At 61.4% G+C, this 57444-nt stretch carries 54 protein-coding genes, 3 tRNA genes, 1 pseudogene and 2 riboswitches (1 of these 60 only partly in view); of the genes and pseudogenes, 20 read left to right on the top strand and 38 right to left on the bottom strand.

Features of this window, described 5'->3' with window-relative positions; translation table 11 throughout:
* On the bottom strand, positions 1–870 hold the 5' portion of the coding sequence (locus O148_RS15875; protein ID WP_035745647.1) for a DUF2332 domain-containing protein. It extends 177 nt beyond the left edge of the window; only the first 870 of its 1047 coding nucleotides appear in the window; it begins with the start codon at positions 868–870; the stop codon falls past the left edge of the window.
* Positions 871–925: 55 nt separating this feature from the next.
* Here O148_RS15875 and O148_RS15870 point away from each other — a divergent pair, with 55 nt between their 5' ends.
* From O148_RS15870 to O148_RS0109130, 3 genes are read left to right on the top strand one after another with little or no spacing between them, the layout of a single operon-like run.
* Positions 926–1312 carry a DUF3054 domain-containing protein gene (locus tag O148_RS15870; protein WP_035745694.1) on the top strand — a complete coding sequence of 129 codons (387 nt, stop codon included), beginning with the start codon at positions 926–928 and terminating at the stop codon, positions 1310–1312.
* Positions 1313–1322: 10 nt separating this feature from the next.
* Positions 1323–1604: an Lrp/AsnC family transcriptional regulator gene (locus tag O148_RS0109135; protein WP_026530663.1), complete on the top strand. Its 282-nt coding sequence runs from the start codon at positions 1323–1325 to the stop codon at positions 1602–1604.
* A gap of 2 nt (positions 1605–1606) precedes the next feature.
* A complete protein-coding gene (locus O148_RS0109130) occupies positions 1607–2377 on the top strand; it encodes a copper homeostasis protein CutC (RefSeq protein WP_026530662.1) in 771 nt (256 codons plus the stop codon).
* Positions 2378–2490: 113 nt separating this feature from the next.
* On the opposite strand, the gene trpD is transcribed toward O148_RS0109130, so the two are convergent.
* Positions 2491–3621 carry an anthranilate phosphoribosyltransferase gene (gene trpD / locus O148_RS0109125; RefSeq protein WP_084157234.1) on the bottom strand — a complete coding sequence of 377 codons (1131 nt, stop codon included), beginning with the start codon at positions 3619–3621 and terminating at the stop codon, positions 2491–2493.
* A 171-nt stretch (positions 3622–3792) separates the two neighbouring features.
* Here trpD and ctaE point away from each other — a divergent pair, with 171 nt between their 5' ends.
* From ctaE to qcrB, 4 genes are all read left to right on the top strand, one after another.
* Positions 3793–4431, top strand: a complete 639-nt coding sequence (gene ctaE, locus O148_RS0109120) for an aa3-type cytochrome oxidase subunit III (protein ID WP_035745645.1) — start codon at positions 3793–3795, stop codon at positions 4429–4431.
* Between the two features lie 72 nt (positions 4432–4503).
* Positions 4504–5307, top strand: coding sequence for a cytochrome bc1 complex diheme cytochrome c subunit (gene qcrC, locus O148_RS0109115; RefSeq protein ID WP_026530659.1), 804 nt, complete (start codon positions 4504–4506; stop codon positions 5305–5307).
* A gap of 67 nt (positions 5308–5374) precedes the next feature.
* Positions 5375–6409: a cytochrome bc1 complex Rieske iron-sulfur subunit gene (gene qcrA, locus O148_RS0109110; protein WP_026530658.1), complete on the top strand. Its 1035-nt coding sequence runs from the start codon at positions 5375–5377 to the stop codon at positions 6407–6409.
* Positions 6406–8079: a cytochrome bc1 complex cytochrome b subunit gene (gene qcrB / locus O148_RS0109105; protein ID WP_026530657.1), complete on the top strand. Its 1674-nt coding sequence runs from the start codon at positions 6406–6408 to the stop codon at positions 8077–8079. Before qcrA ends, qcrB begins: the two co-directional genes overlap by 4 nt.
* Before the next feature lie 148 nt (positions 8080–8227).
* On the opposite strand, the gene O148_RS0109100 is transcribed toward qcrB, so the two are convergent.
* The 6 genes from O148_RS0109100 to O148_RS0109075 form a co-directional block, all read right to left on the bottom strand.
* A complete protein-coding gene (locus O148_RS0109100; protein ID WP_026530656.1) occupies positions 8228–8998 on the bottom strand; it encodes a GntR family transcriptional regulator in 771 nt (256 codons plus the stop codon).
* 241 nt (positions 8999–9239) lie between these two features.
* Positions 9240–9641: a cytochrome c oxidase subunit 4 gene (locus tag O148_RS0109095; protein ID WP_026530655.1), complete on the bottom strand. Its 402-nt coding sequence runs from the start codon at positions 9639–9641 to the stop codon at positions 9240–9242.
* Positions 9638–11371, bottom strand: coding sequence for an aa3-type cytochrome oxidase subunit I (gene ctaD / locus O148_RS15865; protein ID WP_084157233.1), 1734 nt, complete (start codon positions 11369–11371; stop codon positions 9638–9640). The genes O148_RS0109095 and ctaD overlap by 4 nt, the downstream gene beginning before the upstream one ends.
* Positions 11368–12246: an aa3-type cytochrome oxidase subunit II gene (gene ctaC, locus O148_RS15860; RefSeq protein ID WP_051620050.1), complete on the bottom strand. Its 879-nt coding sequence runs from the start codon at positions 12244–12246 to the stop codon at positions 11368–11370. Before ctaC ends, ctaD begins: the two co-directional genes overlap by 4 nt.
* A gap of 269 nt (positions 12247–12515) precedes the next feature.
* Positions 12516–12893, bottom strand: coding sequence for an iron-sulfur cluster insertion protein ErpA (gene erpA, locus O148_RS0109080; RefSeq protein WP_026530654.1), 378 nt, complete (start codon positions 12891–12893; stop codon positions 12516–12518).
* A gap of 157 nt (positions 12894–13050) precedes the next feature.
* Positions 13051–14499 carry a dipeptidase gene (locus O148_RS0109075; protein ID WP_084157232.1) on the bottom strand — a complete coding sequence of 483 codons (1449 nt, stop codon included), beginning with the start codon at positions 14497–14499 and terminating at the stop codon, positions 13051–13053.
* Positions 14500–14633: 134 nt separating this feature from the next.
* Here O148_RS0109075 and O148_RS0109070 point away from each other — a divergent pair, with 134 nt between their 5' ends.
* The gene (locus O148_RS0109070) at positions 14634–15218 is read left to right on the top strand and encodes a DUF3043 domain-containing protein (protein WP_026530652.1); all 585 of its coding nucleotides are present in this window, start codon (positions 14634–14636) and stop codon (positions 15216–15218) included.
* 261 nt (positions 15219–15479) lie between these two features.
* Here O148_RS0109070 and pyk read toward each other — a convergent pair whose 3' ends face one another.
* The 11 genes from pyk to hisI form a co-directional block, all read right to left on the bottom strand.
* Positions 15480–16991: a pyruvate kinase gene (gene pyk, locus O148_RS0109065; protein WP_026530651.1), complete on the bottom strand. Its 1512-nt coding sequence runs from the start codon at positions 16989–16991 to the stop codon at positions 15480–15482.
* A gap of 111 nt (positions 16992–17102) precedes the next feature.
* Positions 17103–18560 carry a glutamate synthase subunit beta gene (locus O148_RS0109060; protein ID WP_026530650.1) on the bottom strand — a complete coding sequence of 486 codons (1458 nt, stop codon included), beginning with the start codon at positions 18558–18560 and terminating at the stop codon, positions 17103–17105.
* Positions 18553–23142: a glutamate synthase large subunit gene (gltB, locus tag O148_RS0109055; protein WP_026530649.1), complete on the bottom strand. Its 4590-nt coding sequence runs from the start codon at positions 23140–23142 to the stop codon at positions 18553–18555. Before gltB ends, O148_RS0109060 begins: the two co-directional genes overlap by 8 nt.
* 300 nt (positions 23143–23442) lie before the next feature.
* Entirely contained in the window at positions 23443–24417 is a 975-nt protein-coding gene (lgt, locus tag O148_RS15855; RefSeq protein WP_084157241.1) for a prolipoprotein diacylglyceryl transferase, read from the bottom strand.
* 8 nt (positions 24418–24425) lie between these two features.
* Positions 24426–25238 (bottom strand): tryptophan synthase subunit alpha, encoded by an 813-nt coding sequence (gene trpA / locus O148_RS0109045; protein WP_051620048.1) that lies wholly within the window; start codon positions 25236–25238, stop codon positions 24426–24428.
* Complete coding sequence (trpB, locus tag O148_RS15850; protein ID WP_035745642.1) at positions 25235–26503, bottom strand: tryptophan synthase subunit beta; 1269 nt, start codon at positions 26501–26503, stop codon at positions 25235–25237. The genes trpA and trpB overlap by 4 nt, the downstream gene beginning before the upstream one ends.
* A gap of 32 nt (positions 26504–26535) precedes the next feature.
* Positions 26536–27387 carry an indole-3-glycerol phosphate synthase TrpC gene (gene trpC, locus O148_RS15845; protein ID WP_051620047.1) on the bottom strand — a complete coding sequence of 284 codons (852 nt, stop codon included), beginning with the start codon at positions 27385–27387 and terminating at the stop codon, positions 26536–26538.
* Positions 27388–27684: an HGxxPAAW family protein gene (locus O148_RS0109030; RefSeq protein WP_026530647.1), complete on the bottom strand. Its 297-nt coding sequence runs from the start codon at positions 27682–27684 to the stop codon at positions 27388–27390. It abuts the gene before it with no gap.
* A gap of 93 nt (positions 27685–27777) precedes the next feature.
* Positions 27778–28374 carry a Trp biosynthesis-associated membrane protein gene (locus O148_RS0109025; RefSeq protein ID WP_026530646.1) on the bottom strand — a complete coding sequence of 199 codons (597 nt, stop codon included), beginning with the start codon at positions 28372–28374 and terminating at the stop codon, positions 27778–27780.
* Positions 28375–28386: 12 nt separating this feature from the next.
* Positions 28387–29997, bottom strand: coding sequence for an anthranilate synthase component I (locus tag O148_RS0109020; RefSeq protein ID WP_026530645.1), 1611 nt, complete (start codon positions 29995–29997; stop codon positions 28387–28389).
* Complete coding sequence (gene hisI / locus O148_RS0109015) at positions 29994–30374, bottom strand: phosphoribosyl-AMP cyclohydrolase (protein WP_035745641.1); 381 nt, start codon at positions 30372–30374, stop codon at positions 29994–29996. The genes O148_RS0109020 and hisI overlap by 4 nt, the downstream gene beginning before the upstream one ends.
* A gap of 50 nt (positions 30375–30424) precedes the next feature.
* On the opposite strand from hisI, the gene O148_RS0109010 reads away from it, so the two are divergent.
* Entirely contained in the window at positions 30425–31069 is a 645-nt protein-coding gene (locus O148_RS0109010) for a TIGR03085 family metal-binding protein (RefSeq protein WP_026530643.1), read from the top strand.
* A 105-nt stretch (positions 31070–31174) separates the two neighbouring features.
* Here O148_RS0109010 and hisF read toward each other — a convergent pair whose 3' ends face one another.
* From hisF to O148_RS0108950, 12 genes are all read right to left on the bottom strand, one after another.
* Positions 31175–31945 (bottom strand): imidazole glycerol phosphate synthase subunit HisF, encoded by a 771-nt coding sequence (gene hisF, locus O148_RS0109005; RefSeq protein WP_026530642.1) that lies wholly within the window; start codon positions 31943–31945, stop codon positions 31175–31177.
* Position 31946: 1 nt separating this feature from the next.
* Entirely contained in the window at positions 31947–32792 is an 846-nt protein-coding gene (hisG, locus tag O148_RS0109000; protein ID WP_026530641.1) for an ATP phosphoribosyltransferase, read from the bottom strand.
* 81 nt (positions 32793–32873) lie between these two features.
* Positions 32874–33137, bottom strand: a complete 264-nt coding sequence (locus O148_RS0108995) for a phosphoribosyl-ATP diphosphatase (RefSeq protein ID WP_026530640.1) — start codon at positions 33135–33137, stop codon at positions 32874–32876.
* Positions 33134–33670: a 6,7-dimethyl-8-ribityllumazine synthase gene (gene ribH / locus O148_RS15840; protein ID WP_075204335.1), complete on the bottom strand. Its 537-nt coding sequence runs from the start codon at positions 33668–33670 to the stop codon at positions 33134–33136. The genes O148_RS0108995 and ribH overlap by 4 nt, the downstream gene beginning before the upstream one ends.
* A complete protein-coding gene (gene ribB, locus O148_RS17110; protein WP_084157231.1) occupies positions 33667–35583 on the bottom strand; it encodes a 3,4-dihydroxy-2-butanone-4-phosphate synthase in 1917 nt (638 codons plus the stop codon). The genes ribH and ribB overlap by 4 nt, the downstream gene beginning before the upstream one ends.
* Positions 35584–35586: 3 nt before the next feature.
* Positions 35587–36645 (bottom strand): bifunctional diaminohydroxyphosphoribosylaminopyrimidine deaminase/5-amino-6-(5-phosphoribosylamino)uracil reductase RibD, encoded by a 1059-nt coding sequence (gene ribD, locus O148_RS0108980; RefSeq protein WP_026530639.1) that lies wholly within the window; start codon positions 36643–36645, stop codon positions 35587–35589.
* Positions 36642–37334: a nicotinamide riboside transporter PnuC gene (gene pnuC / locus O148_RS0108975; protein ID WP_026530638.1), complete on the bottom strand. Its 693-nt coding sequence runs from the start codon at positions 37332–37334 to the stop codon at positions 36642–36644. The genes ribD and pnuC overlap by 4 nt, the downstream gene beginning before the upstream one ends.
* A gap of 106 nt (positions 37335–37440) precedes the next feature.
* A riboswitch (FMN riboswitch) is annotated at positions 37441–37591 on the bottom strand.
* Positions 37592–37711: 120 nt separating this feature from the next.
* The gene (rpe, locus tag O148_RS0108970) at positions 37712–38389 is read right to left on the bottom strand and encodes a ribulose-phosphate 3-epimerase (protein WP_026530637.1); all 678 of its coding nucleotides are present in this window, start codon (positions 38387–38389) and stop codon (positions 37712–37714) included.
* Complete coding sequence (locus tag O148_RS0108965; protein WP_240470841.1) at positions 38386–39948, bottom strand: RsmB/NOP family class I SAM-dependent RNA methyltransferase; 1563 nt, start codon at positions 39946–39948, stop codon at positions 38386–38388. Before O148_RS0108965 ends, rpe begins: the two co-directional genes overlap by 4 nt.
* Before the next feature lie 10 nt (positions 39949–39958).
* The gene (gene fmt, locus O148_RS15830) at positions 39959–40933 is read right to left on the bottom strand and encodes a methionyl-tRNA formyltransferase (RefSeq protein ID WP_035745639.1); all 975 of its coding nucleotides are present in this window, start codon (positions 40931–40933) and stop codon (positions 39959–39961) included.
* Positions 40930–41820 carry a hypothetical protein gene (locus O148_RS15825; protein ID WP_035745638.1) on the bottom strand — a complete coding sequence of 297 codons (891 nt, stop codon included), beginning with the start codon at positions 41818–41820 and terminating at the stop codon, positions 40930–40932. Before O148_RS15825 ends, fmt begins: the two co-directional genes overlap by 4 nt.
* 12 nt (positions 41821–41832) lie before the next feature.
* A complete protein-coding gene (locus O148_RS0108950) occupies positions 41833–43227 on the bottom strand; it encodes a hypothetical protein (RefSeq protein WP_026530635.1) in 1395 nt (464 codons plus the stop codon).
* A 186-nt stretch (positions 43228–43413) separates the two neighbouring features.
* On the opposite strand from O148_RS0108950, the gene O148_RS0108945 reads away from it, so the two are divergent.
* From O148_RS0108945 to O148_RS0108935, 3 genes are all read left to right on the top strand, one after another.
* Positions 43414–43486 (top strand) — tRNA-Gly (locus tag O148_RS0108945).
* 39 nt (positions 43487–43525) lie between these two features.
* Positions 43526–43596: transfer RNA gene (locus O148_RS0108940), tRNA-Cys, on the top strand.
* 37 nt (positions 43597–43633) lie between these two features.
* Positions 43634–43708 (top strand) — tRNA-Val (locus tag O148_RS0108935).
* Between the two features lie 63 nt (positions 43709–43771).
* Here O148_RS0108935 and O148_RS0108930 read toward each other — a convergent pair.
* Positions 43772–44086 carry a DMT family transporter gene (locus O148_RS0108930; protein ID WP_026530634.1) on the bottom strand — a complete coding sequence of 105 codons (315 nt, stop codon included), beginning with the start codon at positions 44084–44086 and terminating at the stop codon, positions 43772–43774.
* A 98-nt stretch (positions 44087–44184) separates the two neighbouring features.
* Positions 44185–44243, bottom strand: a riboswitch (guanidine-III (ykkC-III) riboswitch).
* A 147-nt stretch (positions 44244–44390) separates the two neighbouring features.
* Here O148_RS0108930 and O148_RS17385 point away from each other — a divergent pair.
* Positions 44391–44702, top strand: coding sequence for an antitoxin (locus O148_RS17385; RefSeq protein ID WP_026530633.1), 312 nt, complete (start codon positions 44391–44393; stop codon positions 44700–44702).
* A gap of 282 nt (positions 44703–44984) precedes the next feature.
* On the opposite strand, the gene serA is transcribed toward O148_RS17385, so the two are convergent.
* The 5 genes from serA to O148_RS0108900 all read right to left on the bottom strand — a co-directional run bounded on the left by serA (position 44985) and on the right by O148_RS0108900 (position 51120).
* Positions 44985–46577 (bottom strand): phosphoglycerate dehydrogenase, encoded by a 1593-nt coding sequence (serA, locus tag O148_RS0108920; RefSeq protein WP_026530632.1) that lies wholly within the window; start codon positions 46575–46577, stop codon positions 44985–44987.
* Between the two features lie 111 nt (positions 46578–46688).
* Positions 46689–48761: an excinuclease ABC subunit UvrB gene (gene uvrB / locus O148_RS0108915; RefSeq protein ID WP_026530631.1), complete on the bottom strand. Its 2073-nt coding sequence runs from the start codon at positions 48759–48761 to the stop codon at positions 46689–46691.
* Between the two features lie 9 nt (positions 48762–48770).
* Positions 48771–49388, bottom strand: coding sequence for a dephospho-CoA kinase (gene coaE, locus O148_RS0108910; protein WP_026530630.1), 618 nt, complete (start codon positions 49386–49388; stop codon positions 48771–48773).
* Between the two features lie 55 nt (positions 49389–49443).
* Positions 49444–50139 (bottom strand): hypothetical protein, encoded by a 696-nt coding sequence (locus tag O148_RS0108905; protein WP_026530629.1) that lies wholly within the window; start codon positions 50137–50139, stop codon positions 49444–49446.
* 54 nt (positions 50140–50193) lie between these two features.
* Positions 50194–51120: a hypothetical protein gene (locus tag O148_RS0108900; RefSeq protein ID WP_026530628.1), complete on the bottom strand. Its 927-nt coding sequence runs from the start codon at positions 51118–51120 to the stop codon at positions 50194–50196.
* Positions 51121–51291: 171 nt separating this feature from the next.
* Here O148_RS0108900 and O148_RS0108895 point away from each other — a divergent pair, with 171 nt between their 5' ends.
* From O148_RS0108895 to O148_RS17095, 6 genes are all read left to right on the top strand, one after another.
* Complete coding sequence (locus O148_RS0108895) at positions 51292–52473, top strand: sensor histidine kinase (protein ID WP_157374596.1); 1182 nt, start codon at positions 51292–51294, stop codon at positions 52471–52473.
* Positions 52470–53123, top strand: coding sequence for a LuxR C-terminal-related transcriptional regulator (locus O148_RS17100; protein WP_051620046.1), 654 nt, complete (start codon positions 52470–52472; stop codon positions 53121–53123). Before O148_RS0108895 ends, O148_RS17100 begins: the two co-directional genes overlap by 4 nt.
* Positions 53113–53781 (top strand): IMPACT family protein, encoded by a 669-nt coding sequence (locus O148_RS15815; protein WP_051620045.1) that lies wholly within the window; start codon positions 53113–53115, stop codon positions 53779–53781. Before O148_RS17100 ends, O148_RS15815 begins: the two co-directional genes overlap by 11 nt.
* The gene (locus tag O148_RS0108880) at positions 53768–54280 is read left to right on the top strand and encodes a GNAT family N-acetyltransferase (protein ID WP_035745636.1); all 513 of its coding nucleotides are present in this window, start codon (positions 53768–53770) and stop codon (positions 54278–54280) included. The genes O148_RS15815 and O148_RS0108880 overlap by 14 nt, the downstream gene beginning before the upstream one ends.
* The gene (locus tag O148_RS0108875) at positions 54277–55446 is read left to right on the top strand and encodes a class I SAM-dependent methyltransferase (protein ID WP_026530625.1); all 1170 of its coding nucleotides are present in this window, start codon (positions 54277–54279) and stop codon (positions 55444–55446) included. Before O148_RS0108880 ends, O148_RS0108875 begins: the two co-directional genes overlap by 4 nt.
* 177 nt (positions 55447–55623) lie before the next feature.
* Positions 55624–56598 (top strand): hypothetical protein, encoded by a 975-nt coding sequence (locus tag O148_RS17095; protein ID WP_026530624.1) that lies wholly within the window; start codon positions 55624–55626, stop codon positions 56596–56598.
* 93 nt (positions 56599–56691) lie between these two features.
* On the opposite strand, the gene O148_RS0108865 is transcribed toward O148_RS17095, so the two are convergent.
* Positions 56692–57054 (bottom strand): hypothetical protein, encoded by a 363-nt coding sequence (locus tag O148_RS0108865; protein WP_026530623.1) that lies wholly within the window; start codon positions 57052–57054, stop codon positions 56692–56694.
* Positions 57055–57207: 153 nt separating this feature from the next.
* Here O148_RS0108865 and O148_RS17790 point away from each other — a divergent pair.
* Positions 57208–57444: pseudogene (locus O148_RS17790) on the top strand (hypothetical protein); the annotation flags it as partial.

Raw genomic sequence — 57444 nt, 5'->3', positions numbered from 1 at the left:
CCACACCGTGTTGGGCCGCACCACCTGAATCCGTCCCACCGCGTCGAAAAAGCGCTCACGATCAGACTCCGTGAGATACGCCAGAACGGCCGAATGGAACAAGATCACTCTCAAGCCGTGCGGAATGCGGGACACCACCGCTTCGACCTCGTCCACAAGCGACCCTTTGACCATATCCACGGGATGAGACCGAGCAACGGCGAGAGCCGCATCCAACCGCTCACGACGCTCTGCATGCTCGGGCCATACCAGCGCCCGAAGCCAGCTCCGAGTATCCGGATCGGCAGGATTCAACGGGTTCAGATCAATCCCGCCGCGCCAGGCCACCTCGGGCAACCGCCTGAGCACATGGCTCAGACTGGATATCCGACACTTATTCACTACCGCACTATTTCCGACAACCGGGGCGAGAGCAACCGACTCTCCCCCGTCGACCCAGTACTCGTATCCGTACAAATCCGGATACAAACACAATCCAGCCGACGCGCCCACCTCGAGCAACGCCACCGGCCCGTCAAAGGAGGCAATCAACGGCAAAAAGGTAGCGCAACGCCCCGCCTCGTTGGTTTGCGTGGACCGGGCCAGCATTTCGGCCCGGATCGACTCCCACTGAGCGAGCACCGCCGCACGAAACTCCGCATACGGCACCCCTACCGACAGATCGTCCACCCCTGCCACCAGCCGCGCCGCCCCGAAAAGCAGGTTGGGTTGCCGCTTGGCGACCGGTAAAGAATTCAGAAGGGCAAGCACCTCGGCGTCCTCCCCCACGCCCTCTGCCCAGTCCGCAAGGGTATCCGATGACCCGCGCGCTTGGTTCCTCGCGAAGGAAAGGTAATTTCCCGCCGTCGTACTTTCGTCTAGCCCGTGCATGCGAACCCGCTTCCCGTCACCCTAAACTGGAGGGGTGCCTGTGAAGAATCGTCTCATGTGTCTGAGCATCGACGCCCTTGCCGTCCTCATTTTCGCCACCATCGGCCGCCAAAGCCACGAACGCGGACTGTCCATACTCGGCATCCTGGCCACCGCCGCGCCCTTCCTTATCGCCCTCGCGACCGTCAGCCTGGTGCTCTGGATTCTTCCCGGCACGCGCTCCCGGGACGTCCACGAACTTTTCCCCAGCGGAGTCGCCATCTGGCTTGTAACCTTCGCCGGCGGCCTCGCGCTGCGGGTGGCGTTTGGCGGAACCGCCGCGCTCGCCTTCCAGATTGTGGCCGCCGTGTCGCTGGCGATCCTGTTGATCGGTTGGCGGCTCGCCTGGGCGCTCCGCCAACGCCGACGCAAACTCCGCGAAGCACCGGCAACCAACGGATAGGATTGGCCACATGGTGACCGCATTTGTACACATTCGTACCGCTCAAAATCGCATTCCGGAAACAGCGCAGGAAATTTCGGAGATCCCCGGCATTTCCGAGGTGTACTCGGTAACCGGAGAATGGGACCTCATTGCCATTGCCCGCGTCGCCAATCACGAAGAATTCGCCACGGTAATTGCGGACCGGCTATCCAAGGTCGAGGGCGTGGAAGGAACCACCACTCAGATCGCTTTTCAAGCGTTTTCCCAAGTCGACCTGGACGCGGCGTTCTCCTTGGGGTTGGACGGCTAACAGTGGCCGGTCCGATCGCCGTCGAACTCGCGATCCAAAGCGCCTTCGGTGCCTCGCTCGCCAATGACCATCGCCTGACCAGCATCGAGGTTGCTCCGGGACTCGCGCTCGGCGGACTGACCCCGTCCCCCGGGCTCGTCCTGGAGTGTCTGCGCCTCTCAACCGGAACCCGGGTGAACGTGCTGATACGTCCGCGGCAAGGCGGGTTTGTCTACACCGAACCCGAGAAATCAACGATGCTGGCGGATCTCGAGTGGCTCACCGATGCCGTCCGCAGCACTCCCGGCGCGCCCGCGGGCATCGTTATCGGGGCGCTCACCGAGTCCGGCGAACCGGACGCTCCGTTCCTCCGCGAGATTCTGGCCCGCGTCGACGGCATTCCGGTGACCTTCCACCGCGCGATTGATCAGTGCGAGTACCCCGTTGACGCCGCGCGCGCACTTGCCGACCTCGGGGTCGCTCGGATTTTGAGTTCGGGCGGCGCGAGTGAAGCCGGGCAGGGCATCGGCGTGCTGGCGTCGATGCAAGAGGCGGCACCCGAGGTTGAGATTGCCGCCGGCGGGGGCCTCAAGATCGCGGACATCCCCGCGCTCGTCGACGCGGGGATCCAGAGTGTGCACCTTTCCGCGAAGGAGTGGACACCGGGGGTGGCCACCGGCGTGTCCCTGGGTGCTGCGGACGCTGGAGGCGACAACGGATACTTTGAAACCTCCCCCACGCAGGTCGCCCAGTTGATCGAAACCGCGCAAAGCTACGGGATTCGCCGCGGATAGTTTGCGCGCTTTCCCACCCATATGGGTAGCGCCTTGGTGAGGTACGACGGCGGTGCCTCGCCTTCTTAAGGCAAGGCACCGCCGTCGTCCCTCAGGAAAAATTTTTCTGCAGCCTAGTCGCGTGGGCCGCTCACCCGTTGCGAAAAGTCGATCCACCGGTTGAGGGCGGCTTGCGCGCTCCCGTTGTCCACGGCTTCTTGTGCCGCGGCAAACCCTTCGCGTAAGCGCTCCAACAACGGGGGCTGCTCCCCCGGGTCCACCGCGCTGTAGCGCGCGGCGGCTATACCGGCGCCCGCGTTCAGCAGCACGGCATCGCGGACGGGCCCGGGCTTCCCGGCCAGAAAATCGCGTACGATCCCCGCGTTGTGTACCGCGTCCTTGCCGCGCAGGGCATCCACGCTCACCACGTCGAGGCCAAAATCGGTCGGTGAAATCTCGTGGACGCTGACCCGGGCGCCGGAGACATCCCACACTGTGGTGCCTCCGCTAGTTGTGATTTTGTCGCGGCCATCGACGCCGCGGACCACGAACCCGTGCGAGGACCGGGCGGCAAGCACCTCGGCTAAGAGCGGCGCCATGCGCTCGTTTGCGCATCCGATCATGTTTGCGCGCACCCGCGCCGGATTAGTTAACGGTCCCAGAATATTGAATGCGGTGGGGATTCCAAGTTCGCGTCGCGGGACTGCCGCATGCCGCATCGAGGGATGAAAAACTTGCGCAAAACAGAAGGTGATCCCGGCTTCGCGCGCGGATTGAGCCACTTGTTCCGGTGTCAGCTTCAGGTTGACGCCCAGCGCCTCGATCACATCCGCCGCCCCGGCCGAGGAGGACGCTCCCCTATTGCCGTGCTTTACCACGGTAATGCCGGCACCGGCCGCCACGAGGGAGGACATGGTGGAGATGTTCACCGTCTCCAAGCCGTCGCCGCCGGTCCCCACAATGTCAAGGGTGACCCCGTCGACCGAAATCGGCTGCGCGTTGGCAAGCATGGCGTCGGCAAGGCCGCGAATCTCATCGGCGGACTCCCCCTTGGCGCGCAAAGCCACCAAGAGACCGGCGATCTGCACCGGGGTGCGCTCCCCCTGCATGATCAAATCCATGGCCCACGCGGTATCCGCCGCGGACAGGGAATCGCCCGCGACAAGTGCGGAAAGCAGGCCCTTCCACTTTCGATCCGTCTCGTCAAGACTCGTGGGACGTGGCGAGGTCGACGGTGCAACCGGTTGATCTGGGGAAACACTCACGCCATAGATCCTAGCGAGTAGTTCTGCGTCCGACTCGCCGAGCGTGTCATTGTGGGCAATCTCGCAAGTTCTTTGCCCTCACCCCCGCAAATTCGCAACTCTGTAGAAAAACTTTGCAAGTTAGGCCAGGTTACGTTGGGAGAATCGGCGATTTGTGACCATAATGTCTATGTGACCACTGCTTCTCTCGCATCTAACAACACACAGCACCCGGTCGTAAATCGACCGAACATGGTCTCGGTTGGCACGGTCGTATGGCTGTCCAGCGAACTCATGTTCTTCGCCGGGCTGTTCGCCATGTACTTCACCCTGCGTTCTTCTGTGCCCGGAGTGTGGGCGGAAAACGCCAGCAAACTGGACATTCCCTTTGCGCTGACCAACACCATCATCCTGGTTCTCAGTTCGGTGACCTGCCAGTTTGGTGTTTTCGCTGCCGAAGATATGCGCCCGCGCCGCCAGGGCTCCATTTTCAACATTGCCAAATGGGGCATGATCGAGTGGTTTGCGCTGACCTTCGTCATGGGCTCGATCTTCGTTGCCGGCCAGGTGTGGGAGTACGCGAATCTCGTGTCGGAGGGCATCACACTCTCCAGCAACGCCTACGGTTCTGCCTTCTACATGACCACCGGATTCCACGGTCTGCACGTGATCGGCGGCCTCATTGCGTTCTTGTTGATCATTGGTCGCGCGTTTATGGCGAAGGTTTTTGGGCACTTCGAGTCCACCTCCGCCGTCGTGGTTTCTTATTACTGGCACTTTGTCGACGTGGTGTGGATTGGCCTGTTTGTGGTCATCTACCTTCTGCGTTAGTCGAAGGGGCGCCCCTGAACCGGGGCACAAGATTTATCCGATTGAAGAATATTTAGAGAAGGAACAGCTTTCGTGAAGAAGCTTTCACAATTCAGGCGGCATCCGCTCGCCGCACTGGCGCTGTTGGTGCTGGCGCTCGTGGTGACCGGGGGTGTGTACGCGGTTGTCAGCAATGCGAACGTGGCCCAGGCTTCTACCACGTCGGCCAGCGACATTGAAGAAGGCCAAAAGCTCTTCCTCGCCAATTGCGCTACCTGCCACGGTTTGAACGCCCAGGGCGGCCCGGCCGCCGACGGTAAGACCAGCGGCCCGTCCCTCATTGGTGTGGGTGCGGCCTCTGTTGACTTCCAGGTGGGAACCGGCCGTATGCCCATGCAGATGCAGGGCCCGCAAGCGCGTAAAAAACCCAAGATGTTCAACGACGAGCAAACCAAACAGCTTGCCGCCTATGTGGCTTCTCTTGGCACCGGACCAGCAATTCCGGAACAGCAATATTTGGATGTGTCCAAGGGTGATCCGGCCAAGGGTGGCGAGATTTTCCGCGTGAACTGCGCCATGTGCCACAACGCCGCAGCCGCTGGTGGCGCATTGACGCAAGGTAAGTTTGCGCCCGGACTGGATGGGGTGTCCGGCAAGCATATTTATGAGGCAATGGTCACCGGCCCGCAAAACATGCCGGTGTTCAATGACGCCAACATCACTCCGGAGAACAAGCGCGATGTCATCGCCTTCTTGAAGACCATTGAATCTCAGGGCAGCCCGGGCGGATTCAACCTTGGTTCGCTCGGCCCGGTGTCTGAAGGTCTGTTTATTTGGGTCTTCGGTCTGACCGCGGTGATTGGTTTCACCATCTGGTTGACGCGCCGTTCTTCGTAGGAACATTCAGGAATCATCACAGTGAAAACTTGCACAATATTGAGTACACAGAAGGGTCAGGGGGCACATGAACGCGCATAGTTCTGGAACCCCGGAAAACTCGGGGGCCGTGACCAAGGCGCCCCAGGGTGATCTGGACACATTTGAAGATCCGGGTTTGCCCCCGCACCGCCCGCGTCTGGCGGATAAGAGCCCGAAAGCGGCTCGACGCGCTGAGCGCCAAGTGGCATGGCTGTTTATTGGCTCCTTTATTGGTTCGGCGATCTTCTTCTACGCCTACTTCTTCATTCGCCTGGATGCCACGATCGGTACCCTGCGCGTACAGAACCTGTTCCTCGGTCTCGGTACCGCTCTGGCCATGCTCGGCATTGGCGTGGGCGTGGTGCACTGGGCAAAAACCCTGATGCCCGATCACGAAATCGTGGAAGACCGTCACGAACTGCGCCCGGAGTCCGATCGCGAGGACGCCGAAAAGATCATGAACCAGATTCTGGACGAGTCCGGGATTAAGCGCCGTCCGCTGATTCGCAACACCCTGATCGCCGCTGGCGTCGCCTCCGTGGTCCCCGCGGTCATCCTTTTCCGCGACTTGGGCCCGCTGCCCGGAGACGCCTTGCGCCACACCATGTGGGATGAGGGCGTTCGCCTTACCCGCGATCCCGACGGCACCCCGATCCGCGCCGCGGACGTGACCATTGGTTCGGCATACCACGTCATCCCGGAGGGCTTGAACGAGTCCGATGACAAGTTGGAAGAAAAAGCCAAATCCGTTGTCCTCTTGATGCGTTTGAACCCGGCGGACTTGAACCCGTCCCCTGGGCGTGAAGACTGGGCGTACAACGGCATTGTCGCCTACTCCAAGATCTGCACCCACGTGGGTTGCCCGGTGGCACTCTATGAGCAACAAACTCACCACCTGCTGTGCCCCTGCCACCAGTCCACCTTTGACCTGACCCAAGAATGCAAGGTCATCTTCGGGCCCGCAGCGCACGCACTCCCACAGTTGCCGATCACCGTGGACAACGAGGGTTACCTCGTGGCACGCAGCGACTTCCAAGAACCCGTTGGACCGAGCTACTGGGATCGAGGCGATTCTAAATGAGCACCAGCGTCGCACCTGACGACACTTTCGAACCCCAGACCCGTGTGGGCCGCATCGCCAACTTTGTCGATAGCCGCACCGGCGGTTCCAAGCTCGTCAAAGAATTCGGTCGGAAGATTTTCCCCGATCACTGGTCCTTCATGTTTGGCGAAGTAGCGCTGTACTGCTTCATCATCTTGTTGCTCTCCGGTACCTTCCTGACGTTCTTCTTCGACCCGTCGATGGCAGAAACGCACTACGAAGGCGTTTATACCCCGCTCAAGGGCATTGAGATGTCCGTGGCGATGCAGTCCACCCTGGACATCAGCTTCGAGGTCCGTGGCGGCCTCTTCATGCGCCAGGTACACCACTGGGCCGCGCTCTTGTTTGTCGCCGCGGTGTCGGTGCACATGCTCCGCGTGTTCTTCACCGGCGCGTTCCGCCGCCCACGCGAGCTGAACTGGCTCGTCGGGTGCATCCTGGTCATCTTGGCCATGGCGGCCGGCTTCACCGGCTACTCTCTCCCCGATGATTTGCTCTCCGGCAACGGCCTGCGCATCATCGACGGCGTGATCAAAGCCATCCCGTTTGTGGGCGAATACATCAGCTTCTTCCTCTTTGGCGGCGAGTTCCCGGGAACCCAGATCATTGGGCGCCTGTACATGTTGCACATTCTGCTCATCCCGGCGCTGATCCTGTTGCTGATCGCGATCCACCTCTTCTTGGTGGTCACGCACAAGCACACCCAGTTCCCCGGCCCGGGCCGCACCAATGACAACGTGGTCGGCTACCCCGTCGGTCCTGTGTACGCGGCCAAGGCCGGTGGCTTCTTCTTCATCGTCTTCGGCGTCGTGGCGCTGATTGCGGCATTTTTCCAAATCAACCCGGTCTGGAATTACGGCCCGTATGACCCGTCACCGGTGTCCGCTGGTACACAGCCTGACTGGTATATCGGCTGGGTTGACGGCGCGCTCCGGCTCATGCCCGGCCCCGGTTGGGAATGGGTGCTCTTCGGACAGTGGACGCTCTCCCTGAACGTACTCCTGCCGGCCCTGGGACCCGTGATTCTGCTCTTCGGCCTCATGTTCTCCTGGCCGTGGATCGAACGCTGGATCACCAAGGACAACCGCGAGCACAACCTGCTGGACCGTCCGCGCAACGCGCCGTTCCGCACGGGTGTGGGCGTCGCTGGCGTCATCTTCTACTGCACGCTATGGGCGGCGGCAAGCTCCGACTTGATCGCCACGCACTTCCAGGTGTCCCTGAATGATGTCACCATTTGGCTCCGCTTCCTGCTCTTCATCGGCCCCGTGGTCGGCTTCATTGTCGCCCGCCGCATCGCCCTCGCGCTGCAGCGCAAAGACCGCGAGATTGTGCTCCACGGTCGCGAAACCGGACGCATTGTCCGCTTGCCGCACGGCGAGTTCATCGAGGTCCACGAGCCGATCGACAAGTACAAGCGCTACGCCCTGGTGTCCTACAACTCGCCCGAGTACATCCCGGCGCAACCGGATAAGGCAGGGCATGTCTCCGGCAAGGAGAAGCGCCGGGCCTGGCTCTCCCGCTTCTTCTTCGAGGACCGTGTTGCCCCGGTAACTCCGGCCGAGTTGGAGGCCGCTCACGGCGACCACCACGATGACGAACTTGCCGCCGCAAGCGATAGCACGCAAAAGCAAGTCGGCGAACACTAAAGGTTCGCTCGAGAAATCAAGGGTGGGGTGCCCGGCAATCAAGCCGGACGCCCCACCCTACTTTTCTCCGCGTGTAGCCGCGTGACACATCCGGTGATGATCGACGGCGATGAGTTGCCTTCTTAAGGCGAGTCACCGCCGTCGTGCTTCAGTGGGCGCTTCTCCCCCGGCCCGGGCGCTGTAGCGGCACCCAGATTTTGTATCGGTCGGCGCGGTAGTACGAGACGGAGAAATCGACCATGCGGCGTTTGACGTAGGCGTGGCGTTGGATTTTGAGCAGCGGGGCGCCGACATCGACCTTGAGCAGTGCGGCGTTGGTCTTGTCCGCGGAGGTTGCCTCGATGGCGTCCTCACCCCATTCCATGATGAGTCCGAAGCGTTCGCTGAGCTCTTGGTAGAGCTTTTTGGGCGGCTCCCCTGTGGCGAAGCCCGGGACAAGGTCGGCGCGAATGTAGTTTTCGTCCACGCTCATCGGCTCGCTGTCGGCCAGCAGTTGCCGTTTGAAGCGGACGACCGGATGTCCCTCGGGTACGTGAAGTTCCTGGGCGATGAACTGGCTGGCCGGGATCTCGCCGAAGCTCAGGACCTTCGCGTCCGGGACCATGCCGCGGCGCTGCATCTCCTCGCTATAGGAGGTCAATTGCACCTGGAGGTCCAGTTTGGGGTGCGCAACCAGGGTGCCGATGCCGACATTGCGCTCGATCAGGTTTGCCTCGACCAGCTCATCGAGCGCGTGCCGGACGGTCATCCTGGCGACGCCGAGGTGCGCGGCGAGGACGCGCTCTGATGGGAGCGCCGTGCCTGCGGGTGCCCCGTCTCGGATGATCTCTTCGAGCAGGGCGCGAATCACGACGCTTTTGGGGTCCCGGTCCGCGACGATGAGCGGGCTGGGCAGGCGGGCGAGGAAGTCGGTACTCATGGCTCTACAAGTCTAAGCGCGCCGCCCCCTCCCGCCACCTTCCCCACCCCCTCACTCACAATCGACTGTGCAGAACACGCACGCGACACGCCGTAAAAGTGTGCATTATCTGCACAGTCGATTTCGAGTGTGCGGCCTCGCGGGGCCATGACGTGATCACCGGAATCTGGTGGGTAGCGAAAAGGGGTGTCGGCGTCGCAATGAGCAACGCCAACACCCCTCGTATCGTAGAGAGTTGCGCTTAGTGAGCGTGATCTCCGCGTGAATACTCGAAGGTCCAACCCACCAGAGCGATCACACCGAAGACCACCGAGATCATCGAGATCCAGAAGCCAACGGCCAGCCCAAGGAACAGCCCGGCGCAGGAAGCGGCCATTACGATCGGCCACCAGCTCCACGGGCTAAAGTGCCCTTGCGGTCCAGCGCCTTCGGCGATGTCCCCGTCGAGACGGTCCTCCGGTCGAGGGCCCACGCGCTTTGCGGTGAGATTGAGGTAGAACCCGATCATCGCGGCGAGGCCGGCAACCAGGGCGATGCCCATAATGCCAACCCATTCGTTCCAGTTCGTCATGAAGCCATAGATAAAGACAACGGGAACAAAGAACGGCAATCCCAGGTAAAAGAGGCGAGCCTCAAACTTCACTTGCGTGCCCCTTTCAGATCTTCGAGGTTGCGGTCGGCGGTGTCACCCGAGGCCATCCAGGCGGCCGGATCCTGCCGCAACTCGGGATGGTGCAGATCCAGCGCGGGACGCTCGGAGCGAATACGCGGCATCGAGGTGAAGTTGTGGCGCGGCGGCGGGCAGGAAGTTGCCCACTCCAGCGAGCCGCCGAAGCCCCAGGGATCGTCGACGTTGACCTTCTTGCCCTTGCGCCAGGTGATGTACACGTTCCAGAAGAACGGGATCAGCGAGGCACCGAGCACAAAGGAGGAAATCGTGGAGAACTGGTTCATCCAGGTGATGTTGTCCTCTGGCAAGTAGTCTGCGTAACGGCGCGGCATGTTCATGACACCCAGCCAGTGCTGGATCAAGAAGGTGCCGTGGAAGCCAAGGAACAGCAACCAGAAGTGCACCTTGCCGAGGCGCTCGTTGAGCATCTTGCCGGTCCACTTTGGCCACCAGAAGTAGAATCCGGCGAACATCGCAAAGACCACGGTGCCAAAGACCACGTAGTGGAAGTGCGCCACCACGAAATACGTGTCAGAAACGTGGTAATCCAGCGGCGGCGCGGCCAAAATAATACCGGTCAGACCACCGAACAGGAAGGTCACCATAAAGCCGAGGGACCACAGCATCGGTGTCTCGAAGGTAATCGACCCTCGCCAGAGCGTCCCGATCCAGTTGAAGAATTTCACGCCGGTCGGCACCGCAATCAGCATGGTCATGAACGCGAAGAACGGCAACATGACCTGCCCGGTGACGTACATGTGGTGCGCCCACACGGTCACCGATAGCGCAGCGATGGCGATGGTGGCGTACACCAAGCCCTTGTAACCGAAGATCGGTTTGCGGCTAAAGACCGGGAAAATCTCCGAGACGATACCGAAGAACGGAAGCGCAATAATGTACACCTCGGGGTGCCCGAAGAACCAGAACAGGTGCTGCCAAAGTATGGCTCCGCCGTTTTCCGGATCGAAGAGATGTGCACCGAATTTGCGGTCGGCGCCCAGGCCGAAGAGTGCTGCGGCCAGCGGCGGGAACGCCATCAGGATCAACACCGAGGTGATCAGGGTGTTCCAGGTGAAGATCGGCATGCGCCACATGGTCATGCCTGGGGCGCGCATACAGATGATGGTGGTGATGAAGTTCACCGCGCCCAAAATGGTGCCGAAACCGGAGAGCGTCAGTCCGAAGACCCAGAGATCCCCACCGACGCCCGGCGAATAGTTCGAGTTGGAGAGCGGGGCGTATGCGAACCAGCCGAAGGAGGCGGCGCCCTGCGGAGTAATGAATCCGGAAACGGTGATGATCGCGCCGAAGAGGAAGAACCAGAAGGCCAAGGCATTCAAGCGCGGGAACGCCACATCCGGCGCCCCAATCTGCAGGGGCATGATCACATTCGCGAAGCCGGCAAACAGCGGGGTGGCGAACAACAGCAACATGATGGTGCCGTGCATCGTGAACAGCTGGTTGTACTGTTCCTTGGTCTGCAAGATGTTCATGCCCGGCTCAAACAGCTCGGCACGAATCAGCAGCGCCATCACGCCGCCGATGCAGAAGAAGGTGAAGGAGGAGATCAGGTACATGTACCCGATCGTCTTGTGGTCGGTGGAGGTGATCCAGTTGACGACGAGGCGTCCCTTGGAGCGCGGGACTTGGCGTTCCTCAAGCTCGGGCACCTCTGGTGCGGTGGGTTCAGCGTATGTGGTCACTTGCCTTCTTCTCCGCTCTCTTCTTTTGCCGCATCTTTGAGTTCGGCATTGGGATTGCGGTCATATTCCTGACCAATCTGTCCCTGACGCAGTGTCGTCATTTTTTGATCGAATTCTTCTTGGGATACCACGGCCACCCTAAAGAGCATTTCGGAGTGGTATTGCCCACACAGTTCGGCGCACTTACCTTCAAACACGCCCTCGCGCTGCGGAGTCAAGGTGATGTAGTTCGTTTTGAACGGGAACATATCGCGCTTTTGCAAGAACGCCGGAACCCAGAACGAGTGGATCACGTCGCGCGAATTCAGTTGAATTTCCACGCTCTTGTTCACCGGCAAGTACAGTACCGGCATGTCTTCAAGTTTGCCGGGCTGACCATCAAGGGTCGTCTGCTGGCCCGCGGAGTAGCGATCCTGTTTGACGTAGTTGAAGTCCCAGGACCATTGCTTTGCGCGGGCGTCCACAATGACGTCCGGGTTGTCCACGCGGGCGTCGATAGCGCGCTGGTCCTGATCGGTGAAGAAGAAGAGCACCAAGATCATCAGCAGCGGAACCGTCAAGTAAAACACTTCAAGCGGCAGGTTGTAGCTGACCTGCTTGGGGAATCCGGTGTCATTCTTGCGCCGGCGGTACGCCACGATGCACCAAATGATCAGACCCCACGTCAGAATGCCCACAGCGAGAGCAGCAATCCACGAGTTGACCCACAAATCAATAATGCGGTCTGTATTACTGGTTGTACCACGCTCGGTGGGTAGCCACCCGATTTGGGCCTGCTCTGTACATCCAGAAAGCGCCAGCGCGCCGAGCGCCAAGATCGCGGTGATCTTCAGGCTCTTAGTGCGCCGCCCTTTCGGGGGAACCTGTGAACTCACAGACGGACTTCCTCTTCTATTTTCGTGCGAGATGGGCACACAAAGTATGCGCCGCTAACCAGCTTACTTTGCATCCCCAAGTGTCTTCTACCTAGCGTAGAACATATTTGATGATCTTCCGTGATCGACACTACTCATCCTAACGCTCTGCTTCCGCCCAGGTCTGCCTAACTGGACGGGTTTTGCCCTCTTAAACGCGTGAGGCCCCCAGCAAATGTGGGGACCTCACGCGTTGTACCGTCCTTCAAAGAACGACGGCGATGCTCGCCTTAATGGAACGAGTCACCGCAAGCGCACGAACCTTGGGCGTTCGGGTTATCGATCGTGAAACCTTGCTTCTGAATCGTGTCTTCAAAGTCAATGGTGGCGCCGGCCAAGTAGGGGACGCTCATCTTGTCGACGATGACTTCCACGCCGTCGAAGTCGCGGACGGCATCGCCGTCGAGCATGCGCTCGTCAAAGTAGAGCTGGTAGATCAGACCGGAGCAACCGCCGGGTTGTACGGCGACGCGCAGACGCAGATCGGTGCGGCCCTCTTGCTCGAGCAGGCTACGCACCTTGCCAGCGGCGTTGTCGGTCAAGTCGATTTCATGGGTGGGAAGCTCGTCCGTGACGGGGGCTGCGCTTTCGCGAGTCTCGGTTGACATGGTGGTTTCCGTTCTCTTCGGGTGATCGTGCGCCTGTCATCCAGCCGGCGAGCCGGACAACACGCGCACTAGTTATTCTACGTGCTCATTCAAGGCAACGAGAGTGAACTGCGAGACATTCCCTGCCAGCGAACGCCGGTACCGGTTTTGTGCCGGCTTAGGCGGTGAGCGTCGCTTTATCGGTGGCGTTGAGTGAGGCGAGCATGAGCCCTTCTGCCGCGATGACCTTGACGAATTCGCCGAGGTGCAGCGACTCGTTGGCGCTGTGGGCGCGGCTGTCTGGGTCCTCGACGCCGGTGATGAGAATCTGCGCGTTCGGGTAGATTTCCACCAGATCGGCGATGAACGGGATGGAGCCGCCGATCCCGGTGGTGACCGCGTCGGTGCCCCAGGCTTGGCTGAGCGCCCAGAGCGCAGACTGCGCCGCGGGGGCATCGGTGTCGGTGACAAACGCGGTGCCCTGCTCCCCCGGAGTGAACGTGACCTTTGCGCCGAATGGGGCGTTCTTGCTCACATGCGCGGCGAGAGCATCCATGGCGGCCTGCGGTTCCTGTCCCGGGGCTAAACGGAGCGAGACTTTGAAGCGGGTGCGCGGGGAGATGGTGTTGGAGGCGACCGGCGTTGCGGTAGCGTCCATCCCGATCACCGAGAGCGCCGGCTTGCTCCAGAGTCGGGAAGACAGAGTCCCCTCCCCTGCCAGTTCTACGCCCTCCAAGACGGAGGCGTCCTTGCGGAGATCCGCCTCCGGGTATTCCAGCGGCGATTCTTCCGCGCTGACTAGCCCCTCGACGGCGACGTTTCCCGCCTCATCGTGGAAGGTCGCGATCAGGCGTGCCGCAAGGGTGAGCGAATCCAGCACAGGGCCGCCGAACATGCCGGAATGGATAGCGTGATCCAGAACCTGAACGTCAACGTACCCGTCCACGAGCCCGCGCAAGCTGGTGGTCAGTGCCGGGACCCCGATCTTCCAGTTGCCCGAGTCGGCAACGAGAATGACATCCGCTTCCAGTTCCTTGCGGTATTTCTCCAAGAACGAGCGGAAGGACGGAGAACCGGCCTCCTCTTCCCCCTCGAAGAAGAGCGTGATGCCGAGCCCAAAGTCCTCTCCCAAGATGTCTTGGGCGATCTTGATCGCGCTCAGGTGAGCGATAATCCCGGCCTTATCATCCGCGGTGCCGCGGCCGTAAAGCCGCTCACCGATTTCGGTGGCCTCAAATGGCGCGGTGTCCCACAGCGACTGTTCGCCTACCGGTTGCACATCATGGTGCGCGTACAAGAGGACGGTTGGCTTGCCTTCGGCTGATTGCTTTCGCGCCACCACGGCCGGGGCGCCTTGCTTGCCATCGGCATTGGCCGGGTCAATCGGCGCGGAAAGTATTTGAACGTCATCAAACCCGAGCGGCGCGACAAGCGCAGCGACGGCTTGCGCGCTGGCCTGAAGCTGCGCGGGGTCCATTCCCTCCCAGGCTATGGACGGGATGGCTACCAGCTCCTTCAGGTCCTTGACGGCGTTCGGGAAAACCTCCTCGGCGGCGCGGGTGAAAGCGGGAACCAGACCCTCGAGGTTGCTGGCGGCGGGCGAAGCGGCAGGTGTGTTCTCAGACATAGTGTGAAGACTATCCCAACGGCATGACACTCCCAATTGGAGCACTCCCGGCAGCACTCCCCGCAGTGCGACACCGAGACCAAGGCGCGGCGCGAGAGTGCACGGGGGCCGCAGAATTTCGGTATCCTTGTCTGGTGTTTGGACGCAATAAGAATTCTGATCAGGTAGAGGCGCTGCCCGAAGAGACGCCGGAGGACTCATCCCCGAAGCCGGGCAAGGGCGCTCCCACGCCCAAGCGCAAGGATCAGGAGGCGGCCCGCAAGCGTCCGCTGGTTCCCAATGACCGCAAGGCTGCCCGCCAGGCGGAGAAGCAAGCCGTGATGGAGCAGCGCGCCAAGGTACGGCAGGCGCTGAACACCGGTGAAGAAAAATACCTCCCCGTCCGCGATCGCGGCGACCGCCGCCGGTACATTCGCGACTTTGTCGACGCCCGCACCTCGGTTGGCGAATTTTTCATGTACGCCGCGTTGTTGGTGGTACTGCTCAGCTTCTTCAACACGCTGGAAACCCGGATTATCTCGTTTTTCGGGTTCTTTGTGATCTTCGGTCTGATCGTTCTAGACGCCATCTGGTTGCGGTTTCAACTCAAAAAACGACTCACCGCCAAGTTCGGCGGCCTGGAGCGCGGCGACACGATGTACGCCATTACCCGCTCGATCCAAATTCGGCGCTTGCGCCTGCCCAAGCCGCTGGTCAAGCGCGGCCAATACCCCGCCTAGTTTCCCGTCTATGTAGCGCGAAATACGCGTTTTTCGCGTATTTCCGGTAATTGGCGCTACATAGATGAGTGGCGGCGGGCACCAAGGTGCCCGGTTGCGCTCTGGCAAGGAACGACGGCGGTGACTCACCTACTTAAGGCAAGGCACCGCCGTCGTGCTTCAGTGGGAGTTCAGAATTCCCCCATCCACTCATCTATGTAGCGCGACACGCCGAGGAAAACGGATCTTCCTCGGCGTGTCGCGCTACATAGACGGGAGGGGTTAGATCGGCTTGACCTTGATCTTCGTCTTGAGCGGCCACGGACCAACCTTTTCGCGCTTGCGTTCGGTCACGTGCCCGTCAACGAGTTCGCCGGCGTCGGCAACGTCACCCACCAGGTGGGCCTTCAACAGGTTGGTGGAACCGGCTTGGCCCGGAGGCGATCCGGCTGCAATGACCACCATGTCATCCACCTGGGCGAGATCGTTCTCGAGCAGGTACTTATCCACCTGCTTGGTCATCTCGTCCGTGTGGGTCACGGTCTCCACCAAGCGGGGTTGGACACCCCAGAGCAGGGTGAGACAGTTGCGGGTAGCGACCACCGGGGTGAACGCGAAGACCGGCTTGAGCGGGCGCAGACGGGCCAGGCGGCGTGCCGAATCCCCGGACTGCGTGAAGGTGCAAATGTATTTGGCATCCAGCTGATCCGCGATCACCACCGCGGCGCGGGTGATCGCCCCACCGCGGGTCTTGGGCTGCGAACCGAGCGGCGGTACGCGGTCCAGACCGTGCTCCTCGGTGGACTCGATAATCTTGGCCATGGTTTCCACCGTGACGATCGGGTACTTGCCGACGCTGGTTTCGCCGGAGAGCATGACGGCATCGGCGCCGTCCAGGACCGCATTGGCGCAATCGGATGCTTCGGCGCGGGTCGGGCGCGGGTTTTCAATCATGGACTCGAGAACCTGGGTGGCCACAATCACCGGCTTGGCCCAGCGGCGGGCGAGTTCGATGGCGCGCTTTTGCACCACCGGCACTTCCTCGAGCGGAAGCTCCACCCCAAGATCGCCGCGTGCCACCATGATGGCGTCAAACGCGTCGATGATTTCGGCGAGGTTCTCCACCGCTTGCGGCTTTTCGACTTTGGCGATGACCGGGGCGCGGCGGCCCTCCTCGTCCATGATTTCGTGGACGCGGGTAATGTCATCGGCGCTGCGCACAAACGAGAGCGCCACCATATCCACGCCGATGCGCAGGGCCCAGCGGAGGTCTTCCTCGTCCTTTTCGCTCAGCGCAGGGACGTTCACGGCGACACCGGGAAGGTTAATGCCCTTGTTGTTCGAGATGGGTCCGCCGACAACCACCTCGGTCACGACGATGTTCTCGTTGACCTCGATGGCCCGAAGAACCACTTTGCCATCATCGATGAGCAGGGTGTCCCCTACCGCAACGTCCTGGGGCAGGCCCTTGAAGGTGGTCGAGCTGATCTTCTCGTTGCCGAGGATGTCATCGGTGGTGATAGTGAAGATGTCACCGTTCGCCAGAGCGTACGGGCCGTTTTCGAAGCGGCCCAGACGGATCTTGGGTCCTTGCAGATCGGCGAAGATGCCCACTTCGGTGCCGAGTTCATCGGCGGCGCGGCGCACGTTTTCATAGGTTTGCTGGTGCACCGAGTGGTCGCCGTGACTCATGTTCATGCGAGCCACGTTGACACCGGCCCGGATCACGGCCACGGTGTTTTCATAGCTGGCGATGGCCGGCCCGAAGGTCGCCACGATTTTTGCGCGTCTCATCTACCCTTACTTTCCTTGGAATTGAACACTTCTCAAATCTGTAGGGCTCCATCGCCCTGACGCTCACGTCTAACCCTACCGATTTTCACGTCCGAGGGCATCGCTCAAGCGCTACAGCACCTCGATGGCCCGGTCGGTGGGCGCGACCGGTGCGGGGAGCGTGGTTGAGCCCATGAGCCACTGATCGACAGCGGCCGCGCAGGCCCGCCCTTCGGCAATGGCCCAGACAATCAACGATTGGCCGCGTCCGGCGTCTCCGGCGACGAAAACTCCGGGCGTCGCGCTCATGTAGTCCCGGTCCCGCTCCAGGTTGCCACGAGCATCGAATGCGGCATTGACCTGTTCGCGCATGCCGCTTTCTTCTGGGCCGGTGAATCCGAGGGCGAGCAACACGAGGTCTGCCGGGATGATGCGTTCGGTGCCCTCCTTGGGCACGCGCGTGCCGTCGCGGTATTCCGTTTCGGCGACCTTGAGGCCGGTGACTCTACCGTTCTCGCCGATGAACTCCACGGTAGAGGCCAGGTAGGTGCGCTCCCCGCCCTCCTCATGGGCGCTGGCCACCTCGAAGAGCGTCGGGAACATGGGCCACGGCTGGTGGCCGGGGCGTTCGCTCGGCGGCTGCTTGCCGATCGCCAAGGTGGTCACCGATGCCGCACGGTGTCGGTGCGCCGTGCCGATGCAGTCGGCCCCGGTGTCGCCGCCACCCAGGATCACCACGTGCTTATCGGTCCCCAGGATTTGATCTGGCACCTCTTCCCCGGCAACCGCCCGGTTCGATTGCACCAGGTAATCCATGGCGAAGTGCACACCGTCCAGGTCGCGGCCAGGGATGGGCAGGTCGCGGGGCACTGTGGCGCCGGTAGCAACCACCACGGCGTCGAAACCGCGCCGCAACTGGGCCCAACTGATGTCCTGACCGATATTCACGCCGGTCCGGAACCTGGTCCCCTCCTGACGCATTTGCTCTAAACGGCGCTCAAGCTGGGACTTCTCCATCTTGAAGTCCGGGATGCCGTAGCGCAGCAATCCGCCGACCTTGTCATCGCGTTCAAAGACCGCAACCGTGTGACCGGCGCGCGTAAGTTGTTGGGCAACCGCGAGTCCGGCGGGCCCCGAACCCACAACCGCAATGGTCTTATCGGTGTGCCGCACCGGCGCCTGCGGTTCAACCCAACCATTATCGAAGGCCTCATCGATGATGGAGACCTCAATTTGCTTAATGGTCACGGCCGGTTGGTTGATGCCCAAAACGCACGAACTTTCGCACGGTGCCGGGCAAAGCCTCCCGGTGAATTCGGGAAAGTTATTGGTGGCGTGTAACCGCTCGATCGCCTCGCGTCCTTGGCCGCGCCAGGTCAGATCATTCCATTCGGGAATGAGGTTGCCGAGCGGGCAACCCTGATGGCAGAACGGTATACCGCAATCCATGCACCGGCCCGCTTGCGACTTGAGCGTTCCGGCCTCCTGCGCCTCATACACTTCTTTCCAGTCCATGATGCGCACCGGGACAGGGCGGCGCGGTTGCGTCACCCGTTCACGTACTTTCAAAAATCCTTTGGGATCAGCCACCTGTCACCTCCAAAATTCGATTCCATACTTCTTCGCCATCGGGATCAAGTCCTTCCAGTTCGGCTTCCTGGCGGACATCCAGAACGGTGGCGTAGTTGCGCGGCAGCACCTTGGTGAACCGGCGTTGCGCGCTCGCCCAGTCCGTCAAAAGCGCTTGGGCCACCGGCGACTGGGTTTCTTCCACGTGTTTGGTCAAGAGCGCGCTGAGAATATCAACGTCTTCGCCGTCCAGTTCCTGCAGCAGAAGTTCGCCATTGGCCAGGGCTTCTTTGTTGATGCGATCGGTTTTCAGGTCGAGCACATAGGCGGTGCCTCCGGACATGCCCGCACCGAAATTCCGGCCGGTCCGGCCCAGGATGAGTGCCTGGCCGCCGGTCATGTATTCGCAACCGTGATCGCCAATACCCTCGACCACGGCCGTGGCGCCGGAGTTGCGGACAAGGAACCGTTCCCCGACCACCCCGCGCAGGAACATTTCTCCGCTTGTGGCACCGTAGCCGATCACGTTCCCGGCGATCACCGAGGATTCGGCCGGGAAGTGGTTCTCGCGTTGCGGCCGCACCGAAATATGGCCGCCGGAAAGGCCCTTGCCCACATAGTCGTTCGCGTCGCCAAAGAGCCGCAGGGTGATGCCTTGGGGTAAGAAGGCGCCCAGGGATTGCCCCGCTTGACCGGTCAGCGTGATATCAATCGTCCCGGCCGGCAACGGGTCGGCGCCAAACCGGCGGGTCACCTCGTGCCCGAGCATGGTTCCGACGGCGCGGTCGGTGTTGACCACATCCATGGCAATGCGCACTGGCGCCCGCGCCTCAAGCGCTTCCGCACTGAGTTCAATCAGCGGTACGTCAAAGTGCTTATCCAGGTCATGGTTTTGCCCCACCTGGTTTTTGACCGGCGCCTCGGGATCGAACTCCTCGCCGCGCAAAATGGGTTCCAGGTTCAGCCCATCCGCCTTCCAGTGGGCGATCGCCCGCTCCACATCCAGCACTTCGCGGTGGCCGATCGCCTCATCCAAGCTGCGGAAACCCAGCGCCGCCAGGTGTTCGCGCACCTCCTCGGCGATGAACTCGAAGAAGTTCACCACAAATTCGGGTTTGCCGCTAAAGCGCTGACGCAATTCCGGGTTTTGCGTTGCCACACCGACCGGACAGGTGTCCAAGTGGCACACACGCATCATGATGCACCCGGACACTACCAGCGGGGCGGTGGCGAAACCATATTCCTCCGCGCCGAGCAGCGCCGCTATCACCACATCGCGGCCGGTCTTCATTTGCCCGTCGACCTGGACGACCACGCGATCGCGCAACCCGTTGAGCATCAGCGTTTGCTGCGCCTCGGCCAGCCCGATTTCCCAGGGCGCACCGGCGTGCTTGAGGGAATTCATGGGGCTGGCTCCGGTGCCTCCGTCATGGCCGGAGATAAGTACGACGTCGGCACGCGCCTTGGTCACGCCGCTCGCCACCGTGCCCACACCCACTTCGGAGACCAGTTTCACGTGCACACGGGCCGAGGGGTTTGCCCGCTTGAGATCATAAATGAGCTGAGCAAGATCCTCGATCGAGTAAATATCGTGGTGCGGCGGCGGCGAAATGAGACCCACTCCCGGGGTGGAGTGCCGGGTTCTGGCGACCCACGGGTACACCTTTTGGGCCATGAGCTGGCCACCCTCCCCCGGTTTGGCGCCCTGTGCCATCTTGATTTGGATGTCGTCGGCATGAGTCAAGTACATGCTGGTAACACCGAAACGACCCGAGGCCACCTGTTTGATGGCCGAGCGCCGCTCCGGGTCCAGCAGGCGCGCAACATCTTCGCCGCCTTCCCCGGTGTTGGACTTGGCGCCCAGCCGATTCATGGCAATCGCCAGGGTCTCATGCGCTTCTTGGGAAATGGACCCGTAGCTCATGGCGCCGGTGGAGAACCTCTTGACGATCTCGGAGACCGGTTCCACCTCGTCGATCGAAATAGGTTCCCGGGAACCGTTAAAGGCCAGCAGTCCGCGCAAGGTCATGAGGCTTTCGGCCTGGTTGTCGATCGCGGCGGTGTACGCCTTGAAAATGTCATACCGGCGTTCGCGAGTCGAATGCTGCAAACGGAATACCGTCTCCGGGTTGAACAGGTGCGGGGGTCCTTCTCGGCGCCACTGATACTCCCCGCCGGTTTCCAGTTCTCGCTGCGGGGTCACCGCGCCGTCTTCGGGATAGGCCATGCGGTGTCGCGCCGCGGTTTCGGCGGCGATCACCGATAGCCCTACACCGCCCAGTTGCGACTGTGTGCCGTGAAAGTATTCGTCCACGAGTTCTTGAGACAGCCCGAGGGCTTCAAAGGTTTGTGCGCCGCAGTATGAGGCGACCGTGGAGATGCCCATCTTGGACATGATCTTCAGGACGCCCTTGCCAAGTCCCTTCATGAGGTTGGCGACCGCCTTGGGTGCGTCCACGCCGCTCACGTCGCCGTTACGCACCAGATCCTCGACCGTTTCCATAGCCAAGTACGGATTGACGGCGCTGGCCCCGTAGCCGATGAGCGCGGCCACATGGTGCACCTCTCGCACCTCGCCGGATTCGACGATCAGCGAGGTTTTGGTGCGGGTAGCGCTCTTGAGCAGGTGGTGGTGCACCGCACTGGTCAGCAACAAGGACGGGATGGGCGCCCACTGGGCGTTCGTGTCCCGGTCGGACAAGATGATGAACTGGACGCCGCGGTTGACCGCCGCAGAGACTTTCTCACAGATCTCAGCGATGCGGGCCCGGAGCGCCGCTTCGCCGCCGTCCGGCCGGTACAGGCCGCGAACCTTGATGGTGAGCTTTTCGAAGTTCTCATTGCTGATGGCCGCAATTTTGGCGAGCTGATCGTTGTCGATGACCGGATATGGCAAATTCACGTGCCGCGTCTTGACCTGATCTTCTTGCAAAATATTGCCGTCCGGGCCAATGGAGAGCGCCATCGAGGTGACAAGTTCTTCTCTGATGGCGTCCAGCGGCGGGTTGGTCACTTGCGCGAAGGACTGCACAAAGTAGTCGAAGAGCAGTCGCGGGCGCTCGGACAGCACCGCGACCGGGGCATCGGTGCCCATGGCACCCAGCGGTTCCGCACCGGTGCGCGCCATGGGTGCGATGAGCATGCGCACCTCTTCGTTGGTGTACCCGAAGGTGCGTTGGCGCAGGTTGACCGAGGCGGAGGTGTGGTTGACGTGCTCGCGATCGGGCAGGTCCCCAAGGTCGATCTGGTTTTCGGCAACCCACTGCTTCCAGGGCTTGGCCGACGCCAACTCTGCCTTGATCTCCTGATCGTCAATGAGCCTGCCGTCTTGGGTGTCGACGAGGAACATCTTCCCAGGGGCGACCCGGCCCTTTTTGACGATCTTTTCCGGTGCGACCTCAACGACCCCGACTTCCGAGGCCAACACGACGAGTCCGTCTTCGGTGACCCAGTACCGCGCCGGGCGCAAACCGTTGCGATCCAATACCGCACCGACAAAACGACCATCCGTGAAGGACACCGCGGCGGGACCGTCCCAGGGCTCCATGAGCATGGAGTGGTAGCGGTAAAAGGCCCGGCGTTCCGGGTCCATTTGCTCATTGTTCTCCCATGCCTCCGGGATCATCATCATGATGGAGTGCATGATGGATCGCCCCGAGAGGGTCAGCAGCTCGAGCACCTCGTCAAAGGAGGCAGAGTCGGAGGCCGCCGGTGTGCAGATCGGGAACAGCTCTTCTGGGTCCTCCCCCAGTAGCGGGCTGGCCAATTGTGATTGGCGGGCGCGCATCCAGTTGCGGTTGCCTTTGACCGTGTTGATCTCACCGTTGTGCGCCACATTGCGGAACGGTTGCGCCAGCGGCCAGGACGGGAAAGTGTTCGTAGAGAAGCGAGAGTGCACGATGGCAAGCTTCGTCTTGAACAGCGGATCGGAAAGGTCTGGGTAAAACGGTTCCAACTGGGCGGTTGTCAACATGCCCTTGTACACCATGGTGCGCGAGGAGAGCGAGGGGAAGTAAATGCCGAACTTGTTTTGCGCGCGCTTCCGCACCCGGTACGATCGGCGCTCGAGCTCCAATGTGTCCTGTTCCCCATCGGTGGGCGCCAGGAAAGCTTGCTCGAAAAATGGCATGCAGGCCCGGGACATCGGCCCGATCATGTGGTCATACACCGGGACTTCACGCCAACCCAAAACCTGCAGGTTTTCCTCGGCTGCCAGCTCGGTAAACCCCTGGCGGGCGTAGTCCCGCTCGGCTGCGTTCTCCGGCAAGAAGGCCGTGCCCACAATGTATTGGCCCTCGCGCGGCAGATCGAATGGCGTCTTGGCTCGGAAGAATTCGTCGGGTACCTGCGTGAGGAGACCTGCACCGTCACCGGTGCCCTCATCCGCGCCGACGGCTCCGCGATGTTCCAATCGGCGCAATGCGTGGAGTGCGTGGTTCACGATATCGTGCCCGGGCTCGCCGCGCAGGGTCGCGATCATGGCCAGACCGCAGGCGTCTTTTTCATTCTCCGGCGAGTACAGCCCGTAGCCCTCGGGAAGGCGGGCGAAGCGGTGGAACGGGGAGATGACGGCGGAAGATTCAGGCTGAGCTGAGAGTGCCATTAAGAGTCCTTCCCATGAATGGAGCTGTAGGAAGGGGACAACATTGGCCCCAGGTACGCTGACCCGCGGGTTCTACAGAAGTGTTAGGTGGTTCACATTCTAATGCAGGTAGCGGGCATGAACTGCGTGCGCTGTGACAGGGTGGAAACATTCCTGTGACAATCACACCAGGTGCCACTACTCCGTGGCGGAATCGCGGTGGTTGTCACCGGCATTCGAGGACTCGCCGTGTTGAGGCGAACTGCGTGAGCGCGGTTGATGCGCCACGTTCACACAGGTTCCCGCGATCGTAGCACGGTCTCAAGAAGTGGGATCGCTCTTGTCCACTTTCTGAGACGCGGTGACCCCGGTACCAACGGAACTTTCGGCACTGTGGCGGGCATCGCCGTCGTTCATCTGGGCGTCTTCGGTCTCCGGCTGAGGCTCCCGCCCAGGCAACCAAATGGAGTAGTCCGGGTGTTTGCGCGCACGGACGCACAGCCACACGAAGATCGCGAGGGACGCGAGGAAGACCACGATGGATACCCAGACGTTAATGCGGGTGGTGATGCCGAAGAGCGTGACCTGCTCGGCTTCATCGATGCGGATCATTTCGATCCAGAGGCGGCCGAAGGTGTAAATCGTGGCGTAAAGCCAGAAGGTGCGTCCGCCGTCCAGCCGGAATCGCTTGTCGAGAGCGAGGATGGCGAGGGCGCCAAGGAGGTTCCAGATGCTCTCGTAAAGAAATGTGGGGTGGAACAGCGTGTCTGGCTGGTAACCGGCGGGAAAGTTGCCGCTGGCCGGGTCCACGCGCAGGCCCCAGGGCAGATCGGTGGGACCACCAAAAAGTTCTTGGTTGAACCAGTTGCCCCAGCGGCCAATCGCCTGGGCGATGAGCACTCCGGGGGCTGCCGCATCGGCGAACGCGCTGAGTTTCACACCCGCCTGCCGACACCCGATCCACGCACCGACGGCGCCCAATGCCACGGCACCCCAAATTCCCAGGCCGCCATTCCATATCTCAATGATTTTTGCCGGATCCCCGTTCGGGCCGAAATAGGCGTCCGGGGAGCTAAAGACGTGGTAGAGCCGTCCGCCGATGATGCCGAAAGGGATGGCCCAGATAGCGATATCCCAGACCGCCCCGTCCGGCCCGCCGCGCGCCTTCCAACGGCGGATGGTGAGCCACATGGCCACCACGATGCCGAGTAGGATACATAGGGCGTAGGCGCGAATGTTGAGCGGGCCGATTTCAAAGCCGCTCCAAGGCGGCGGGGGGAATTCCGTGGGGACCATGAGGCTCATTATTTGTGCACTCCCTGGGAGAGTTCTGAGACAAGTTGCGCGACGGCGTTCGCTCCTCCGTCGCGTAAGGCGGCGACGAGCGCGGTGCCGACGATGACACCGTCGGCGTAACGGGCGATTTCCGCGGCCTGTTCCGGGGTGGACACGCCGATACCGACGCAGACGCGCTCGGCGCCTGCCTCGCGTGTGCGTTGCACCACCGATTCGGCCTGATGGGAAACCTCGCTGCGGGCACCGGTGACTCCCATGAGAGAGACGCCGTACACGAATCCGCGCGAACTCTTTGCCACGAGAGCGAGCCGCTCCGGTGTCGAGGTTGGGGCGGCCAGAAAAATGCGGTCGAGGCCGTATTTGTCGCTGGCTTCGATCCACTCGGCGGCTTCATCCGGGATGAGATCCGGGGTGATGAGCCCGGCTCCCCCGGCGTCGGCAAGACGCTTGGCGAAGGTGTCCACGCCCATGCGCAGCACGGGGTTCCAATAGGTCATGATCACGACTGCGGCATCGGTGTTGTCGGTGATGGCGCGCACGACATCGAAGGCTTGGCTCACGTGGAAGCCGTTGGCCAGCGCGAGACTCGTGGCTTCTTGGATGACGGGCCCGTCCATGACCGGGTCCGAGTACGGGATGCCGATCTCGATAATGTCGCAACCGTTTTGCGCCAGCGCGATGCCCGCGTCAATGGATTCTTGCAGGGTGGGGTAGCCCGCGGGAAGGTAGCCGATCAGTGCGGCGCGGCCTTCGGCGGCGGCGGCGTCGATTTTCTGCGCCGTGGTGACGCGCGGTCCGGGCTGTGTCAGGGATTCGCTCATGCTCCGCCCTTCGCTTCCTCTTCGCTCAGGATGCCGAACCACGTTGCGGCGGTGGCTACGTCCTTATCGCCGCGACCGGAGAGTGAGACCACGATGATCTTCTCTCCCACGGTATCCGGGGATTCTTCGGCCCAACGCCGTCCCACTTTTTGTGCGCCGGCGAGGGCGTGAGCGGACTCGATCGCCGGGATGATGCCCTCGGTTTCGCTCAGCAGTTTGAACGCGTCCATCGCCTCGGTGTCGGTAATGGGTTCATAGGCGACCCGGCCGATTTCGGCCAGATGCGCGTGCTCCGGCCCCACACTGGGGTAGTCCAGGCCCGCAGAAATCGAGTGCGACTCAATGGTTTGGCCGTCCTCATCCTGCATCAAATAGGAACGGGCCCCGTGTAATACTCCCGATCGTCCCAGGGTGATCGCGGCGGCATGCCGACCTGTTTCTACCCCGTCGCCACCGGCTTCCAAACCGTAGAGCGCGACCTCGGGATCATCCAGGAATGCGTGGAAAATTCCGATGGCGTTGGAGCCGCCGCCCACGCAGGCGGTGACGGCGTCGGGAAGCGAACCCGTTTGCGCCAGGATCTGTTGGCGGGCCTCGTTGCCAATGACCTCGTGGAAGAAGCGCACCATCGCCGGGAACGGGTGCGCTCCTGCGGCGGTACCCAAGAGATAGTGGGTATTCTCCACATTCGCGACCCAGTCGCGGAGCGCATCATTAATGGCGTCCTTGAGCGTTTGCGAGCCGTTGGTCACCGGGATCACTTCGGCGCCGAGCAGTTTCATACGCGCCACGTTCAGGGCTTGGCGCCGTGTGTCTTCGGCGCCCATGTACACCACGCAGTCCAGTCCAAGCAACGCCGCCGCCGTAGCCGTCGCCACGCCGTGCTGTCCGGCTCCGGTTTCAGCGATCACCCGGGTCTTGCCCATGCGTTGAGCCAGAAGGGCCTGGCCCAGAACATTGTTGATCTTGTGCGAGCCGGTGTGGTTCAAGTCTTCACGTTTGAGGAAGACGCGAGCCCCGCCGGCGTGCGCGGAAAAGCGCTTCGCCTCGGTCAACAGCGAGGGGCGGCCCGCGTAGTTGGCCAGCAAGTCCTTGAAGCGATCCACAAAGTCCGGGTCGAGGCGCGCCTTGTCGAAGGTCTCCTCGAGCTCATCCAGCGCCGCGATGAGCGATTCGGGCATCCAGCGCCCGCCGAAATTGCCGAAGTAGGGGCCGGATTGGTCTTTGAGCGGAGCGCTTGGAGCGCTTGGCGCGCCCGTGCCCATTTCCACGCCGTGTCCTGAATTCTCTGTGTTCTTCATGCTGATGACTTACCTGTCCTGGCGGTCGGTGCGACCTCTGCCTGAGCTGCCCGCGCCCGAGCACCCACCGCCGTAAATTCTTCCGTGGCGCCGCGCGGATCGGAGTTCTTGACCAGGGCTTCTCCCACCAAGGCCGCGCGCGCGCCGTAACGGGCATAAAACTCAATATCGTGGACGCCGCTGACACCGGATTCGGCCACAATCACGGTCCCCTCCCCGACGCTCTCAAGCGCGGGAGCGAGGTCGGCAAACACTTGGCGGTCCACATCCAGGGTCTTCAAGTTGCGCACGTTGACCCCGAGAATCCGCGCATTGACCGCCTGAGCGCGCTCGATCTCCTCCGCGGTGTGCGTTTCCACGAGCGCGGCCATCCCCAATTCGGCCGCAAGGTCGCTGAAATCCCGCAATTGCGCGTCATCCAGTGCCGCAACAATAAGCAACACCATGTCCGCACCGTGCGCCCGCGCTTCGTAAAATTGGTACTCATCAACCATGAAGTCTTTGCGCAGAACCGGCACGTCGACCGCCGCGCGCACGGCGTCTAAATCTGCCAGGCTGCCGCCGAATCGGCGTTCTTCGGTCAGCACGCTCACCGCGGCAGCGCCTCCAGCGGCATACTGCGCGGCCAAACCCGCAGGATCAGTTATGGACGCCAATTGACCCTTGGACGGGCTCGAGCGCTTCACCTCGGTAATGAGCGCGAATTCGCGCGAAACCAAGGAGCGATAGGCGTCGCGGACGGGCCGGGCCTGGGCTGCTAGGCGTTCAACCGCGGCCAACGGATATGCGGCCCGACGGGCGGCTAGGTCTTCCTTGACGCCGTCGATAATGTGGTCAAGGACGCTCACTCAGTGGTCGCTTTTCAGCTTGTCCCCACCAACTCCATAACCTGCGCGGCGCATGATCCAACCCACAATCAGACCAATCGCCACCACCACCAGTCCAGCCCAGAACATTGCGATTCCCACGTTCCGGTCGGCGGCACTCGTGACAATAAAGCCGATGCAGGACACGATCACACCGATGATCATGATCGTGACACATGCCCATGCGGCCGGGGTGCTTCCGTGTCCCAGAGGCTCATCGTGGATGCTCTTGTTCTCATCCACGTTGCTTTGGTTCTTCACGGCGGCGTTGTTGGCCATCGATTTTTCTCCTCGAAATATGGGCGTCAAGCAAAAAGTACGTCGCCCCTTATTCTGCCACTAACTTGGCCTCGACTTGCACATCGGGGCGCCTCAGTCGACGGTGGGGTCCTTGCCGACGCTCAGATCGTCCCAGCGGTCGATGGCTTCATCCTTGCGGTGGGTGCTGCTGGGCCGGGTTTTCGCACCCGCCCGTTCAAAACGAGCGCCGGTCCCTCCCGTGCGCGCCCACAGACCTGCCCGGATGACCATCACGACCCCGACCAGGCCCATCGCTATCGCCAGCACGAGCGCGATACTTGGTAGCGCGTTGATCGCCAGTTGCGTGTCGTCTCCGCCTTGAATGCCGGTTGCTTCGCCAATTTTCGTGGCGGCCGCACCGGCCGGGTTGCCAAGAAAGGACACAATATTAAGAACGACGGCGATACTCGCCACCACAATGAGCGCACTACAAATTCGCGCCAGTACCGGACGGGAAATGGCCGCGGCAAGCGCGGCCGCCGCGGCCACCAGCGCGAATGCGGTCACCCCGGTTGCCATTTGCGAGCCCTGCACCGGAATATCCGGGGTTTGCACCGCCGTGGAGGGAACGGTGGCGACCAGCCAGGTTTGCGTCGTGAGTGCGACGCAGCCCAGCGCGAATGCGACGGCAAGCACCACAAGCGTCGATTTGCTCAGCAGACGTTTCATGAAGCGTTTCCTTTAGCTACTTGTAGCACGGTGACCGGTGGTGGTTGCGTCCAGCACGTCATTTGCGTTGCGCAGACCTTTTGCCGCGACCGCGGCGGCGAGCGGGGCTCGCGCCTTATTAAGGGACTCGAGGGCCTCCGCCGTGTCTACCGAATCGGCGACGATTCCGCCGCCGGCTTGAACGTAGGCGCGGGAATCGCGGATAAGGGCAGTACGGATCGCAATGGCCATATCCATGTTCCCGGCAAAGTCGAGGTACCCGGCCACCCCGCCGTACACGCCTCGCTTCACCGGCTCGTATTCGTCGATGAGCTGGAGGGCGCGTGGTTTGGGCGCGCCGGAGAGAGTTCCGGCGGGGAAGGTGGCGCGTAGCGCGTCATAGGCGGTGGCGTCGGGTTTGAGTTCGCCAACGACCGTGGACACGAGGTGCATGATGTGGCTGAACCGTTCGATGTGCATGAATTCGCTCACGCTCACGGTACCCGGCACGCACACTTTCGAGAGGTCGTTGCGGGCAAGATCCACCAGCATGAGGTGCTCGGAGCGCTCTTTCGTGTCGGCAAGTAACTCGGCTTCTAGCCGTTTGTCCGCTTCAACGCTGTCCCCGCGCGGACGCGATCCGGCGATCGGATGGGTGATCGCTTCGCGTCCATGAACGGTCACCAGCGCTTCGGGAGAAGAGCCCACAACGTGATAGGCACGCCCGTCTGAGGGGTCCTCAAAGTTGAAGAGGTACATGTACGGGCTGGGGTTCCAACTGCGCAGCATGCGGTAAACCGGCAACGGGTCAGGGGTGGTTTCCGCCTCGAAACGGCGGGCAAGCACCAGTTGGAACACGTCGCCGTCGACAATATTGTCTTTGCTCGCAGCAATCGCGTCCAGGTAGGCGCTCTCATCCCAGCTCTCCTTGACCTGTTCGCCCCCGGCATCCAGGTGCGTGGCCGGCGCCGTCTCGAATGCCGACACTTCCGGGGTCATGGGGGCGTCCATGCGCGCAACCGTGGCTTTCAGCCGTTGGACACAATCGAGCCAGGCTTCATCGACGCGATCGTCGCTCGCGTCAAAGTTAATGGCGTTGGCAATGAGCGTGACCGTGGAGTCCACGTTGTCCATGACGGCCATGTCGGTGACCAGGTTCATGGCCATTTCCGGGAGGTCAAGGTCATCGACGGGCGCGTGCGGCAACTTTTCCCAGTGCCGCACCGCTTCCCAGCCCACATAGCCCACCATTCCGGAGCTGAAGAACGGCAGTCCCTCGACGGACGGGGTGTGGAGCAGGCGCATGGTCTCGGCAAGCACATCGACACTTGGCCCCGTGGTTGGAAGACCCGCAGGCACGGTGCCCATCCAGTGTGCTTGGGTCCCTTCGGCACTCAGTGTGGCGGCGCTGTTGACGCCGATGAACGAATAGCGCGCCCACGCTCCGCCCTGTGCGGCGCTTTCGAGCAAGAAGGTGCCGGGTCTGCCGTCGCTCAGTTGACGGTAAAGGCCAATGGGGGTGTGCGAGTCCGCTAGCAGGCGCACGGTCACCGGGATGACGCGCCGGTCGCGGGCTAGCTCACGGAATTCCTCAAGGGTGGGTCTGATATGTCCCAGCGGGGCTTGGTCAGCACTTGTGCTCATGGCGTCTGGGTCTCAATGGGTGCCTGCCCGACAACGGCTCCGAGGTCCCGTCCGTCGAAGCAGGTTCGCGTCCCGGTGTGGCACGCGGCACCGATTTGCTCTACTTGGACGAGTAACGCGTCCCCGTCACAGTCCAACGCCACGGATTTGACCCACTGGGTGTGACCGGAAGTGTCGCCTTTGCGCCAGTACTCTTGGCGCGAGCGCGAGTAATAGGTGGCGCGCCCCGTTGTGAGTGTTCGGTTGAGCGCTTCCTCATCCATCCAGCCCAGCATGAGCACATCTTTGCTCTCGTGGTCTTGGACAATGGCGGCAACCAGGCCTGCCGGGTCCTTTTTCAGGCGTGCGGAGATTTCTTCGGGGAGATTTGCAGACATCGCGCTCAATTCTAGCCGCTTGGCGGTAGCGGCATGCTAATTTCAAGTTGATGGACTTTGTACAGCCTTCCCGCGAGCTCTTAGCCGAAACATTGATTGCGGCCGGACCTCAGGATCCCACGCTGTGCGAGGGTTGGGACACCCGCCATCTGGCCGCGCACCTCTATGTACGCGAGCATCAGCCGCTCGACGCTCTGGGCATGCTTGGCGGCCCGCTCGCTGCCCGCACCGACAAGGCCATTAACTCCCTGGCCGACGCCGCCGTCACGGTCGCGGAGTTCAATAACCTCGTGGCGAAATTTCGGCGCGGACCCGGCCGGTTCTCCCCCATGAGAATCAAGCGCGTGGACCGCGCCGCGAACACCATCGAGTACTTTGTTCACACCGAGGATGTGCGGCGCGCGCAAGAGCGCTGGGTGCCCCGAGCACTCGATGAGGATTACACCGAGGTGCTCTGGAGCGAACTGATCAAGCGCGCCGGGATGCTCTACCGCGGTGTCGACCTTGGCATTATTCTGGTTCGCCCCGACGGGCCCCGGCACGTGGTCAAGAAGGCCGAGAGCGCCGTCGCGATCACCGGGGAACCGGCCGAATTGCTCATGCATGCGCACGGCCGGCAAAAGCACGCACTCGTCACTCTCGAGGGCGATGAAGACGCCGTCGCGCTGCTGACCAGCGCACAAATCGGCCTCTAACCCCCTCCCCCCCCAATCGACTGTGCAGAACACGCACGCGACACGCCGTAAAACCGTGCATTATCTGCACAGTCGATTTCGAGTGTGCACGGTCATTCCCCGGCGTTAGCGAACTTCGTAGCCCGCTTCGCGAATCGCGCTCTTGACCTCGTCAATGGCATGGGGTCCTCCGAAGTGGAACACGGAGGCCGCCAACACCGCATCCGCTCCGGCCGCAATCGCCGGAGGGAAGTGCTCGGGTGCGCCGGCACCGCCGGAGGCAATAAGCGGAACCGAGACTACCTCGCGCACGGCGCGAATCATTTCGGCATCAAAGCCCTGTTTGGTCCCGTCGGCGTCGATGGAGTTCAACAAGATTTCGCCGACTCCGCGCTCTTGCGCTTCCTTAGCCCATGCCAAAGCGTCTATTCCGGTGCCTTTCCTACCGCCCATGGTGGTGACTTCAAAGCCCGACGGCGTGTGGTCGCCTTGGGTGCGCCGGGCGTCAAGCGAAAGGGTCAAGACTTGCGAACCGAAGCGTTCGGCGATCTCGGTGATAAGTTCGGGGCGGGTCACCGCAGCCGTGTTCACCGCCGCCTTATCGGCGCCTTCGCGCAAAAGCCGATCGACGTCGGCGACCGAGCGGACTCCCCCGCCGACGGTGAGCGGGATGAAGATTTCTTCGGCAGCGCGGCGCACCATGTCATAGGTGGTTTCGCGCTCGGCGCTGGAAGCCGTAATGTCCAGGAAGGTCAGCTCATCCGCGCCGTCCACACCGTACCGGCGGGCTAGTTCGACGGGGTCGCCCGCGTCGCGAAGATCCTGAAAGTTCACCCCTTTCACCACGCGCCCAGAGTCCACGTCCAGACAGGGGATTACTCGCACTGCAACGCTCATTTTAAATCCTGCTGGCGTGAATATTGGTGACCAAGATTGCCCGGGCTCCCAGTTCGTAGAGCTGATCCATGATCTTGTTCGTTTGGGTGCGCCGAATCATCGCGCGCACCGCGACCCACTCGGGATTGGCCAATGGCGAGACGGTGGGTGATTCCAGACCCGGCGTGAGCGCACACGCCTCATCGGCCAGCGCCTTGGGCACGTCATAATCCAGCATGACGTATTCGCGGGCAACGATGACGCCCTTGAGTCGGCGGACCAGCACGTCGAGGTCGCTCGATGGCGCCACCGTGTTTTGCGCGATCAAAACCGCTTCCGAGGTGAGAATCGGCTCGCCAAATACATCCATTCCGGCGGCGCGCAAGGTGTTCCCGGTTTCCACGACGTCGGCAATGGCGTCGGCCACACCCAGCCGCACGGAGGATTCCACCGCTCCGTCCAGCCGCACCACATCCGCGGTGACTCCGTGCTGTTGGAGATAGTCTTCGAGCAGTGCGTCATAACTGGTGGCTATGCGCTTCCCTTCCAGGTCCGAGAGCCCCGTGAATTCCCCCGCCGGCCCGGCAAATCGGAAGGTTGACGCACCAAACCCCAGCGGCATGATCTCGGTGGCGTTCGCGCGGGCATCGAGAAAGAGGTCGCGCCCGGTTATTCCTACGTCCAGCGTGCCCGAGCCGACGTAGACGGCGATGTCGCGGGGACGGATGAAGAAAAATTCAATGTCGTTGTCCGGATCAACCAGCACGAGTTCGCGCGAGTCGCGACGTCCCCGGTATCCGGCTTCTTTGAGGAGTGTGCTGGCAGCTTCTGAGAGCGAGCCCTTATTGGGCACAGCGATTTTTAACATGGTGGTGTCCTTTGTGGTGAACGTGCATCGGCTTCTGCATAGCCACAGCGCGCCCCCATGAGTGGGGTGGTCGCGCCGTGGCTAGAGATGCTTGTAGACATCGTCCAGGCGGAGGTTTTTCGCCAGCATGAGTACTTGAACGTGGTAGAGCAGCTGCGAAATTTCCGCTGCGGTCTCATCCTGGCTCTCATACTCGGCGGCCATCCAAACCTCGGCGGCCTCTTCCACGATCTTCTTGCCGATCCCATGAACGCCCGAGTCCAGTTCTGCAACCGTACGGGAGTTTTCCGGCCGCGTCTGAGCCTTTTCGCTCAGCTCGGCAAATAGGGATTCGAAAGTTTTCACGCCTTCAAGGTTAACGGTGCCTGCGAGCTTTTTCCCAACCCGAGGCTGGCGAGCGTCACAATTGCCGCTTCAAACGCCTCATATCCCTTGTCTTCGCTGGCGCCGGGCCCACCGGCTCGCGCCACGGCCTGTGTCTCATTGTCCACGGTGAGCACACCGAATCCCACGGGCGTACCGGTTGAAACCGCGACCTGTGTGAGACCGGCGGTTGCCGCCTGGCACACATACTCAAAGTGCGGTGTATCTCCGCGAATAACGACGCCGATGCTCACCAGGGCGTCATGCTCGCCTGCCAGCCGCGCGGCAGCTACCGGAAGCTCAAACGAGCCGGGGACCCGGATAAGAGGTGTGTCCACGGGCAGAAAGGTGCGGGCGTGATCCGCCGCCCGCTGGGCACCGGCAATTAACGCATCCATGATTTGGGGGTGCCAAAGAGAAGCGATGATGGGAATCGAGAGGCCTTCGGCGCTCAGCTTTGCCAACGCGGGTAAGTACTCGTCCATGAGGCCGGTCGCGGCGCCGTCTTTGCTCATCCGTGGTTCTCCTTTATCTCTTCGCGGGGCCAGAGCTGCAGCCGGTGGCCCATGCGTTCTTGTTTGGTGCTCAGATAGGCGAGGTTCCCTGCGTGTACGGGTGTGGGCACATGGACGAGTTCAGTGACCGTGACGCCGTATTCTTCGAGGCTGCGCCTCTTGTCCGGGTTATTGGTGATGAGCCGGATGGTTGTTGCCTCAATGTTGATCAGGATGGCGGCCGCATCGGCATAGGTGCGGGAATCTGGCTCGTGGCCGAGGGCGAGGTTTGCCTCGATGGTGTCGAGTCCTCGGTCCTGCTCGGCATAGGCTCGAATCTTGTCGAAGAGTCCGATTCCGCGTCCTTCGTGTCCGCGCAGATATATAAGGTGGCCCCCGTTTGCCGCAATGACTTTCAGTGACGCCTCCAATTGATCGCCGCAATCGCAGCGCGTGGAGGAGAAAACATCACCGGTGACGCACTCGGAGTGCACCCGGACCAGTGCCGGGGCACTGGTGTTCTCGTGGGCGCGGGCTTGCTGGTCCGCATTCCACTGCTGTTCGTTCGAGGCAGGGGTTGGCGCGCTTAACACGAGATGTTCACCGCCCCTTTCGCTTAGGAAGGCCCGCGCGCTCATCAGTCCGGCGCTCGTTTCGACGTTTACCGCCGGTCCCGCCTCAACCCGCGGCAGTTGACCGGAGCCGCGTTCGCTCTCGGGGGTGTACTCGCACAATTGCTCAATAGTGATCATTGGCATGCCATGCTCGGTGGCAAACGTTTCTAACGTTGAACCGCGCATCATGGAACCGTCGTCCTGAGTGAGCTCGGCAATGACGGCTACGGGCCGCTTTCCCGAGAGTTCCATGAGTTCAATCGCCGCCTCGGTGTGCCCGGCCCGCGCATCGATTCCTTGCGGGTGTGCGCCGAGCGGAAACATGTGGCCGGGCCGGTGGAAGTGGGCAGGCACCGCGTCCGGGCTGGCCAGCGCACGAGCCGTGGCGGCCCGATCGGCTGCGCTGATACCCGTGGTGGTGCCTTCGCGAACGTCGCAGGACACCGCATAGTTGGTGCCTTTGGGGTCTTGGTTGTCGCTGACCATGGGTGGAAGATCAAGCGCGTCGAGCCGCTCCTTGGACATGGGCACACAAACGACCCCTGAACTGTGACGAATGGTGAAACCCATGAGTTCGGCGCTCGCGTCTTGGGCGGCAAAGATAATGTCGCCCTCGTTTTCCCGATCGTCGGCGTCCCGCACGATTACGGCATTTCCCGCAGCCAACGCCGCAATGGCAGCCTCCACGGTGTTGCTTCGGGACGTCTTCGGCGCATGGGCAGGGGCCTCGCGCCGCGACGTGAAAAGGTGCTTTGCCAGCACATCAAACTCGACGTTGACGCGATCCCCGACCGCAATTGTTCCGAGCGTGGTGTCGCGTAGCGTGACGGGGATGAGAGACACCTCGAACCAGTCCGGTCCAAGCGCGCTAACGGTCAGTGAAACCCCGTCTAGCGCGATGGAGCCTTTGGGCACCACGAGATCTGCGTGGTCGACGTCAAGGGCGAAGCGCAGCACGTCCCAGTCGCCCGCGTTGACTCGCCGAATCAGTGGCGCGATGGTATCGACATGGCCCTGGACGATGTGTCCGTCGAAACGTCCGGTGGCGCTCATGGCCCGTTCGACGTTCACTGCGTCCCCGGCCTTCAGAGATCCGAGTGTGGTTCGCGAGAGAGTTTCGCCCATGATTTCGACGCTCGCAACGCCATTGGTGGGTTCTTCCAGCGCGGTCAGACAGACGCCTGCCAGAGCGATGGAGGCTCCAGGGCCCAGCTGGTCGGCGGCGTCCTTCAATTTGACCGTGAGCCGTGTGATGTCGCGGTGAGAATCGGGAGAGATATCGAGAACGCAGCCCATTTCGCTGACAATGCCGGTAAACATTTTTCACCCTTCTTTCGGGATGGTCTGAAGTCTGAGATTAAGGTCGGCGCCGGTGCCCAGCCAGGCGGAAGCACCCATCCCGCTGGGATCCCACATCCACGATTGGCGCTCGCCGATGGAGTCGACGCCGGGAAAGGACACCGCGGGATTGCCTGAACCCATCAGGTCCGCGGCGACATAGGAAATGAATTGGTCCACCAGCCTGGCGCGCAAGAAGGAGGACACAAGCTTGCCGCCGCCTTCGATCAGTAGCGACCTCACCCCTTTGCGGTACAGGTGTCTCAGGTCTGAGGCGAGGTGCGCCCCCGAGAGACGAATGGTGGCCGGGTCATCAAGATGCGAGCCCGGTCGCAGGCTACGCATCCCGAAAACGACACGTGCCGGGCGCACGAGCGTGCGCTCTGAGGTGTCTCGAGCCGTGAGGCGGGGGTTGTCCGTGAGTGCTGTGGCCGCACCCACCGCGATGGCGTCGACGCGAGACCGCAACACGTGAGCATCCGAACGCGCCGCCGCGTTGGTGATCCATTTGCTGCTGCCATCACGGGCGGCGATGTACCCGTCAAAGGTTCTCGCCGATTTGGCAATCACAAAGGGCCGTTGCTCCCGTTTGGCCCGGAACCACCGGGCATTAAGTTGTTCGGCGAGGAGGCGAGAATCGGCTGGGAGCCGGGACTCGTCGTCGTACTTCTCCACCGTGACCCCACGCTCACGCAAGAAATCCGCGCCGCCGCCCGCTTCGGTGGGATCGCTCGCGAGGAACACCACCCGAGGTATGCCGGCGCGTGCGATGGTCTCGGCGCACGGCGGTGTGGTGCCATGGTGAGCGCACGGCTCCAAAGTGACCACCAGGGTTGCCTTGCTCAGATCAATGCCCGCGGCGCGTGCGGCCGCCAGAGCGTTGACCTCGGCGTGCGGCGATCCGGCACCGGGGTGAAAACCGGTTGCCGCGAGGTTTCCGTCGCGATCCAGGACGGCCGCGCCCACCAGCGGGTTGCGCGTGCGGGTGCCGCGAAGTGCCTGCTGGAGCGCCTCGGCCATGGCCCCTGCCGTCGGCTCGTTCACTCGGTTCCCTTGATGGTCGGATCCGGCATGGTGGTTTCAATCCGCGGTTTCGCGTTGGCGTTGGCGCGCCACCAGACAAAGAACCCGATGAGGGTGAAGACGCCGTAGAACACATACATGAACGCGGTGGCGTAATAGCCGGCCGAGAAGAGGAGCGGGACCCCGACAATGTCCACGGCGACCCAGATCAGCCAGAATTCGGTCCAGGCTTTCGCCATGCCGTAGGTGGCCAGGAGTGAACCGACAAAGGTCCAGGCGTCCGCCCAGACCGGTTCATATGAGCCCAAGGCAGCGAAAATCGGGGTGAGCAGCGCCGTGCCGCCGACTAGCGCGATGACAAGCAGGAGCCGTTCCTTACCGGTTGCCCAGCGCGGGGTGATCTGGTGGCTCGGCGAGTCTTTCGCTTGACGCCAACGGACCCAGCCGTAGATGGAGACGGCGATGAACATGATTTGACGCCCGGCTTGACCCAGGAGGTTGGCGGCCGAGTCTTGGCTGATGATGGAGCCGAGGAAGACCGTGAGGAGCAGAAGGTTGCCGATAATGCCGACCGGCCACGCCCAGACCTTGCGGCGCATTCCGCCGAGCGCGCTGGCAAGGCCGAAAACATTGCCGAGTACTTCGCGAACAAGCAGAGCAGACCCTGCTACAGGTATTTGAGCTTCAAAGAGCCACCGCAAAAAATCCAATCAAGTTCCTTCCCGTAGGCGGTGGCTCCGGGGGAACGTCAAGTCGGTGTGCGTTCAGGATCGCTGGGACCGCAAGCGAGTCCCCGCGCACCACAGCACACCGGTTGAACGTGCTTCTCCCATCCAGACTGTAACTGTCGGTACCGGAATTTCACCGGTTCAACCGTTCACGGCGTTGCTGCTGCTGCAGGTGCACTGTGAGCGGGTCGCGGACTTTGACCGCCGGTTCGGACTTTCACCGACCCCGGAGCACGTTTGTGTGTACATATTCTTACACAGGCACGCGCATGTTTATTCCCCCGACCCCTCGACTGTGTAGCAGTTATTGCCCATGTTGCGCGCTGCAAAGGGCATTAACTGCTACATAGACGAGGGAGTTAGGCGGGAGTCTCGTTGGCCGCGCGGTCCGCCAGATTACGCAGAGTGTCGACGGCATGGGCGGGATCGGGAGTGTTGTACACGGCGGAACCCGCGACGAAAACGTCCGCACCAGCCTCCGCCGCGCGGACAATCGTCTCGGGGTCGACTCCCCCATCTACCTGTAACGCAACCGGAATCCCGCTGCCGGCGATTGCGGTTGCTGCGGCCCGAATTTTCGGGAGGGTGATATCCAAAAATGCTTGGCCGCCAAAGCCGGGCTCCACGGTCATAATGAGGACCATGTCGAGTTCGGGAAGAAGGCTCAGGTACGGTTCGATCGGGGTCGCGGGGCGGAGCGCCATCGATGCCTTAGATCCGCGGGCGCGCAACTCCCGGGCCAGACGCACCGGCGCCTTGGACGCCTCCAGATGGAAGGTCACCGAATCCACACCGAGGTCCGCGTAGGCGGGGGCGTTACGGTCGGCGTCATCAATCATGAGATGCACGTCCAGTGGAATGGGGCTGACTTCTTGCAACCGTTTCACCACTGGCAGACCGAGCGTCAGGTTGGGCACAAAGTGGTTGTCCATGACGTCGATGTGCGCCGCGTCGGCATTGGAAATGCGATCGAGTTCGGCTTGCAAGTTCGCAAAGTCGGCGGACAGGATGCTGGGGTTGATGCGGCAGTGCGTCATGAACTCTCTTTCGCGTTTTTGCGGATCAATGCCAGGTACATGCCATCGGTGTGGTGCAGGTGTGGCCAGATTTGCGCGGTCGCTCCCTCTCCTGGCGTCGCCTGCGGGTTGCCGGCAGCGAGGTCAACTTTCGCCACCTCGTTTAACGCCGCGGGCGCGTCCAGGAGAGTCAGGTCGGTGTCTTTGCCCAGTTTGGACAGCACTTCTTGAACCACAAGGTCGGTTTCGCCGTGGTGCGGAGAGCACGTCACATACGCAACGACTCCCCCGGGCTTGAGCGCCTGGATGGCGGACGACAGCAGCGCTTCTTGAATGGGGATCAGTTGCCCGACGTCGCTGGGCTGGCGCCGCCAGCGCGATTCGGGTCGGCGCCGAAGCGCGCCAAGTCCGGTGCAGGGCGCGTCGACGAGAATCCGGTCGAAGGTTTCGGGTGTTTCCTCACCAAAGACCTGCCCGTCCTTCTCTTGCACATCCCACGCTCGTTCCGGCACCGCGGCCAAGGCGTTGCGCACCAATTCGGCCCGGTGCGCACTCGGTTCGTTTGCGCTCAGGTGAGCGCCGCGCTCTGCCGCTATGGCGCCCAGGAGCGCGGACTTGCCTCCAGGCCCGGCGCACATGTCCAGCCATTTTTCGGTCGGCGCGGTGCCGTCAACGGTTGATGCGGAGTGCACCTCGACATCCGCTAGTGCGCGGGCCACCAATTGCGAGCCCACATCCTGAACCCGCACGGTACCGGATTTGATCGAATCCAGGCGCGCCGGATCACCGCCGCTCCAGAGAGCCGAGCCGTCTACCAACTCTCCGGGGGTTGCTCCGGCAGATTCGGCCTCTTCGAGTGACCCAAGTCCTGGCAGGGCGACAAGGTTCACCACCGGAGCCTCATTGTCCGCTTCAAGGAGTTCCAGCAGCTCGGATTCTGGACGCCCGTGAGAAGTCAGCGCCTGCTTGAACGCGCGCACAATCCACGCGGGATGCGCGTGGCTGAGTCCGAGGGATTCGGCCTCATTTGGCGCGGATTCGGTGAGTTCGGTAAGCCACCCGTCGAGGGGCTTTTCCGAAACCTTACGTAAGACGGCGTTAACGAGTCCCGCGGGTCCGGCACCGATTTCTTGGCGAACCAGGGCGACGGTCTCATTCAATGCCGCATGGGTCGGCACCCGCATCGCGAGGACCTGGTGTACACCTAAACGGAGGGCGTCGAGGACGGCCGGGTCGAGATCTTTGAGCGGACGATCCACATTCCTAGACAAAATGGCGTCATAGGTGCCCTGGGCGCGCAACGCACCGTAGGTCAACTCCGTGGCGAACCCAGCGTCTCGCTTGTCCAAGCGGAAATCGCGGATCTTTCGCGGCAGAACGAGGTTCGCGTAGGCGTCATCGGCGCTCACGGCGCGAAGCACCTCGAATGCTGCAAGGCGTGCGGGATCCGAAGTGCGGCGGCGTTGCGACGGCGCTTGCGCGGAATACTGGCGAGAACCGCGTGGGGACCCGTTCGTGGAGCGGTGTCCACGATTGCGTTCTCGTCCGCGGTCGTTGCGGCGGGATGGTTTTTCTGGCACGTCCTCTAGCTTATGCGGTGGAATCCTCGGGTGTGCTTCGGAGCCGGGAAATCGGCGAGTTACCGGCGAAGTGTCCACGCGCCCAGTCCCTGGCGTCCATCATCTTTTTCCCGGCCGCTTGCACCGCCACGAGTTCGATGACGCCCTCGCGTGCGGTGACCAGTACCTTTTTTCCTGCGCCATCTGAACCAGTGCGCTCGAACGTGATTTGCCCGGGTTCGGCATCGCTGCGCTCCACCGATTCGAGGCGCGCCGACCCGATCTTGAATCGTTGCGTTCCGAGCCAGGAAAACGCTCCGGGTTCCGGCGTCATGGCATTGATACGGCGAATCACTTCACGTGCGGGCGCGTCCCACTCGATGAGAGCATCGGTCAGCACCAGCTTGGGCGCGAGCGTGACCTCGCCGGTTTGCTCCTGCGCCGTGGCGGTTCCAGCGGCGATCTCATCCACCACCCGTGACACCAGTTGCGCCCCCGAGTGGGAAAGCTCATCCAGGAGCGCGCCGCTCGTGGTGTCCTCGCGTATCGGCGTCTCGATGGTTCCGTAGACCGGTCCGGCATCGAGTTCGGGGACCAGCTGGAACACACTCGCGCCACCCACGGTGTCCCCGTTCAATATCGAGTACTGTACCGGGGCCGCGCCGCGCCAGGCGGGCAGGAGCGAAAAGTGCAGGTTAATCCAGCCATGACGCGGCACCGCCAAGGATTGCGGACCGACCAGAGCGCCATAGGCGACCACAACGGCGAGGTCCGGTTTGAGATCGCCGATCAGTTCGCGAGTGGGCGTGTCGATGCGATCGCTCTTGATGACGGGAATTCCCAATGCCTCCGCCCGCGCGGCGACCGGCGCGGGAGTCAGCACGCGTTTTCGCCCAATTTCGGCGTCGCGCCGGGTGAGCACGCCGATCACGTCATGGCGCGAGTTGTAGAGGTACTCCAATGTCGGGATAGCGACCTCGGGGGTGCCGGCAAAAAGAATTCTCATGGCGCGCTCCGCTCAGCGGCCGGTGCGGCACTCCCCTGCCGTGCGCTTGCCGGGGGCGGGGGAAGCGGCGTCAGGGGCGCGGTTTTCCCGGCGAGTTCATAATTGGCGGCCCAGACTTGGCGCAGCGACCAGAACTTTTGCCATGCTGTACGCCACACCTCGGAATTAACCGCGGAGGCTTGTACCTCGTTCTCGCCGAGGGCCACACCGATGAGCATGGGAGCTTTGCCAAACGGAAATTCGCTCCACGATCCCGATTGAGCATCGTCGAGACGCTCCTCGGCGCGCAATCCGGCCACGAGTTGCAAGGCCACCTTGGGGTCCAAGGGTTTGACCCGGCCATCCCGATCGGAGCCTTTTGTCTTGTAGTCCACAATGCAGAGCTTGCCACCAATTTCCGCAATGAGGTCCAGGGTTCCTGCGTACCCGAAATCGCTGTTCCAAACGGTCAGTTCTGGTTCCAGCGGTTTCACGCCGAAGTCTTGCCACCAGCGGTCAAACGCGTGCGCATAGCCCACCTCTCCGTTGGATGCCAGCGCGTCCAGCGCTGCGGCCTTCTCATGCTCGCGCCCGAGCGCCTCTAAGGAGACCTGTTCACAGTAATAGTGCACGCGGTCGCCTCGGGCGGCCGCGCTATCGCGATACTTTTCCGAGGCGCCGGATGCGTCGCGAACTAGCTGGCGCAGCCCGGAGGGATTACCGACCGCTTGCGGCAGGCGGGAATCTTTTGCCAGTGCTTGAGCCGCCATGTACCCGTGCCATCCGCCCAGGTCCATGCCTTCCACACCGATCACTGTGGTGATGGACGGAACGGACGGGCGCTCGGATAGCGAGCGAGAGTACATGCGCCCCAAGGGCGTGTCGTGAGCGAGAGCTGGTGCAGTCATGTTTCTAGTCTTTCACTCGCCTCCGACATTCTCGTCGTTCCCGGCCGTGACCTGGGTGCGCCTGCGCACCCGAGGTGCGGGGCGCTTTGCCTTCCCGCTGGTGAATAATCCCGCGATACCTTCGGCAATGACTTGCGCATCGCCGTCGTTCTTCCCTTGAGCGCCCGCTAACCGGTGGTCATAAATGGCGTGCACGGCCAGCGCCTTGCGGATTTTTGCCATGAGCGGGTCATAGAACGCGTCCCGGTAGTCCGAGTTGCTGGCGGTCGTGACCACGAAGTTGAGCGCAGAGATCCCGGCTAGAAAGGCGCACACCCGGATCGCGGTGACGTCGATGGGCAGTTTGATGCCGAATATTTCCATCGGGTCGGCGTCCACTTTGGACCAGGATTTAATGAGTTCGCCGTCCATGGAGAGTCCGGTGAGCGCCAGCATAAAGAGGAACGCCACGATGCCGAAAAAGAAGGCCTGGAACACTTGCGCCATGACCAGGACGGCCCACACGTTGAAGCGTTGAATGCGGTTGAGGCGTTGAATGTCGGCGGTTTCATCCGCGTCGATGGCGGCAAGCGGGGTGCCTTCGAGGAGTTTTCTCGATTCGCTGTCCTTCAGGTCCGTGGTGGCTTCTTTCAGTTCTTGGCGCGCCAAATAGGTGATGAAGAACAGGCCGCTAGCGCCCAGGAAGGCGAGGAGCCAGAACATGCGCCCGCGTGCCAGGTGCGCGCTCATTTCCCACGGCTCGGCGGAAAAGAAGGCGAAAATCACCACAAGAATCAAGAGCGGTAAGGCTATCGAGGTCATCAGACGGAGCGCGGAGAGTTGCTGAAACGCGGATTTGAGCGCCCACACCAGAAATGCGCCGAGGCCGCTGGCGATGACCACGAACAGCCCGGCGACGATGGCGAGCTGCAGGAGCCAGGCTTGGCCAAGAGATAGTTCGCCGTCAAAGGTGAGTAACCACGGGGTCACGGAGAGGTTCAAGATCACCGCGGCCAGTCCCCACCAGCGGCGGCGCGCCATGCTGGGGCCGATCGCGCGGCCAACCCCCCAGGTCACAAGGAGCACTAGCAGGGGGACCACAACCAGGATTGTGAGGACAATGATCGCCGCAATCACAACCATAATTCCCAGTTGCTCCAGCGCCTGATCTTGCGCTTCCACATTGGACTCGTCCGCAGCGTCAATGAGAATATCGGCGTTGAGGGTGCCGTCGGCAAGCGAGGCGTTCAGCACGGAAATAATGAGCCCATAGCCGAGCGAGAACCCAAACCATGCGGTCAGCAACGGCGCGGCCCGGCCGAGCAGATGGGTGGCGCGGTGGCGCGGATGAACCAGAAGTGGCAGGCCGTTTTTGCGGTGCCAGGTTTCGGCGGCAAAGCGGGTGTGTGCGGCGCTTTCATCGTGCATTCTCACAGCCTACTCGGCTGTGCGTGCGCGGGTTTTGGACCTTGCCGGCCTGCCACGGGCGACATGCCCGCGCGCCGATTGGACGAAAGCGTGCGGGTACAGTATTGTTTTTACTCGTTGGAAAACGCCGGATGAACACAAACCGGCAACGCAATTCGATCTCGAAAAGCGGTAATTTTCCCTCACGCGGACGTAGCTCAGCTGGTAGAGCACCACCTTGCCAAGGTGGATGTCGCGGGTTCGAATCCCGTCGTCCGCTCGCAAGTCACTGCTGCTGGATTCTCACCAGTGGTTATTTGGTGGGGTGGCCGAGAGGCGAGGCAGCGGCCTGCAAAGCCGTATACGCGGGTTCGAATCCCGTCCCCACCTCGATAGACTTGCGAAGTCGCTGAAAAGGCGAACGCCGGCACGATTGGCGCAGCGGTAGCGCGCTTCCCTGACACGGAAGAGGTCACTGGTTCGATCCCAGTATCGTGCACCACCACTTCTCACCCCGCAAGGCATGACCCCGGCGGGGTTTTTTGCGTTCTGCGCGCCGATACACCTAGTGCAGCAGTTTCAACCCGATGACGCACGCCACAATCCCGAGCAGTAGCAACACTTTGAGTACGCTCACCGTCTCATCCCCGGTGATCATCCCATAGGCCACAGTCAGCGTCGCCCCAATACCGACCCACACCGCATAGGACGTCCCGACCGGGAGTTCGCGCATCGCATACGCCAGCCCGGCCATGCTGAGCACGAGTCCCACGCCAAATACGATCGTCGGCACCAGGCGGCTGAAGCCTTCAGACTTCCCCAGCGCGACCGCCCACACGGCCTCCAACATTCCCGAAATCACTAAAACAACCCACGCCATTTTCGCTTCCCTTTCACCGTGGCGAGCCAGGTGCTCGTTTCGGGGAACTTCGGAGTTCACAAAACCGCACTTAGCTCATAGCTTCCGCTGTCATTGCCAGTGCGTCGTCTTTGCGTGTCCGGGTACGGCGCGTCTCGTCCGGAGCGCCACGCTTACCAGCTTGGGCGCTCCTTTCATGCTAGCAACGCCGCGCCGATTGCGTTTACCCAAATTTCGCTCTCAGCCCATAGCCAGGAGTCAACGAGACCGCTACCATAAAGTGCGGAGGGGGCATGTGGCCCCCAATGACCGAGAGGAGGTGCCTGTGTCTTTTTTTGACAACCTCAAAGGCAAGGCCGAGGGACTGAGGGACAAGGCTGGAGATCTTATTGGCGACAACGCCGACAAGATCAAGGACGGCATCGAAAAGGCCGGCGACTTCATCGATGAGAAAACCGGTGGAAAGTTCAAGGACCAGGTCGATGGCGTGCAGTCAAACGCCTCCGGATGGGTTGACAAGCTGGGTAATGACGGGGCCGACGCGCGAACGCCGGACGCTCCTGCCACGCCGGATACTCCGGCGGAGCCCGCGAAGCCGGTCGATCCGACCCAACCCAACACTCCCGGCTCAAACTAGCCGATAGGTTTTAAGTCAAAAGGGGCGGTGGTCCTGTCGAGAGACAGCACCACCGCCTTTGACGTTTACCCCGCCCCGCGTTTCGCATCACCGTAGCGCATTTTTAGCCCGGCATGCGGCTCTCGAAATGCGGTCAGGGGATGCGAAACGAGATGAACGACGGCGATGCTCACCCGAGCGCTCGGATGTCGCCTTAAGGACACTCACCAAGGCGACGACCCGCACATCCTTACGGGGCCAAGGCGCCTCACCGGGGACATTCATCGAGGCGCCTCACCGGGGTTACTCGCTCAGGTCGACCTCGCGGGCCAAGGACGCGTTGACCGCTTCCCGAACTTCGCCCAGCACCTCTTGCGGCACCGAGGAATCCACGGTCAGCAGGCACAAGACCTGACCGTCGGCGTCGTTACGGGACACCTGCATCCCGGCGATATTAATGTTTTGCTTTCCCAGGATGCTGCCCACTTCACCCACCACGCCGGGCCGGTCGACGTACTGGAACAAGAGCACGTGCTCTGTGATGGGCAGCTCGAAGTCAAAGCCGTTGACGCCGATGAGCTTTTCGGCTTGCTTGGGCCCGGTCAACGTGCCGGACACCGAAATCTGCGAACCGTCGGAGAGCGCACCGCGAATCGTGAGCGTATTCCGGTAGTCCTCTGCGTTGTCCGTGGTGATCAGGCGGGTGGCGACCCCGCGCTGTTCGGCCAAGACCGGCGCATTGACATAGGACACCTTCTCCGAGACCACGTCGGTAAACACCCCCTTGAGGGCGGCCAGTTCCAGCACCTTCACGTCCAGCGTGGCAATCTCACCGGCGACTTCTACGTCAATCTGCGTCACCGAGTCATGAGCGAGCGCAGTAAAAATACGCCCCAGCTTTTCGATCAGCGGAATGCCCGGGCGCACCACTTGATCAATCGCGCCGCCGGCAACATTGACCGCGTCAGGGACCAGTTCCCCGCCAAGCGCCAGGCGGACGGACCGGGCAACGGACACGCCGGCGCGCTCTTGCGCCTCATCGGTGGAGGCGCCCAAGTGCGGCGTCACAACCACATTGTCCAGGGCAAAGAACGGCAAATCCGTGCTCGGCTCGGTAGAGAACACGTCAATGGCGGCGCCGGCGATTTCGCCCTCCTGCAAGGCGGTAAAGAGCGCGTCTTCGTCGATCAAGCCGCCGCGGGCCACGTTAACCACATAGGCGCTATTTTTCATGGTCTTGAACGCTTCTGCCCCGATCATGCCCACCGTTTCGGGAGTCTTGGGCATGTGGATGGTGATGAAATCGGATTCGGCCAGCAACTCCTCCAGGGTCACGAGCTTCACGCCCAATTGGGCGGCCCGCGCGGAGGTGACATAGGGATCGTAGGCAAGGATTTCGGTGTCGAACGCTTGCAGCCGCGCCGCAATGAGCGCTCCGATGCGCCCCAGCCCAATAATGCCGATCTTCTTCTCGAAGAGCTCCACGCCGGCATACTTGGAGCGTTTCCACTCCCCTGCTTTCAGCGCGGCACAAGCTTGCGGGATATTGCGGGCGAGCCCCAGAATATGTCCCACTGTCAGTTCCGCCGCCGAGACAATATTGGACGTCGGAGCGTTCACCACCATCACACCCGCTTGCGTCGCGGCTGGAATGTCCACGTTGTCCAAACCGACCCCGGCCCGTGCAATGACCTTCAGGTTGGGGGCGGCGGCGATGGCTTCGGCGTCCATCTGGGTTGCCGAGCGCACCAAGACCGCGTCCACGTCTGCCAACGCCGGCAGCAGCGCGGATCGATCGGAACCGTCCACGCTGCGAATCTCAAAGTCCGGCCCGAGGGCGTCCACGGTGGCAGGTGAGAGTTCTTCAGCGATCAGGACTACGGGTTTTGCGCTCACAGCTGTTCCTAAAACGTCGGCATTGAGGGATAGCTTTGAGTTTCCCTTATGCACAGCTATGTAAACAAATGCAACGCGCGGTTATCTCAGTATCTGGCGCGGCCAATCAGCTCAGGCGTGGCCGGCGGTTTTCATGGCGCGCAATTCCTTCTTGAGATCGGCAACCTCATCGCGTAACCGGGCGGCCAACTCGAACTGGAGTTCCGCCGCCGCATTGTGCATCTGCTCGGTCAGTTGCTCAATGAGATCGGCCAAGTCCTCGGCAGGTGCTGCAGCCAGGCCGTCCTTGCGAATCGGCGCGGCCTGCTTCCCGCCCCGGCCAGCGCTCTCCAGCAGCGCCCGCGTGTCCGCGTCTTCGCGTGCCAATTGATCGGTAATGTCCGCGATCTTCTTGCGTAGCGGTTGCGGGTCAATCCCGTTTTCCTTGTTGAATGCGATCTGGATATCGCGACGACGGTTCGTCTCCTCCACGGCACGCGCCATCGAATCGGTAATCCGGTCCGCATACATGTGCACCTGGCCGGACACGTTACGCGCGGCGCGGCCAATTGTCTGGATCAGCGAGGTGGTGGAGCGCAGGAACCCTTCCTTATCCGCGTCCAAAATCGACACCAGCGAGACCTCCGGCAGGTCCAAGCCCTCGCGCAACAGGTTGATACCGACCAGCACGTCGAAGGTGCCCAGCCGCAATTCGCGCAACAGTTCCACGCGCCGCAACGTGTCCACATCCGAGTGCAAATATTCGACCTTGACCCCGTTGTCGACCAGGTATGCGGTCAAGTCCTCGGCCATGCGTTTGGTCAAGGTGGTGACCAGGACACGCTCGTCGCGCTCTGCACGGACCCGAATCTCGTCCAGCAGGTCATCGATCTGCCCCTTGGTCGGTTTCACGATCACTTCGGGATCGACCAGACCGGTGGGCCGAATGATTTGCTGCACAACGCCGTCGGACTTCTCAAGCTCATAGGCACCCGGGGTCGCCGAAAGGTACACCGTTTGCCCCACCCGCTCTAAAAATTCATCCCACTTCAGCGGACGGTTGTCCATTGCAGAGGGCAGGCGGAACCCGTGGTCGACCAGGGTGCGCTTGCGGGACATGTCGCCCTCATACATCGCGCCGATTTGCGGGACCGTCACATGGGACTCGTCAATGACCAGGAGAAAATCGTCCGGGAAATAATCCAGCAAACAGTGCGGCGCGGAGCCGGGTGCACGCCCGTCGATGTGCCGCGAATAGTTCTCGATGCCGTTCGTGAAGCCCATCTGTTGCATCATTTCGAGGTCATAGGTGGTGCGCATTTTCAGGCGCTGCGCCTCGACGAGCTTGTTTTGGCTTTCTAACTCTTTGAGCCGTTCGGCAAGCTCATCCTCGATCGTGCGGATCGCCTTGGCCATCCGCTCGGGGCCGGCAACATAGTGCGAGGCCGGGAAGATATACATTTCCTGCTCGTCATGCAGGATCTCCCCGGTGACCGGGTGCAAGGTGTAGATTTTCTCGATTTCATCGCCGAAAAACTCGATGCGCACCGCGAGTTCCTCATACATAGGGATGATCTCCACGGTGTCCCCGCGCACCCGGAACGTTCCACGGTGAAAGTCAATATCGTTGCGCGTGTACTGCATGGCCACGAATTTGCGGAGCAGGTCGTCGCGATTGACCTGTTCGCCCACGCGCACGGTGGCCATGCCGGACACGTATTCTTCCGGGGTGCCGAGACCATATATACAAGAGACCGTGGACACCACCACGGTGTCACGCCGGGTCAACAGCGAGTTCGTCGCCGAGTGGCGCAACCGCTCGACTTCCTCATTGATCGAGGAGTCCTTCTCAATGAACGTATCGGTTTGCGGGACGTACGCTTCGGGTTGGTAGTAGTCATAGTAGGAGACGAAATATTCCACCGCATTATTGGGAAGCAGCTCCCGGAACTCATTGGCCAGCTGCGCCGCAAGCGTCTTATTCTGCACCATGACGAGTGTGGGCCGTTGTACCTGCTCGATGAGCCACGCGGTGGTCGCGCTCTTGCCGGTACCGGTCGCGCCGAGGAGCACCACGTCTTTCTCGCCGTTGTTGATCCGCTCGGTTAGCTCGGCAATGGCGGTCGGCTGATCGCCGGCGGGCTGGAACTCGCTGACGACCTCAAACGGCGAGACAACTCGATTGATTTGCGGGGCAAGACTCATGCTTCCAGCCTAGCCTTCCACGCGGACATCTTCTGTCCGCATTTGCTCCAGGCGTAGCCAGAGTTTGTCCAATTGCGCAGCCAATTCTTCGGCGGAACCATTGTTGACGATCAGCACGTCTGCGACGGCACGCCGCTCGGCGTTGCTCGCCTGGGATTTCAGCCGCGCGCACGCCTCGTCCTCGGTCATATCGCGGTCCCTGACCATGCGGGCCACCTGGTTTTCCGGGGTCGCTTCTATCACCACGACCAGGTCAAAGCGATCCGCCATCTTGCCCACGGCAAGGAGCGGAATATCCTCCACCACAATGGAATCCGCGGGCAGATGATCGATCAGCTCGGCAGAGCGGGCACGCACCAAAGGATGCACGACGGCGTTAAGCGCCTGGCGCGCTTCGCCGTCCGAGAAAACCAACTCACCAAGTTTGGCCCGGTTGAGTGTGCCGTCCGGGGCGAGAAACTCCTCGCCGAATGTTTCGACGATCGACTTCAGGCCGTGCGTACCCGGGGCAACAACCTCACGAGCGATGAGGTCTGCATCAATTATCTCGGCTCCGCGCTCATGCAGAAATCGGGACACGGTGGATTTTCCGGACGCGATTCCGCCGGTGAGACCAACTCGAATCATGCCGCCAGTCTAAACCCTAGGTGCACGGTCGAGGCGGCTCAGTGCGGGAGTGGCTTTAGTGGTTCTGCTGTTGCTCCTGCTGGAGCAACAGATAGAGTTCGGCAGAGACGTGGCGGTCTGGTGTTTCGAGGTGAAATTCGCGCGGCTTGGTGGGCCGTAGCGTAGCATCGATTGAGGTTTGGGTGACACCGTCAGCACGGACGCCCGGAGGCCAGTTAATGTCACTATGGGCCCACGTTGGCGTGGAATCGATGAGCCGGAAGTCCACCGTAAACTCGTTGAGAAGATCTAGGTTTGACATCGCAAGCGCGCTTTCCATCGCCTCTGCCTCTTGCGGTGCTGTATGGGCGAGGATTTCGCGTGGTTGGATCACGGCACGGTACGTGCACGGCTCTAAAGCCACGGTGGTGACCGCCACAGCACCGCGTAGCCAACAGAAAATACCCATCGACGTAGAAGCAATTGAACCCACATCCAAACCGATGAGTGTTCCGTCCGGTTCCCGCTGGTGCACGTGACCAAGTGCGTAGAGCGACTCGGTAGCCATCGGCTCGTCAAAATCGTCACCGAGATCAAAACTGAAACGCGTTGCCACAATGTCTCGGGTGAGGTCAACGAAGGACGCATCCGTGGCCTTGGTCGTTGATTTAACTCCGTCCACCTCAGAGACAGTGTCGATGGTCGCAGAAAGGAGGTAGGGCCCTCCATCTGGCATCGAATCCACTGCTTGGCGCAACTGATCTGGTGTCATTGGCACTCCCTACCTCCGTCTGCTCGGCGTTGTCCCGACTGGCTAAAGCAGGACCTACCACTTACTCTTGCAAACTTTGTGGCAGGTATTCACTTTCGAGCCACACACGGCGACCATACACGCCAGGACGGCGTACATAAATATCAAACCCCGACACTTGATTGCCTTGCTGGCGCAATTCGCTCCGACGCAGAAAGTGAGGCAGGAGATGTATTCCTTGGCGCCAAACGGTTGCACGATACCCAATTCAGAGGTGCCACTTTGGACTTTCAACGTATCTGCCCGAACAGTCTCGTTGGCAAAAAGTGCCTCCGGGGAACCGGACACGTACTCTATTGACGTGCCCTCATCTTTTCCGCCGAACTCCATCGAAATAACCGCAGCATCGGTTTCGGGTCGTTTGGCGTGGGCAACGAACAAGAACACCACGTAGCCACCGTCTTCCGCTTGGGTAGCCACCGCCTCGGTTTTCTCCAGGTCGTATCCTTTCTTACGTACGGCAGCACGAGCCTTTTGCATTGCTGGCTTGGCATTCGCTTGTTTGAGTACATTCTTCAAGGCCGTTCCAGTGAGCGACTGGCTGGCTTCGGCGGCGCCAGCATTTGCGCCGACGAACGTGCCAATACCCAAGAGGACAGCGGTTGCACCAATTCCAGAAAGCACTGAGCGACGGGCGGGGGCATTCTTCTCTTGAACTGCCCGTACGGCCCTCGAGAGTACTCGTTGCGATCGAACCGGGCCCAGCCCGAAAAGAAGCGCGGAGGACATCGAAAAGCCGGTCTTGACTCGCACCCGATGGTCATCGACCTCGACCAGCATGGGCCGGAACTTCCAATCTGGAACGTGTGTGTCTAAGAGTGCGCGAATTTCTGGATCGTTGAGACTCTTGATCGTAAGCCACCCTTTCGCAATCGTTTCAATATCGCTCACCGCTTCCGAACAAATTTGACAACCACCATCGAATAGCAAAAACCGTTGCATTAGTTGCTCCTGAATCTTCCGAATGTGCGTGGAACTGAAGTATGGCAACTTCAGTTTTTTAATCCTTGCCCAACGGCCAGGCGTTCACCATTGCACTTAGTGCATAGGCCATAGGTCTAACTATCAACCGATCCGGCTGTTCTACTACGCACACTAGATAAACTTGAGCCCATGGCCACTGAAAGCGCACCCATGAATTCCCGTCGCGCACCTCACCGAATAGATTGGCTCGCCACTCTCTTCATGACAGTGTCACTAGTTGAGTTGATCCTTTGGGCGGCAATGGGCTGGCTGTTCCTCGATCCCACATCAGCGCTAGAACCCTGGGCGCTTCTTGGAGTATTAGCGTGCGGTGCGATGAGTGTCGTCAGTATCTACTTTCGCCACAGAGCCCCAGTGCAAGCCAGTTGTCTTGGCATTGGGGGATCTGTCCTTAGCGGGGTCCTTACGCCGCTGTTTGTTTTTGGAACCATGCTCGCGCTTCAGTCAGCACGCTACATGTGGTTAGCTGTCGCGATTGTCATTGCATCGCTGTTGGCCATGAGCGTCATGCCTTTCTCTTCGCTACTGACAGTGTCCTTCTTACGTCCCGACGCTTTGACCTCTGCACTAAGTGGATTTGGCATTCTTCTTGTCTGCATGGCCGTCGCGGTGACGCTAAGGAAGTTGCGAGAGCACCATGCAGCAGGAACGGCAAAGGGCCTCGATACGACGCAGAATTTACCATTTGGCGTCCGAACCAATGCCGAGACCTTAGCGAGCTTGCTTCACGATCAGGTCGGACACCGCTTGAGCCTCGTGGCTCTTCGCTGCGCTAACGGAGCACTGACTTCGCCCACGGCCGAAACGGTTCAAGACTTCGAGGAGGCTGGCCGCGACACCCGCAAAGCTATAGCCGAGTTGCAGAACATCGTCGACCGGGTACGAATGGGATCCATCCGCGATGACAATCGCGCGGCTTCACCTGAAAAACTCGTCAAGGAAAGTCAATGCGCCGGGCTCGAGGTGACACTCAGTGTTGTCTCGCGTGCGGATGTCGACCTAGTGAACACACCCTGGATATCGGAAGTCTTGAGAGAGTGCCTGACCAACGCCCACAAATACGCTGTGTCTGCGAAGCATGATGCCCGAATCGAGCAGACTCGCTCCCGGGTGTCACTCCGATTTACCTCTTCGCCCGTCGAAGAAATTACCCCATCACGACGTGTTGGGAGCGGACTTCATACTTTGCGAAGGCAACTCCAGCAACTGCACGGTTCCCTTTGGTGGGGGTATGACAAGTCTGAAAAATGTTGGACGGTCGTAGCGTTCGCGCCCATCACCAAGAAACTAGACACTGAAAGGACAGCGTGAGCGACCGGATCAATATTGCCATTGTCGACGACGACGAACTCACCAAGGTAGCGCTTTCCGCGATGTTGGCCACTTTCGGAGGATTCCGCGTCGTCGGGACGTCAGACGGCAAGTGTTTTTCGAAATTCCTCGAATCGTTGCCCAACGTCGACGTATTCATACTGGACATCAATCTGGGCGGGAAGACCTGCCAATGTGTGATTCCAGAAATTCGCAGTGCCCACAACCAAGTTCCCATAGTTCTCATGACGTCCTTCGATCCGGTTGCCTCACTCGCAGGACTGACTCAAGGCGAATTTATGGGGATGTTCAGTAAGTCCTCACCTGCGGAAAGCATCGCACAAGTATTGCGTGAGTCTGCAATCGGCCGCCATGCGGCCTGCCCGAATGTTGCAAAACTACTTTTTGAGGCAGTAACCGGCGTCACGGATAGCGCATCTGCGTCACGCGACACCCCTTCGCTCACCGCTAGAGAAACAGAGGTTCTGAACCTCCTAGCGAGCGGACTTGATAACCGCGCCCTTGCCAAAAAGCTCAACATAAGTGTCGGCACCATCAAGGCGCATGTGGCTAGCATCCTGGCCAAAACGGGACTGCGATCCAGGTCAGAGCTTATTGTTTGGGTTTATCAGCAACACAATGCTCTCTAGTTATGCGCGCATCGGTTTTCCGGTCCGGCACGAGATCGAGATTAAGCGCTCTCGGTTTATCGCCGATCTGATATCCGCGGACACGGAGGTCGCGGCGCGAGCGCACCACCAGGCTCTTCGCAAAGAATTCCCGGACGCGCGCCATCACTGCACCGCCATGATCATTGGGCCTACCGGCCAACTGCGTCGCAGCAATGATGACGGCGAGCCCTCCGGCACCGCCGGTGCGCCCATGCTGGAAGCCCTCACCCACTTCTCCCCCATGTTCGGCCCCGAGGAGGTGGGCCAAGTGAGCGACGTGAGTGCCGTCGTCGTACGCTATTTTGGTGGGACCCTGCTTGGCGCGGGAGGCTTGGTGCGCGCGTATTCGCAGGCCGTGACCGATGCTTTGGTCACGGCGCGCTGGGTGCGGCGCCAATTACTTCACGTCTTCCGAGTGCAGTTGGGGTTCGCCGAGAGTGCACGGGTGGAAAATGTGTTAAGGACGCATGGCTTTGCGGTCCGTCCTGCGAAGTACAGTGCGGATGGAGTGGAACTCCAGGTGTGCGTTGACCCTGTGAGCGGTCCCGCCGAGTTGGCAAGCGTGTTGGGCCGTGAAACCGGTGGTGCCGTGCGGGCGGAAAGTCTGAGAGAGGAGTGGACCGATGTCCAAGCATGAAGCGGAGGCCGTAACACTTCAGGAGGTGACCGCGGCCCTGATCGAACCGCTGTTGCGCTACGCCCAGTCCGATGCCGCGCCAAGCGAGGTGACGCCGGATGTGGGCGAGGGCGAGCTGTGGAGCGAGGGCCGGCGAGCGTGGTTCCGCGACTTTCACGCGGGCAGCGAACCCGTTTTGGAGGACCCGGGCACGTATAAGACGTGGGTTGTCATGGTGTCGGGTAGGATGAGCGGCTCGGTGCGTTTAGCGCTACTGGACCATCCGCGTGTCGGCGAAGCGGGGATCTGGGTTGGACGCTCGCGGCGAGGGTCGCACGTGGGCCTGGGCGCGATGGAGGCGCTCCTCGAGCTCGCTCAAGACGTGGGTGTGCGGACGCTGATCGCTAATACGACGCGCTCCAACGCCGGGGCATTGCGCATGCTGGAAAAGCTCGGGGCGACGCTCTCCGAATCCGAGGGCGAGGCGATCCAAGCGCGCATCCAGCTGGTTTCTCCGTGACCGGGCCCCTGCTGGAGGCACTAGAGCGCTACCCCGATCCCCCGCACCCCTCCCTCCAGGCGTGGGACGCGACCGACCTGTTACTGGTTGATACAGCTTTTCCTGCGGGTGCCGCGCCCACTGGCGAGGACGTGATCGTGATCGACAGCGACCGCTATGGTGCGCTGACGTTACTGCTGGCGCACCGGTTCCCTCACGCCAGGATTCGGGTGTATCAGGACGTGGTCACCGGGGTGGCGTCTCTAGAGAATAATCGTGCGCGGGTGGAGCGGGCCGGGTTTTCCGTGGGCGGCTTTACCGTTTGTAAGACCCGGGAGGAAGCGTACGACGGCGGCACTCACCTGATCGTGCAGCTTCCCAAAGCGGTGGCCGGGGTGTCAGAAATTGCCGAGACTGCTGCCCGCTGCGCTGATACGTCGGCGGTGCTCTTTGGCGGGGCGCGAGTAAAGTATCTGGTTCCGGCGATGAGCGGGGCGCTTCGGCGCGGATTCGAGGACGTGTCTGCGAGCTTGGCGCGGCAAAAGTCACGGGTCTTGACGGCGCGCGGGGTACGCTCCGAGGTGGCATGGACTTTTCCCGAGCGTACGGCACGGTCGGTTTCCGTGGGTGGCCGGGAGGTGCCGCTTCATGTGTGTGCGTACGGGGAGACGTTTGGTGGGACGCAGGTCGATGCGGGGTCGGCACTCTTGCTGGCTCAGCTGCCGGAGTTTGAGGCGTCCTCGCGGGTGCGCGATTTAGGGTGCGGAAACGGATCGATCGCCGCGGCGCTGGCCTTGCGGTATCCCGAGCTACAGGTGTCCGCCAGCGATGTGTCGCGATCTGCCGTGCGATCGACCCGTGCGACGTTTGCTGCCAATGGACTCGAGGGGCGTGTGCACGCCCAGGCGACCCCTGGATTGGAGGGTGTGGCACCCAGGTCGCTTAACGCCGTCGTGCTTAATCCGCCGTTTCATCAGGGTGGGCGCGTGGACGAACAATTGGCCGCCGGGCTTTTTGCCGATGCGGCGCGCGCTTTGGTGCCGGGCGGTGTGCTGTATACGGTGTGGAATTCGCATTTGCGCTATCGGGGGCAGCTCGAGCGGCTCGTCGGGCCGACCGAGCAACTGGCCCGCAATGCCACGTTCACCGTTACCGCCTCTACCCTCCCCTCGTTTCGCATCACCTGAGCGCAAACATTGAGCCGCATACGGCTCTGAAAATGCGGTGCGGGGATGCGAAATGCGCGTAAGCGGCGCGCGCGGGATACTCCTACACAGGCGGCAACGGCGCGTGATTTTTTCGAAGTTGTCCACAATGGAGCGGATTCGCGTTGCAAATGCGGTGGATGCGATGCCCAATGAGTTATGGAATCAGCACAGACAGCACGAATTTATCAGCCCCGAGACGAACCATTCGACCTTGATTACTACCGCAAACTCAAGCGCGGAATGCAGGACGGATCGCTCTTACGCCTGGTGCGCGGACAGTTTATTCCGTTGCCGGCGTGGGAGGAACTGAGCGATTACGAACGCTTTCATGTGCAATTGCGCACCATCGCCAACCGGGATATCGAGGATGCGGTTCTTGTGGGTCAAAGTGCGGCGTTCGCCTGGGGGCTGCCCTTGCCGTCGGTGTCGGAGCACGTTGCGCTTCTTCGGGCACGTCCCGGAGCCCGTAACGGCAGCGACTTTGTCCGGCGCGTAAGCAAGCTCGAGACTTTCAGCACTGTGAGAGTGAGCGGGTGCGAGGTACTGGGAAAGGTCGAGGCGGCCGTCGATGCCGCTGCGCTCGTCTCGCATACGTGGTCGGTCGCCATTTTTGATCGGGTCCTGAACCCCGAGCCTTTGCCGCTGGAAATGGGCGCCTTTGCCGTGTCCCCACGGCGCGAGGTGCTCAAGAGCGAAATTGCCAGCGTGATCGGGCATGCGAAGTCGCTGCGTGCTCAAGACCGACTCTCGCATGCGCTAGAGATGGCGGACGGACGGGCGGAGTCCCCGGGTGAATCGCGAGCGAGAGTCATTATTGTGCTTGGTGGGCTTGAGGTACCGGAACTGCAGGTGGTGCTTCGCGATGAGGACGGCTTCGTCGCCCGGGTGGATATGCGGCTGCGGGAATCAAAGATGGTGCTGGAATTTGACGGGATGATTAAGTTCATGGATCCGTCCATCACCCTGGGGCGCAACCCGGGCGAGATCGCCTGGGCAGAGAAACGCCGTGAAGACCGGATTCGCGCGCTAGGTTACAACGTGGTTCGGATCGTCTGGTCTGATCTTGCCCAACCTGAACGGCTGGTCGAAAAGCTGCGGCGAGCCGGAGCGCTCGACGCCCGGGAAACCTGACGCCGCCACCCGCGTTTCGTATCCCTGCACCGCAAAAATTGAGCCGCAGATGGGTCGGGAAATGCGGTGCGGGGATGCGAAACGAGGGGGCTCCTAGGCGGTACGCTCGGTGAGCGCACCCACTGGCACCGGCACCGGGATCTCAGTCTCCACGCCGCTTGAACCAATGACCCCGTACAGATCCGTGGTGATCAAGGCGCGCCCGGGCGACACATCGAGGATGCGCACCGGAGCCGGGTCCGCCCCGGGTTCGGCACGGTACAGCCACACCTGCGCCAGGTACCCAATTCCCAGATTCTCCAGGGCTTCTTCGGCGTCGAGGTAATCGTCGAACTCCGCCACGGGTCGGCCAAGCAGGTCGAACGCCGCGAAGCGGTCCCCCGGAAGGAATTCGATATACCCTACGCGTTCCCGGTCACTCGGACGGGTGTGCGCAATCCATGTGGAAGGAATCATTGTCGGAACCTTTCGCCGCGCATTTCGCATCCCCTTACCGCGTATCAAGAGCCTCACACGGGTCTGTGAAGTCTCAATACATAGTGGACAGTTAGGTCTCAATACATAGTGGACATTTGAGCGTGCTGGTTTGTGGCGGTTGAGAATGCGGGGATGACTCGTATTCCTGATCAAATTCGTCAGCTCGTTCTCTCCTGGCCGCAGAACGCCTCTCATGGTGATGTGGAAGCGTTTTGCTTGCGGCATGGAGTATCACGGTCGTGGTTTTACCGGGTCCGTGCGTTGGTGCGCGAGCAGGGTGTTCAGGACGCTGCGCTCAAGGGCTCGCGAAAGCCTCTCTCGCATCCTCGGCAGACCAGCGATTTCGTCACTAAAGCGGTCTTGCTCGAG

Source organism: Haematomicrobium sanguinis DSM 21259 (assembly GCF_000688395.1).
Taxonomy (GTDB): domain Bacteria; phylum Actinomycetota; class Actinomycetes; order Actinomycetales; family Micrococcaceae; genus Haematomicrobium; species Haematomicrobium sanguinis.
Note: the sequence above shows the minus strand (reverse complement) of the source record. Positions and strands in the feature narration are given on the sequence as shown.

Coding starts and splice junctions, on each gene's coding strand:
- O148_RS17095 (WP_026530624.1), top strand. CDS start 55,624: ATGGAATCAGCACAGACAGCACGAATTTATCAGCCCCGAGACGAACCA.
- erpA (WP_026530654.1), bottom strand. CDS start 12,893: ATGTCAACCGAGACTCGCGAAAGCGCAGCCCCCGTCACGGACGAGCTT.
- rpe (WP_026530637.1), bottom strand. CDS start 38,389: ATGACGCACTGCCGCATCAACCCCAGCATCCTGTCCGCCGACTTTGCG.
- pyk (WP_026530651.1), bottom strand. CDS start 16,991: ATGAGACGCGCAAAAATCGTGGCGACCTTCGGGCCGGCCATCGCCAGC.
- O148_RS0109075 (WP_084157232.1), bottom strand. CDS start 14,499: ATGTCTGAGAACACACCTGCCGCTTCGCCCGCCGCCAGCAACCTCGAG.
- gltB (WP_026530649.1), bottom strand. CDS start 23,142: ATGGCACTCTCAGCTCAGCCTGAATCTTCCGCCGTCATCTCCCCGTTC.
- O148_RS0108900 (WP_026530628.1), bottom strand. CDS start 51,120: ATGCAACGGTTTTTGCTATTCGATGGTGGTTGTCAAATTTGTTCGGAA.
- ribH (WP_075204335.1), bottom strand. CDS start 33,670: ATGAGCAAAGACGGCGCCGCGACCGGCCTCATGGACGAGTACTTACCC.
- hisI (WP_035745641.1), bottom strand. CDS start 30,374: ATGTCTGCAAATCTCCCCGAAGAAATCTCCGCACGCCTGAAAAAGGAC.
- O148_RS0108880 (WP_035745636.1), top strand. CDS start 53,768: ATGTCCAAGCATGAAGCGGAGGCCGTAACACTTCAGGAGGTGACCGCG.
- O148_RS0108905 (WP_026530629.1), bottom strand. CDS start 50,139: ATGACACCAGATCAGTTGCGCCAAGCAGTGGATTCGATGCCAGATGGA.
- coaE (WP_026530630.1), bottom strand. CDS start 49,388: ATGATTCGAGTTGGTCTCACCGGCGGAATCGCGTCCGGAAAATCCACC.
- O148_RS0108950 (WP_026530635.1), bottom strand. CDS start 43,227: ATGCACGATGAAAGCGCCGCACACACCCGCTTTGCCGCCGAAACCTGG.
- hisG (WP_026530641.1), bottom strand. CDS start 32,792: ATGTTAAAAATCGCTGTGCCCAATAAGGGCTCGCTCTCAGAAGCTGCC.
- O148_RS15870 (WP_035745694.1), top strand. CDS start 926: ATGTGTCTGAGCATCGACGCCCTTGCCGTCCTCATTTTCGCCACCATC.
- uvrB (WP_026530631.1), bottom strand. CDS start 48,761: ATGAGTCTTGCCCCGCAAATCAATCGAGTTGTCTCGCCGTTTGAGGTC.
- O148_RS0109025 (WP_026530646.1), bottom strand. CDS start 28,374: ATGAAACGTCTGCTGAGCAAATCGACGCTTGTGGTGCTTGCCGTCGCA.
- O148_RS0109020 (WP_026530645.1), bottom strand. CDS start 29,997: ATGAGCACAAGTGCTGACCAAGCCCCGCTGGGACATATCAGACCCACC.
- O148_RS0108930 (WP_026530634.1), bottom strand. CDS start 44,086: ATGGCGTGGGTTGTTTTAGTGATTTCGGGAATGTTGGAGGCCGTGTGG.
- ribB (WP_084157231.1), bottom strand. CDS start 35,583: ATGTTTACCGGCATTGTCAGCGAAATGGGCTGCGTTCTCGATATCTCT.
- O148_RS15815 (WP_051620045.1), top strand. CDS start 53,113: ATGCTCTCTAGTTATGCGCGCATCGGTTTTCCGGTCCGGCACGAGATC.
- O148_RS0109100 (WP_026530656.1), bottom strand. CDS start 8,998: ATGAGTACCGACTTCCTCGCCCGCCTGCCCAGCCCGCTCATCGTCGCG.
- trpB (WP_035745642.1), bottom strand. CDS start 26,503: ATGGGCACGGGCGCGCCAAGCGCTCCAAGCGCTCCGCTCAAAGACCAA.
- O148_RS0108865 (WP_026530623.1), bottom strand. CDS start 57,054: ATGATTCCTTCCACATGGATTGCGCACACCCGTCCGAGTGACCGGGAA.
- lgt (WP_084157241.1), bottom strand. CDS start 24,417: ATGGTCCCCACGGAATTCCCCCCGCCGCCTTGGAGCGGCTTTGAAATC.
- fmt (WP_035745639.1), bottom strand. CDS start 40,933: ATGAGAATTCTTTTTGCCGGCACCCCCGAGGTCGCTATCCCGACATTG.
- O148_RS0109030 (WP_026530647.1), bottom strand. CDS start 27,684: ATGGCCAACAACGCCGCCGTGAAGAACCAAAGCAACGTGGATGAGAAC.
- O148_RS0109010 (WP_026530643.1), top strand. CDS start 30,425: ATGGACTTTGTACAGCCTTCCCGCGAGCTCTTAGCCGAAACATTGATT.
- O148_RS0109135 (WP_026530663.1), top strand. CDS start 1,323: ATGGTGACCGCATTTGTACACATTCGTACCGCTCAAAATCGCATTCCG.
- O148_RS0108895 (WP_157374596.1), top strand. CDS start 51,292: ATGGCCACTGAAAGCGCACCCATGAATTCCCGTCGCGCACCTCACCGA.
- O148_RS15825 (WP_035745638.1), bottom strand. CDS start 41,820: ATGACTGCACCAGCTCTCGCTCACGACACGCCCTTGGGGCGCATGTAC.
- hisF (WP_026530642.1), bottom strand. CDS start 31,945: ATGAGCGTTGCAGTGCGAGTAATCCCCTGTCTGGACGTGGACTCTGGG.
- qcrA (WP_026530658.1), top strand. CDS start 5,375: ATGAACGCGCATAGTTCTGGAACCCCGGAAAACTCGGGGGCCGTGACC.
- qcrB (WP_026530657.1), top strand. CDS start 6,406: ATGAGCACCAGCGTCGCACCTGACGACACTTTCGAACCCCAGACCCGT.
- trpA (WP_051620048.1), bottom strand. CDS start 25,238: ATGAGCGAATCCCTGACACAGCCCGGACCGCGCGTCACCACGGCGCAG.